55 protein-coding genes and 3 pseudogenes (1 of these 58 running past the window's edge) are annotated in these 55,295 nt (G+C 61.4%); 39 read left to right on the top strand and 19 right to left on the bottom strand.

The genetic code is table 11. The annotated features are described in order from the left end of the window. Together JHW40_RS23880 and JHW40_RS23875 are read right to left on the bottom strand one after the other, a co-directional pair. A protein-coding gene (locus JHW40_RS23880) for a hypothetical protein (protein WP_139208263.1) crosses the window boundary here: on the bottom strand, window positions 1–158 show its start. It extends 601 nt beyond the left edge of the window; only the first 158 of its 759 coding nucleotides appear in the window; the start codon lies at window positions 156–158; the stop codon falls past the left edge of the window. A 66-nt stretch (window positions 159–224) separates the two neighbouring features. Beyond that, window positions 225–982 (bottom strand): IS5 family transposase gene (locus tag JHW40_RS23875; protein ID WP_090617975.1). Its coding sequence is split into 2 segments (ribosomal slippage): window positions 225–658 and window positions 658–982, totalling 759 coding nucleotides; the frame shifts between segments, so codons are not numbered across the junction. 230 nt (window positions 983–1,212) lie between these two features. On the opposite strand from JHW40_RS23875, the gene JHW40_RS23870 reads away from it, so the two are divergent. After that, complete coding sequence (locus JHW40_RS23870) at window positions 1,213–2,898, top strand: relaxase/mobilization nuclease domain-containing protein (RefSeq protein WP_170851935.1); 1,686 nt, start codon at window positions 1,213–1,215, stop codon at window positions 2,896–2,898. 412 nt (window positions 2,899–3,310) lie between these two features. Here the strand turns inward: JHW40_RS23870 and JHW40_RS23865 are convergent, their stop codons facing one another. After that, window positions 3,311–4,357: an ester cyclase gene (locus JHW40_RS23865; RefSeq protein WP_244519336.1), complete on the bottom strand. Its 1,047-nt coding sequence runs from the start codon at window positions 4,355–4,357 to the stop codon at window positions 3,311–3,313. 130 nt (window positions 4,358–4,487) lie between these two features. Between JHW40_RS23865 and JHW40_RS23860 the strand changes: the two genes are divergently transcribed. The 13 genes from JHW40_RS23860 (at window position 4,488) to JHW40_RS23800 (ending at window position 17,493) form a co-directional block, all read left to right on the top strand. Beyond that, window positions 4,488–5,543, top strand: a complete 1,056-nt coding sequence (locus JHW40_RS23860; protein WP_090616723.1) for an ABC transporter ATP-binding protein — start codon at window positions 4,488–4,490, stop codon at window positions 5,541–5,543. Window positions 5,544–5,593: 50 nt separating this feature from the next. Then, a complete protein-coding gene (locus tag JHW40_RS23855) occupies window positions 5,594–6,802 on the top strand; it encodes an ABC transporter substrate-binding protein (RefSeq protein ID WP_090616725.1) in 1,209 nt (402 codons plus the stop codon). A 90-nt stretch (window positions 6,803–6,892) separates the two neighbouring features. Continuing rightward, on the top strand, window positions 6,893–7,915 hold the full coding sequence (locus tag JHW40_RS23850; RefSeq protein ID WP_090616727.1) for a carbohydrate ABC transporter permease: 1,023 nt from the start codon (window positions 6,893–6,895) through the stop codon (window positions 7,913–7,915). Between the two features lies 1 nt (window position 7,916). Then, window positions 7,917–9,071 carry a carbohydrate ABC transporter permease gene (locus JHW40_RS23845; RefSeq protein WP_090616729.1) on the top strand — a complete coding sequence of 385 codons (1,155 nt, stop codon included), beginning with the start codon at window positions 7,917–7,919 and terminating at the stop codon, window positions 9,069–9,071. Between the two features lie 128 nt (window positions 9,072–9,199). After that, window positions 9,200–9,730 carry an ester cyclase gene (locus JHW40_RS23840; RefSeq protein ID WP_090616731.1) on the top strand — a complete coding sequence of 177 codons (531 nt, stop codon included), beginning with the start codon at window positions 9,200–9,202 and terminating at the stop codon, window positions 9,728–9,730. Between the two features lie 10 nt (window positions 9,731–9,740). Further along, the gene (gene hisD / locus JHW40_RS23835; RefSeq protein ID WP_090616733.1) at window positions 9,741–11,072 is read left to right on the top strand and encodes a histidinol dehydrogenase; all 1,332 of its coding nucleotides are present in this window, start codon (window positions 9,741–9,743) and stop codon (window positions 11,070–11,072) included. A 25-nt stretch (window positions 11,073–11,097) separates the two neighbouring features. After that, the gene (locus tag JHW40_RS23830) at window positions 11,098–12,147 is read left to right on the top strand and encodes an ester cyclase (protein ID WP_244519337.1); all 1,050 of its coding nucleotides are present in this window, start codon (window positions 11,098–11,100) and stop codon (window positions 12,145–12,147) included. Continuing rightward, window positions 12,147–12,911 (top strand): SDR family NAD(P)-dependent oxidoreductase, encoded by a 765-nt coding sequence (locus JHW40_RS23825; RefSeq protein WP_090616737.1) that lies wholly within the window; start codon window positions 12,147–12,149, stop codon window positions 12,909–12,911. Before JHW40_RS23830 ends, JHW40_RS23825 begins: the two co-directional genes overlap by 1 nt. Further along, complete coding sequence (locus JHW40_RS23820) at window positions 12,908–13,963, top strand: LacI family DNA-binding transcriptional regulator (RefSeq protein WP_090616772.1); 1,056 nt, start codon at window positions 12,908–12,910, stop codon at window positions 13,961–13,963. Before JHW40_RS23825 ends, JHW40_RS23820 begins: the two co-directional genes overlap by 4 nt. Beyond that, window positions 13,950–14,939: a nuclear transport factor 2 family protein gene (locus JHW40_RS23815; RefSeq protein WP_090616739.1), complete on the top strand. Its 990-nt coding sequence runs from the start codon at window positions 13,950–13,952 to the stop codon at window positions 14,937–14,939. The genes JHW40_RS23820 and JHW40_RS23815 overlap by 14 nt, the downstream gene beginning before the upstream one ends. A 155-nt stretch (window positions 14,940–15,094) precedes the next feature. Beyond that, window positions 15,095–16,057: a cupin domain-containing protein gene (locus JHW40_RS23810; RefSeq protein ID WP_080622199.1), complete on the top strand. Its 963-nt coding sequence runs from the start codon at window positions 15,095–15,097 to the stop codon at window positions 16,055–16,057. A 48-nt stretch (window positions 16,058–16,105) separates the two neighbouring features. Continuing rightward, window positions 16,106–16,801 carry an alpha/beta fold hydrolase gene (locus JHW40_RS23805; RefSeq protein WP_090616741.1) on the top strand — a complete coding sequence of 232 codons (696 nt, stop codon included), beginning with the start codon at window positions 16,106–16,108 and terminating at the stop codon, window positions 16,799–16,801. Next, a complete protein-coding gene (locus JHW40_RS23800) occupies window positions 16,798–17,493 on the top strand; it encodes an RraA family protein (RefSeq protein WP_090616743.1) in 696 nt (231 codons plus the stop codon). Before JHW40_RS23805 ends, JHW40_RS23800 begins: the two co-directional genes overlap by 4 nt. 82 nt (window positions 17,494–17,575) lie before the next feature. On the opposite strand, the pseudogene JHW40_RS23795 reads toward JHW40_RS23800, so the two are convergent. Further along, window positions 17,576–17,812: pseudogene (locus JHW40_RS23795) on the bottom strand (integrase core domain-containing protein); the annotation flags it as partial. A 195-nt stretch (window positions 17,813–18,007) separates the two neighbouring features. Continuing rightward, window positions 18,008–18,931 carry a LysR family transcriptional regulator gene (locus JHW40_RS23790; protein ID WP_090616745.1) on the bottom strand — a complete coding sequence of 308 codons (924 nt, stop codon included), beginning with the start codon at window positions 18,929–18,931 and terminating at the stop codon, window positions 18,008–18,010. 104 nt (window positions 18,932–19,035) lie between these two features. Here JHW40_RS23790 and JHW40_RS23785 point away from each other — a divergent pair, with 104 nt between their 5' ends. From JHW40_RS23785 to JHW40_RS23770, 4 genes are all read left to right on the top strand, one after another. Continuing rightward, a complete protein-coding gene (locus tag JHW40_RS23785; protein ID WP_090616774.1) occupies window positions 19,036–20,031 on the top strand; it encodes a sterol desaturase family protein in 996 nt (331 codons plus the stop codon). A 205-nt stretch (window positions 20,032–20,236) separates the two neighbouring features. Continuing rightward, the gene (locus JHW40_RS23780; protein ID WP_211657405.1) at window positions 20,237–21,352 is read left to right on the top strand and encodes a taurine ABC transporter substrate-binding protein; all 1,116 of its coding nucleotides are present in this window, start codon (window positions 20,237–20,239) and stop codon (window positions 21,350–21,352) included. 443 nt (window positions 21,353–21,795) lie between these two features. Continuing rightward, on the top strand, window positions 21,796–22,119 hold the full coding sequence (locus JHW40_RS23775; protein ID WP_090616747.1) for a 2Fe-2S iron-sulfur cluster-binding protein: 324 nt from the start codon (window positions 21,796–21,798) through the stop codon (window positions 22,117–22,119). An 88-nt stretch (window positions 22,120–22,207) separates the two neighbouring features. Further along, window positions 22,208–23,446 (top strand): NAD(P)/FAD-dependent oxidoreductase, encoded by a 1,239-nt coding sequence (locus JHW40_RS23770; protein ID WP_090616749.1) that lies wholly within the window; start codon window positions 22,208–22,210, stop codon window positions 23,444–23,446. Between the two features lie 43 nt (window positions 23,447–23,489). On the opposite strand, the gene JHW40_RS23765 is transcribed toward JHW40_RS23770, so the two are convergent. Beyond that, the gene (locus JHW40_RS23765) at window positions 23,490–24,407 is read right to left on the bottom strand and encodes a LysR family transcriptional regulator (protein ID WP_090616751.1); all 918 of its coding nucleotides are present in this window, start codon (window positions 24,405–24,407) and stop codon (window positions 23,490–23,492) included. Window positions 24,408–24,521: 114 nt separating this feature from the next. On the opposite strand from JHW40_RS23765, the gene cuyA reads away from it, so the two are divergent. Genes cuyA through JHW40_RS23720 form a run of 9 tightly spaced genes read left to right on the top strand, consistent with a single transcriptional unit; the run spans window position 24,522 to window position 33,420 of the window. Further along, window positions 24,522–25,550 carry a D-cysteate sulfo-lyase gene (cuyA, locus tag JHW40_RS23760; RefSeq protein WP_090616753.1) on the top strand — a complete coding sequence of 343 codons (1,029 nt, stop codon included), beginning with the start codon at window positions 24,522–24,524 and terminating at the stop codon, window positions 25,548–25,550. Between the two features lie 3 nt (window positions 25,551–25,553). Further along, window positions 25,554–26,762, top strand: a complete 1,209-nt coding sequence (locus JHW40_RS23755; RefSeq protein WP_170851936.1) for a DegT/DnrJ/EryC1/StrS family aminotransferase — start codon at window positions 25,554–25,556, stop codon at window positions 26,760–26,762. Beyond that, window positions 26,759–27,502 (top strand): cysteate racemase, encoded by a 744-nt coding sequence (cuyB, locus tag JHW40_RS23750; RefSeq protein WP_090616755.1) that lies wholly within the window; start codon window positions 26,759–26,761, stop codon window positions 27,500–27,502. The genes JHW40_RS23755 and cuyB overlap by 4 nt, the downstream gene beginning before the upstream one ends. A gap of 39 nt (window positions 27,503–27,541) precedes the next feature. Beyond that, window positions 27,542–28,531 (top strand): taurine ABC transporter substrate-binding protein, encoded by a 990-nt coding sequence (tauA, locus tag JHW40_RS23745; protein WP_090616757.1) that lies wholly within the window; start codon window positions 27,542–27,544, stop codon window positions 28,529–28,531. 56 nt (window positions 28,532–28,587) lie between these two features. Beyond that, window positions 28,588–29,373 (top strand): taurine ABC transporter ATP-binding protein, encoded by a 786-nt coding sequence (locus tag JHW40_RS23740; RefSeq protein WP_090616760.1) that lies wholly within the window; start codon window positions 28,588–28,590, stop codon window positions 29,371–29,373. Continuing rightward, window positions 29,370–30,248, top strand: a complete 879-nt coding sequence (locus JHW40_RS23735; RefSeq protein ID WP_090616762.1) for an ABC transporter permease subunit — start codon at window positions 29,370–29,372, stop codon at window positions 30,246–30,248. Before JHW40_RS23740 ends, JHW40_RS23735 begins: the two co-directional genes overlap by 4 nt. 47 nt (window positions 30,249–30,295) lie before the next feature. Continuing rightward, window positions 30,296–31,609 carry a histidinol dehydrogenase gene (hisD, locus tag JHW40_RS23730; protein WP_090616764.1) on the top strand — a complete coding sequence of 438 codons (1,314 nt, stop codon included), beginning with the start codon at window positions 30,296–30,298 and terminating at the stop codon, window positions 31,607–31,609. Between the two features lie 3 nt (window positions 31,610–31,612). Next, on the top strand, window positions 31,613–32,389 hold the full coding sequence (locus JHW40_RS23725; RefSeq protein WP_090616766.1) for an alpha/beta fold hydrolase: 777 nt from the start codon (window positions 31,613–31,615) through the stop codon (window positions 32,387–32,389). An 8-nt stretch (window positions 32,390–32,397) separates the two neighbouring features. After that, window positions 32,398–33,420: a YeiH family protein gene (locus JHW40_RS23720; RefSeq protein WP_090616769.1), complete on the top strand. Its 1,023-nt coding sequence runs from the start codon at window positions 32,398–32,400 to the stop codon at window positions 33,418–33,420. A gap of 76 nt (window positions 33,421–33,496) precedes the next feature. On the opposite strand, the gene JHW40_RS23715 is transcribed toward JHW40_RS23720, so the two are convergent. Continuing rightward, on the bottom strand, window positions 33,497–34,225 hold the full coding sequence (locus tag JHW40_RS23715; RefSeq protein ID WP_090616770.1) for a LysR family substrate-binding domain-containing protein: 729 nt from the start codon (window positions 34,223–34,225) through the stop codon (window positions 33,497–33,499). A 52-nt stretch (window positions 34,226–34,277) separates the two neighbouring features. On the opposite strand from JHW40_RS23715, the gene tnpA (JHW40_RS23710) reads away from it, so the two are divergent. From tnpA (JHW40_RS23710) to tnpC (JHW40_RS23700), 3 genes are all read left to right on the top strand, one after another. Beyond that, on the top strand, window positions 34,278–34,694 hold the full coding sequence (gene tnpA, locus JHW40_RS23710; RefSeq protein WP_272848999.1) for an IS66-like element accessory protein TnpA: 417 nt from the start codon (window positions 34,278–34,280) through the stop codon (window positions 34,692–34,694). Continuing rightward, window positions 34,694–35,047, top strand: coding sequence for an IS66 family insertion sequence element accessory protein TnpB (gene tnpB, locus JHW40_RS23705; RefSeq protein WP_119752217.1), 354 nt, complete (start codon window positions 34,694–34,696; stop codon window positions 35,045–35,047). Before tnpA (JHW40_RS23710) ends, tnpB (JHW40_RS23705) begins: the two co-directional genes overlap by 1 nt. 68 nt (window positions 35,048–35,115) lie before the next feature. Further along, on the top strand, window positions 35,116–36,681 hold the full coding sequence (gene tnpC / locus JHW40_RS23700; protein WP_272849165.1) for an IS66 family transposase: 1,566 nt from the start codon (window positions 35,116–35,118) through the stop codon (window positions 36,679–36,681). A 177-nt stretch (window positions 36,682–36,858) separates the two neighbouring features. Here the strand turns inward: tnpC (JHW40_RS23700) and tnpC (JHW40_RS23695) are convergent, their stop codons facing one another. The 4 genes from tnpC (JHW40_RS23695) to JHW40_RS23680 all read right to left on the bottom strand — a co-directional run bounded on the left by tnpC (JHW40_RS23695) (window position 36,859) and on the right by JHW40_RS23680 (window position 40,478). Continuing rightward, entirely contained in the window at window positions 36,859–38,520 is a 1,662-nt protein-coding gene (tnpC, locus tag JHW40_RS23695) for an IS66 family transposase (protein WP_272849164.1), read from the bottom strand. A 63-nt stretch (window positions 38,521–38,583) separates the two neighbouring features. Next, window positions 38,584–38,937, bottom strand: a complete 354-nt coding sequence (gene tnpB, locus JHW40_RS23690) for an IS66 family insertion sequence element accessory protein TnpB (protein WP_272849163.1) — start codon at window positions 38,935–38,937, stop codon at window positions 38,584–38,586. Continuing rightward, window positions 38,934–39,392, bottom strand: a complete 459-nt coding sequence (tnpA, locus tag JHW40_RS23685) for an IS66-like element accessory protein TnpA (protein ID WP_272849162.1) — start codon at window positions 39,390–39,392, stop codon at window positions 38,934–38,936. Before tnpA (JHW40_RS23685) ends, tnpB (JHW40_RS23690) begins: the two co-directional genes overlap by 4 nt. A 153-nt stretch (window positions 39,393–39,545) precedes the next feature. Beyond that, entirely contained in the window at window positions 39,546–40,478 is a 933-nt protein-coding gene (locus tag JHW40_RS23680) for an IS5 family transposase (RefSeq protein ID WP_090618176.1), read from the bottom strand. A 63-nt stretch (window positions 40,479–40,541) separates the two neighbouring features. Here JHW40_RS23680 and JHW40_RS23675 point away from each other — a divergent pair. Continuing rightward, window positions 40,542–41,239 (top strand): annotated as a pseudogene (locus tag JHW40_RS23675) (IS5 family transposase); the annotation flags it as partial. Here the strand turns inward: JHW40_RS23675 and JHW40_RS23670 are convergent. The 3 genes and pseudogenes from JHW40_RS23670 to JHW40_RS23660 form a co-directional block, all read right to left on the bottom strand. Next, window positions 41,223–41,480 carry a hypothetical protein gene (locus tag JHW40_RS23670; RefSeq protein ID WP_139208295.1) on the bottom strand — a complete coding sequence of 86 codons (258 nt, stop codon included), beginning with the start codon at window positions 41,478–41,480 and terminating at the stop codon, window positions 41,223–41,225. The pseudogene JHW40_RS23675 and the gene JHW40_RS23670 sit on opposite strands and share 17 nt — an antisense overlap. 62 nt (window positions 41,481–41,542) lie before the next feature. Then, a pseudogene (locus tag JHW40_RS23665) lies at window positions 41,543–41,707 on the bottom strand (transposase); the annotation flags it as partial. A 157-nt stretch (window positions 41,708–41,864) separates the two neighbouring features. Beyond that, window positions 41,865–42,914, bottom strand: coding sequence for a LacI family DNA-binding transcriptional regulator (locus tag JHW40_RS23660; RefSeq protein ID WP_090617814.1), 1,050 nt, complete (start codon window positions 42,912–42,914; stop codon window positions 41,865–41,867). Between the two features lie 106 nt (window positions 42,915–43,020). Here JHW40_RS23660 and JHW40_RS23655 point away from each other — a divergent pair, with 106 nt between their 5' ends. The 8 genes from JHW40_RS23655 to JHW40_RS23620 all read left to right on the top strand — a co-directional run bounded on the left by JHW40_RS23655 (window position 43,021) and on the right by JHW40_RS23620 (window position 50,636). Beyond that, entirely contained in the window at window positions 43,021–43,659 is a 639-nt protein-coding gene (locus JHW40_RS23655) for a TRAP transporter small permease (RefSeq protein ID WP_090617816.1), read from the top strand. Continuing rightward, window positions 43,656–44,942, top strand: coding sequence for a TRAP transporter large permease (locus tag JHW40_RS23650; RefSeq protein WP_090617818.1), 1,287 nt, complete (start codon window positions 43,656–43,658; stop codon window positions 44,940–44,942). Before JHW40_RS23655 ends, JHW40_RS23650 begins: the two co-directional genes overlap by 4 nt. A 44-nt stretch (window positions 44,943–44,986) precedes the next feature. Continuing rightward, window positions 44,987–45,991 (top strand): TRAP transporter substrate-binding protein, encoded by a 1,005-nt coding sequence (locus tag JHW40_RS23645; RefSeq protein ID WP_090617820.1) that lies wholly within the window; start codon window positions 44,987–44,989, stop codon window positions 45,989–45,991. Window positions 45,992–46,074: 83 nt separating this feature from the next. After that, a complete protein-coding gene (locus JHW40_RS23640; protein WP_090617822.1) occupies window positions 46,075–47,373 on the top strand; it encodes an NAD(P)/FAD-dependent oxidoreductase in 1,299 nt (432 codons plus the stop codon). After that, window positions 47,363–47,665 carry a (2Fe-2S)-binding protein gene (locus JHW40_RS23635; protein WP_090617823.1) on the top strand — a complete coding sequence of 101 codons (303 nt, stop codon included), beginning with the start codon at window positions 47,363–47,365 and terminating at the stop codon, window positions 47,663–47,665. Before JHW40_RS23640 ends, JHW40_RS23635 begins: the two co-directional genes overlap by 11 nt. A 4-nt stretch (window positions 47,666–47,669) precedes the next feature. Next, window positions 47,670–49,127: an FAD-dependent oxidoreductase gene (locus tag JHW40_RS23630; RefSeq protein ID WP_139208296.1), complete on the top strand. Its 1,458-nt coding sequence runs from the start codon at window positions 47,670–47,672 to the stop codon at window positions 49,125–49,127. Continuing rightward, window positions 49,124–50,263 carry an NAD(P)/FAD-dependent oxidoreductase gene (locus JHW40_RS23625; protein WP_170851987.1) on the top strand — a complete coding sequence of 380 codons (1,140 nt, stop codon included), beginning with the start codon at window positions 49,124–49,126 and terminating at the stop codon, window positions 50,261–50,263. The genes JHW40_RS23630 and JHW40_RS23625 overlap by 4 nt, the downstream gene beginning before the upstream one ends. A gap of 25 nt (window positions 50,264–50,288) precedes the next feature. Continuing rightward, entirely contained in the window at window positions 50,289–50,636 is a 348-nt protein-coding gene (locus JHW40_RS23620) for a RidA family protein (RefSeq protein ID WP_090617826.1), read from the top strand. A 191-nt stretch (window positions 50,637–50,827) separates the two neighbouring features. On the opposite strand, the gene JHW40_RS23615 is transcribed toward JHW40_RS23620, so the two are convergent. The 5 genes from JHW40_RS23615 to repA form a co-directional block, all read right to left on the bottom strand. After that, a protein-coding gene (locus tag JHW40_RS23615) for an IS5 family transposase (RefSeq protein WP_272849161.1) occupies window positions 50,828–51,585 on the bottom strand; the annotation gives its coding sequence in 2 pieces (ribosomal slippage) (window positions 50,828–51,261 and window positions 51,261–51,585; 759 coding nt in all). A 270-nt stretch (window positions 51,586–51,855) separates the two neighbouring features. After that, a complete protein-coding gene (gene repC, locus JHW40_RS23610) occupies window positions 51,856–52,302 on the bottom strand; it encodes a replication initiation protein RepC (RefSeq protein WP_244519405.1) in 447 nt (148 codons plus the stop codon). Further along, window positions 52,277–53,017 (bottom strand): plasmid replication protein RepC, encoded by a 741-nt coding sequence (repC, locus tag JHW40_RS23605; protein WP_244519406.1) that lies wholly within the window; start codon window positions 53,015–53,017, stop codon window positions 52,277–52,279. Before repC (JHW40_RS23605) ends, repC (JHW40_RS23610) begins: the two co-directional genes overlap by 26 nt. A 167-nt stretch (window positions 53,018–53,184) precedes the next feature. Continuing rightward, window positions 53,185–54,108, bottom strand: a complete 924-nt coding sequence (gene repB / locus JHW40_RS23600) for a plasmid partitioning protein RepB (RefSeq protein ID WP_090617977.1) — start codon at window positions 54,106–54,108, stop codon at window positions 53,185–53,187. Beyond that, window positions 54,108–55,295: a plasmid partitioning protein RepA gene (gene repA, locus JHW40_RS23595; RefSeq protein WP_090617979.1), complete on the bottom strand. Its 1,188-nt coding sequence runs from the start codon at window positions 55,293–55,295 to the stop codon at window positions 54,108–54,110. The genes repB and repA overlap by 1 nt, the downstream gene beginning before the upstream one ends.

Below are 55,295 nucleotides of genomic sequence, written 5' to 3'. Positions count from 1 at the left end.
TCTGGAAAACATATTCCTTCTTCTTCGAACCCCGCAACATAGCCTAGCTGATCTTGTTGAAGCTCAAACCATGCTTGTTTTGTGGCGCGAGCTTCTAACGCTTCGCGGAAGGGAAGCAGCCAATCTCGGATGGCTGGATAGTCGCCAATATCAATCATGCCCTTTGGAATGTAGATTATCCACCAACCTTCAGGCTGGATATGCCAACGTGCTAGGCTCAGGACTCATAGCCAATAAATGACGAGCGCCGCGAGTGCGATGGCGGAGAGGAAGACCTTTGGGCATCTGTCGTATCGGGTCGCCACACGTCGCCAATCCTTGAGCCTGCCGAACATGATCTCGATGCGATTGCGCCGTTTGTAGCGTCGCTTGTCGTATTTCACGGGCGTCTTGCGCTGCTTTCGGCCGGGGATGCAGGCGCGTATCCCTTTGTCTTTCAACGCGTCTCTGAACCAGTCGGCGTCATAGCCCCGGTCCCCGAGCAGCCATTCCACGTTTGGCAAGCTACCCAGCAAAGCCCGTGCGCCGATGTAGTCGCTGACCTGCCCGGCGGTGACGAAAAGATTGAGTGGGCGTCCCTGACTGTCACAGACGGCGTGCAGCTTGGTGTTCATGCCGCCCTTCGTTCGGCCAATCAGGCGTCCACGCCCCCCTTTTTCGCGGCCATGCTGGTCGCGGTTCGGTGGGCTTTGAGATAAGTCGCGTCGATCATGACCGTCTTTTCCTCGCCGTGATCGGCTGCCAGGCCAGCCATCATCTGCGCAAAGATGCCCTTGTCGCTCCACCGCTTCCATCGGTTGTAGAGCGTCTTGTGGGGGCCGTATTCCGCAGGCGCATCGCGCCAACGCAACCCATTGCGATTGATGAAGATAATCCCGCTCAAGACACGCCGATCATCGACGCGGGGTTTGCCGTGGGACTTCGGAAAATAGGGCTCAAGACGCGCCATCTGGGCGTCGGTCAACCAGAAGAGATCAGACATGTTCACCGCTCGTTTTTCGAACCGTGAATCACGCCGCCTCGCAGAAATCAATGGGTCCTGACCCTAAGGTTGCGTCCTCCGTCCTGTCAGACATCAACCTGCTCAAGCACCATCGTGGCAGTGGCTACGCTTTCGCGGACGGCACGCTCCGAAAACCCTCGCGTTACGGTTCACCGGCGTTCTCGGCGCGGGCGAACAACCTCTGGCGCGTGTCTCAGGGAAGCAATTCGGTGGTCCTGAAGAAGATCTATCGAGGCGGGACACATACACCGAAGCAGCTCGCAAACCAGTTCAACTACCTGTTCGGGAAATCAACCGGACTGTTTGGCAACATGGTGGAGCATGATGCCGAGGGGCGCACGCTCACGGCCGAGGAGCGTCAGAACATCATTGATGCCTGGTCAGACGGGTGGGGCAGGGACACCAAGAACGGGCAGACAACGCATCTGCTGGTCAGTTTCCCGGCCGATCTGAAAGCGGAGAAAGCACGGAAGATCGCGGAGATCTGGGCGGTCGAAACCTTCCAGACCGGACATACAGGCGTTCCGGGCACCGATGAATGGGCTTATGTCGCCGCGCTGCACACCGACCGCGCCAATCCGCATGTGCATATCGTGGTCAATAATCGTGGGCTTGAGCAGGGCGAATGGTTCTACATGGCCCAGGATCATGTCCACAACCTGCACGACATGAAGGAGCGCCTGGTCGCGATCGCCGCCGATATGGGCGTAACGCTTGATTCCTCATCTCGCCTGGATCGCGGTGTTCTCACCTATGGACCAAGCAGGGCGGAGATCGAGGCCGCGCGTCGTGAAGACAGGCCTGTTCACGAAAAGCCGCTGCAGGGCAGGGCGCTTCGCAATGCACTCTCGTATATCGGCCAGGGCAAGGTGGCCCTGCGCGCCCTGGCCAGCTTCGCCAGCGCCGCAAGCCTGGACGATATTTCCGCCAATCTCGACCGAGCCGCCGAAATTCTGGAACGCGGTGGCGTCATTACCCCCGCAAAAATGGAGTTGAAGATGGACATTGATAACGTCCAAACCCGTGCCGATCTGGCAAAGGCCTTCCCGAAATGGCTTGAGGACGTGGAGACCGAGATCGGAACCCGCAACCCGGCCGAGCAGGCCGAGCTGCGGAAGGACCTCGCGAATGTCACCAGTCTGGTGTTGCGTGACCTGGGCGATGCCGAAGGCGCCGAGCTGGCCAAGCGCCGGCCGGTCAGCGAGATCTATCGCACGCAGCAGACCGATGACCGGGCGAGCCGGGACGGCGCCGAAAAAACCATCGGCACCGACGCCGCGACCGAAATCAGGAATGATGTGCTGGCCCGTGCGGAACAGATCGGGTTCGACCGTGATGCGATCGCCAGCCGCCTGGCGCAGCCGGCCGACAACGCTTGGCAGGAGCGGCAATGGGTCGTTGACGATCTGCAGGCCGTCGCCAAGCATGGCAACCTCGATCTGGACAACCAGGCCGACCGCTACAAGGCAGCAGATCTGGTCGACAACTTCTATGAGAAGGCGGCCGCGTCGCTCAATCGGGTTCTGGAAAGCGAACATGGGGTGGTCAACGACCGCCTGCAGCGGACCCTTGGGGCGATGGCAAATTCGCTTGAGGCCAACGGCAGCGTGGAATTCGAGCGGGAGGACGATGCCGAACGCTTCGCGACGGCATTGAAGGAACGCTATGGCGAGGATGTGGTCGAGCGGATCGCGGCCGGCGACGATCGCGCGCTGGCTGTGGATTTCCCGGATCCGGCCGAGCGCCGGCAGGTCGCGCTTGGCATCGTCGCCGCGGCCGAGAAGCACGAAAGTGTCGGCATGTCCTTGCGCGAGGCCGAGCAGGCCAAGGAGCTGCTGCGCGAAGAAGTGGATAAATCGCATGAGCGGGACCGCGATGACGGCCACGAGCTGTAAGGACAATTCCTTCCTCTGGGGGTGTTCAGGGCGGCCGTTGGCCGCCCTCATTCATTCCGTCGCTGTGACCCAGGCGGGATTACTGGCCGTCAGTTCCTGGGGGCGATTGCGATCGCCCCCAAGCCCAGCATTCCTCCTGACGGGCGCGATGAAATTCGCGGGCATCATGCACGCTATGATGCGGCAGGACTGCGCGCTGGTGGCTCGCCTCGCGATAGATTGGAGCGCTGGCTCAGCAAGGGACTTGAGTCAATCTGGCGAAAAACGCTTGTTGTAATGCGTATGTGGGCCGAGCCTTAGTTCCTTGACACAGTTCCTTCGACGTCAGCGCGTTTTGCAATCTGTGTGGCAAGCGGCGAGAAGTGCCTCATTGAGGATAAGGACTTCGCTGAGGTAGATTGAAGTGAAGGGTTCATCTGTTCCCGAGCACATTCAGCTGCTCACTACGCTTCAAGACATCGAGGCCCTGCTGTTTCCAGAAGTGAAGCAGGTCGATGAAAATCCAGTTCTCGGCCAACCTATCGCCGTCCCGACGGTAGATATCAATGACGCGGAACTCGCCCGGTTTGCCCGTCGCGGGCATGCCCATGAAGCCACCGGTCGGGGTCGCGACGAAATTGGGCCATCCGAAGAAGCCGCCAAAGCTCCCCTCGGCCATGCGGCAGATATGCTTGGTCTTGCTGCGATCGGCGAAGCCGGCGCGGAAGGGGCCGGAATGTTGCCTGGCGTAACGCTCGATCGTGTAGGTCGCGCCGATCCCGGCGGGCCCCCACCAGATCATGTCGTCCTGCCAGGTGCGGGCAAGCTCATCTTCCAACGACAGGCCGCTGTTCCATTGGCCAAGATCCGAGATCATCGCCTCGATCGCAGCCAGAGTCGCCTTGCCTTCGTCGTCGGGCCGGTCGTCGAACATCAGGCCGTCATGGGTCATCGGGCCGGGCTGGACCAGATGCGCCCCGGTCTGTGGCGGAAAGGGGTTCAGTCCCGCCTGCATCATCAGGTGCGGGATGTCGAAATACATGGCGGTTTCGATGATCCGCCCGTCTTGAATGCGGTGGAACGCGCAATAGCGCAGGAACGCCATGCGCCCGGTCGGGGGGATACCCAGCCACGCTCGGTCGAAGAGGCCCATCAGGTGCCCCATCGAGCAGACCCAGTCCTGCGGCTCATCGGTCAGGCTGTTGCGGCCGGCCATAAAGACATCCATTCGGCGCTGCAGACGGCTGAGACCGTGACGCAGGGGCACCCAGAACCGAGTCGCGACCTCGGCGGCGCCAATGATTTCATTGAACGGATGAAAGCCGCGCCACAAAAGATCCGGAGCGCAATAACGTCGCATCACATCGCGCATCTGGTCGGGCAGGGCGGTGTCCAAGGCATGATAGAAGTCCCGCACGAGCTGCTTGGTCTTTAGGCGATCCGTCATTTCATCTTTCTCTGTCAAAGGTTTGATCCGCATCAGATCCGGCTGTATCTGGCACAATTCTAAACAAAATGAATGCGTATGCAAAAATATCTTGTCACAGCCTTGTCTGATTCGCTATGGTTTTTTGCAAGCGTATGCAAAACGATTCCCGAAGGAGGGCGCAATGGCTGAAATCCAGCTGCGGAATGTCGGAAAGCGTTGGGGCGCGTTTGTGGGTGTCCACAATTTCGACCTGACCATTGCCGACCGTGAGTTCCTCGTGCTGCTTGGGCCCTCGGGCTGTGGTAAGACTACCACGATGCGCATGATCGCCGGGTTAGAGGATGTCACCGAGGGCGAGATCCTGGTCGACGGCAATGTCGTTAATGATCTGGAGCCCAAGGATCGCGACGTGGCGATGGTGTTCCAGAGCTATGCGCTTTACCCGAACATGAATGTTTACGAGAACATCCGCTTTCCGCTGAAGGTGCGGGGCATCGACGCGGCGTCGCACGACGAAAAAGTGCGCCGCGCGGCCTCGATGGTTGAACTGGACGATTTCCTGCATCGCAAGCCCGCCGAACTGTCAGGTGGTCAGCGTCAGCGCGTCGCCCTTGCCCGTGCCATCGTCCGCGAGCCGAACGTGTTCCTGATGGACGAGCCGCTGTCGAACCTCGATGCGAAACTGCGGGTCTCCACGCGGGCGCAGATCAAGAACCTCAGCCACGAACTGGCCGTCACGACCATCTACGTCACCCATGACCAGATCGAGGCGATGACCTTGGCCGACCGCGTGGTGGTGATGAAGAAGGGCGTCGTCCAGCAGGTCGGCAGCCCCATGGAAATTTATGACCGCCCCGCCAATACCTTCGTTGCCAGCTTCATTGGCTCACCGGCCATGAACCTGATCGACGGGCGCGTCGAGAGCGGCGTGTTCACCGCGCAGCACACCCGGGTCGAGGGCGTGACGCTGACGGACGGCCCAGTCACCCTGGGCTTCCGGGCCGAGGATGCAATGCTTCAGGATCACGGCCAGATCGAGGCGCCGATCTATACGATCGAACTCTTGGGCGATGCGACGATGATATCGGTACGCGTCGGCGGGGCGCTGATCAGCGTCAAGGCCGACAAGACCTATCGCGCCGAGATTGACGACCGCATCGGCATCCGCATCCCGGTTGAGGCCTGCCACTTCTTTACCGCCGAAAGCGGCGAACGGCTCGACCCTCCGGCCCGATAGCGCATCATCGGATAACAACAGACGACAGACAAGATCACAGGGAGACCAAGATGAAGCTGAAGACCCTTTTCTTCGCAAGTGCTCTGTCGCTTGCATCGACCTCGGTCTGGGCGGCCTGCGCCTTTGAAAACGACGTGCCTGTTAAATCGCTGTCCGCTGGGTTCGAGGCCTGGAAAGCCGTGACGGACTCCATGGCCGAATGCGGCAACTTCACGGCTTCGCTGGACCAAGAGTTTAAGGAAAAGCAGCCCGAAGCCTTTGCGGCAAATCCGGCGCTGTACCAGATCGGCGGCGTGGCCAACGAAACGTTGATCCCGCTGCTGAACGCCGGAACGATCCGTCCGCTGGACGATTTGGTCGAGAAATATGGCCAGAACCTGACCCCGAACCAGCTCATCACGGTGGACGGGCAGATCATGGCCATCGCGATGATGGTGAACGCCCAGCACCTGATGTACCGCGAGGACATCTTGGCCGATCTGGGCATCGAAGAACCCAAAACCTACGATGATGTCCTGGCCGCCGCTGAACAGATCAAGGCTGCCGGCGTGGTCGAGTATCCTCTGGGAGGCACCTTCGCGACGGGCTGGAACCTCGCGCAGGAATTCGTGAACATGTATCTGGGCGAGGGCGGCAATTTCGTCGATGACGCGAACATGCCAACCATCAACACGCCCGAGGGCGTCAAGGTGCTTGAGACCCTGAAGGCGATGACCGCCTACATGGATCCCGAATACCTCGTCTCGGATTCGACCTACGTTCAGCAGCAGTTCCAGCAGGGCAAGATCGCGATGGCCAATCTTTGGGCCAGCCGCGCCGCCGCGATGGAAGACCCAGCCGAAAGCCAGGTGGTCGGCAAGGTCAAGATGGCCTCGGCCCCGATGGGATCTGCCGCACCCGCGACCTCGCTATGGTGGGATGGCATCGTCTTTGCCAAGAACATGACGGACGAGCAGGCCGATGCGGCCTTCCGCGTGGCGATGGAAGGCATCGACACCGAGATGGTGCAGACCAACAACGACGCCGCGGTGTGGTTGGTGCAGGGCTATGAGGTCGGTCCGCTTTCCGCCGGCGTCGCCGCGACGGCCGAGAATGGCGCCCGCCTTTACCCGGCTTCGACCGCGCTTGGTATCCTGCACTCCGCGATAGGGAGCGGGCTGGCCGCATATCTGACCGGCGCCAAGGATGCGGAAACCACCCTTGCCGATATCGAGGCCAGATACCTGACCTCGGCGAAAGAGGCCGGGCTTATCAACTAAGGCGTTCTCCCCGCCGGACTGGGGAGGGTTTGCCCTCCCCGCTTTTTCCGCCCGCGCGCCCCTAAACGGACCCGAGAGAAAGACAGAGACATGAACTTTCGCACCTTTGCCGCCTTTGTCGGCCCCTCTGTCTTGATGATGCTGCTGTTCATCGCGCTTCCACTGATCAGCGTCTTTACCCAAAGCTTTTATATCACCCAGCCGGTCTATGAGACGGTCGAAGTCGAGTCCTGCACGCCGGGATTTCCGACCCAGACTTGCGTGACTGAACAGAAATCCGTCCCGATGCTGGACGAAAACGGTGCGATCGCCAAAGAGACGCGCTTTGTCGGGCTGGACAGCTATCGCAACGTGCTGGAACCCGAGCGCGCGTGGAGCGCGATTTCCAACCTCGACTGGCGTGCCTTTCAGGCCATCGATTTCTGGAAGGCCCTACGCTTTACCCTGACCTTCACGCTATTCACCCTGCCGCTGGTTCTGGGTCTTGGTCTGACCATCGCGCTGGTCCTGAACAACACCGCCAAGATGTTGCGCGGCCCGGTCATTTTCGTATCGCTGCTGCCTTTCATCATCACGCCGGTGATCGGCGCTCTGTCGATCAACTGGCTGTTTCGGGGCGATGGTATCCTGACCCAGCTGATCGAACGCATGATCGAGCGTGATGTCGCGCTGTTCGCGCAGGCCTGGACGCTAGAACTGCTGATGATGACCTATCGCGTTTGGCACGTCGCGCCCTTCGCGGCGATCGTCTTCTACGCCGGGCTGCAAACCGTCAACAGCGACGCGCTGGAAAGCGCGCTGATCGACGGCGCTTCGCGCTGGCAACGGCTGCGCTATGTCGTGATCCCGCATCTGATGCCGCTGATCGTGTTCATCTCGATGATCCATCTGATGGACAGCTATCGCGTCTTCGAAGAGATCATCGGCTTCTCCAGTCAGGGACACGTGATTTCGCTGCAATGGCTGACCTATGACTTCCTCATCCCCGATCAGGCCGGCAACCGCTCGATCAGCCGCGCCTCGGCCAGCGCCATGCTGACCATGATCGGGATCGCTCTGCTGCTTGTCCCGCTGCTGCGCCGCACATGGCGCGACCACAAAGGAGGTCACTGACATGCCCTCGCGCGCCTTGGCCCAACCGCTGCCCCTGAAAGTGGCATCGGCTGCCTTCCTTCTGGTCTGGTGCATCGTCGCCGCCTTCCCGATCTTCTGGATCACGGTGATGAGCTTCAAGTCACCCGTCGACGCTTTCGCCAGCAATCCGTTGGACGTGATCTTCGGCCCTGCGACGCGGGCAGGGGGCAAGGGCATCTCGATCATCGACATCGTGCTTGGCCTTGCGGTGATCTGGGCCTCAGCCCGCGTCTCGACCCGTGCGCTGCCGCGCCTGATCGCCAATTATTCGCCGACAGGCTATGTCTGGGCCGGGTGGATCATCGGTGCGATGGTGGTGGTTCTCGGCTTCCTGATCGTCTTTTTCGGGGTGATGCCCGCGATCCTCGACGTGCTGAACCCGTTCCTGGGGCCGCTTGGGCGTGACGTCGTCGGCCTCTCGACCGAGCATTACAAAACCGTCTGGATCGACCGGGGCTTTTCGAACAACTTCCAGAACTCGCTGATCGTGACGGCGGGGGTGGTGACGGTATCGCTTACGGTGGGCACGCTGGCCGGATACGGGCTGGCGAGGTCGGGGTCCAACCTCGCCTTCGGGATCCTGATCGCCGCGCTCATCTTTCGCGCCCTGCCGCACTCAGTGCTGGTCGCGGGTTACCTGCCGGTCTTCATCAACTCGGCCGAGTGGCTACGCCCGATCCTCGGTGAGAACGCGCCGACCCTCTACGGCAAGCCATGGGCGACGATCGCCGTGCTGGTCGCGATCAACCAGCCCTTCACCATCTGGATGCTGCGCTCGTTCTTCCAGAACATTCCTGCTGAGCTGGACGAGGCCGCGCGGGTCGATGGCTGCAGCCACTTCCAGGCCTTCCGCAGAGTGATCATGCCGGTCATGTGGCCGGGGGTCATCACCACGGGACTGTTCAGCTTCCTGCTGGGCTATAATGATTTTCTGGTGACCTCGCTGCTGCTCGACGCGCAGAACCAGACGATGGTTCCGGCCATCGCGGGCATGTTCAACCGCGAGACGACGACCACCGACCAAGTGGTGGCGGTCGCGGCGGCGGTGTCGATCACCGCGCCCCTGTTCTTCCTTGTGATGGTGTTCCAGCGCCAGATCGTCAGCGGTCTGACCGCAGGGGCGGTGAAAGGCTGATGAGCGCAAGTTTCCGCCATAGCGCACTGTCGCGCCATCCGGCCCTGAACCGGATGCCGAGGGACTTTTTGATCCGCCGGGTCACCCCGCCCCAAAAATCTTCCTCTGACATTTGAAAGGACAAGTCCATGAAAGGCTCTCGCCCCGCACAAGCCGTGCTGACCAAGGACACGGATCTCAGCAAGACCGACGAAACCCGCGCAGTAATCGAGGCGATGGTCGACGGTCTGAACGACCACCGTATCGCCGATATCGGCGAATTCTTTGCCCAAGGCTTTCGCTGGATCGGCAATCAGGGTTGCGGCACCAAGACCGGCATTGAGGAATTCCAGAACAACTGGCAGCGCCCGTTCCAGGCGGCGTTCTCGGATAAGGTCTGCATCGACGAGGCTCGCCTATACATGGGCGAATGGGCCGCGGCTTTCGGTCGTCAGGAAGCCACTCATAGCGGCGATTTTCTGGGCATCGCTCCGACCGGCAAGCGGGTCAAGATTCGCTATATGGATTTCTGGAAAGTCGTCGACGGGAAGATCGTCGACAACTGGGTGAACGTCGATTTCGCCCATGTCGCCGCGCAGCTTGGCGTCGACCTTTTTGACGGCCACGGCTGGGAAGCATTTGATCGTGGCGAGAAGACCCCGCCCCGTCCCAAGAACTGAGGACAAGTTCATGACCGTTGAATATCTGAAACGCGGCAAGCCCGAGGCCGACCGGGCAGAAGATGACGCCAAGACCCGCGCCGTCGTCGAAGCGACCTTGAAGGACATCGAGGCGCGGGGCGATGCCGCCGTGCGTGAGCTGTCCGAGAAATTCGACAAGTACAGCCCCGACAGCTTTCGCCTCGGCCAGGACCAGATCGACGCGCTGATTGCCTCGCTCAGTGAGCGTGAGCTGGCCGATATCAAGTTTGCGCAGGAACAGGTGACGAAATTCGCGCAGGCTCAGCGCGACTCGATGCTGGAAATCGAGGTCGAGACCCTGCCGGGCGTGATCCTGGGCCACAAGAACATCCCCGTGCAGTCGGTCGGCTGCTATGTTCCGGGTGGCAAGTTCCCGATGGTCGCCTCGGCCCATATGTCGGTGGCGACGGCCAAGGTCGCGGGCGTGCCGCGCATAATCGCCTGCACGCCGCCCTTCAACGGCAAGCCCAACGCCGCCGTGATCGCCGCGATGCATCTGGGTGGCGCGCATGAAATCTATGTCATGGGCGGCATTCAGGCGATCGGTGCCATGGCCATCGGCACCGAAACGATCGAGCCGGTGCATATGCTGGTCGGCCCCGGTAATGCCTTCGTCGCCGAGGCCAAGCGTCAGCTATTCGGTCGCGTCGGCATCGACCTGTTCGCCGGCCCGACCGAGACCATGGTCATCGCCGACGAAACCGCCGCCGATGCCGAACTGTGCGCGACAGACCTTCTGGGACAGGCCGAGCATGGCTACAACTCGCCCGCGGTCCTGGTGACCAATTCGCACGCTCTGGCCACGGCCACCCTGTCCGAGATTGATCGCATCCTGCAGATCCTGCCGACCGCCGCCACCGCCCGCGTCAGTTGGGAGGAATATGGCGAGGTGATCGTCTGCGACAGCTATGACGAGATGCTGGAGGTCGCCAATGACATCGCCAGCGAGCATGTGCAGGTGATGACGGGCCGCGACGACTGGTTCCTTGAGAAGATGACTAGCTATGGTGCGCTGTTCCTTGGCGCGCGCACGAATGTGGCCAATGGGGACAAGGTGATCGGCACCAACCACACGCTGCCGACCAAGAAGGCGGGCCGCTATACCGGCGGGTTGTGGGTCGGCAAGTTTTTGAAAACACACAGCTATCAGAAAGTGACCACTGACGCGGCAGCGGCAATGATCGGCGAATACGGATCGCGCCTGTGCATGCTGGAGGGCTTTGTCGGCCACGCCGAACAATGCAACATCCGCGTCCGCCGCTATGGCGGCGTCAATGTCCCGTATGGCGAAGCCGCGCCCTATCGCGAAGCAGCCGAGTAGTGACGCAATGAAAGATCACAGTACGATGGACAAGCATAGCCAGAATAAGGCGCTGATCGGGACCCTGCGCGCGGCCATGTATGATTTCGACGAGGCTGTCGTCCGCAAGGCGCTGGCCGATGTGTCGGCCCCCGATGCGCTGTTCCGCCTGTGCCATCCGTTCGGGGACAGCGCCGGTTCGGAAGCTTTCTACGACACCGCCTATCGCGATCTTCTGGACGCATGGCCGGATTTGGAACGTCGAGACTATATCGTCATGGCGGGCACCGACGAATTCGGTGCCGACTGGGTCGGCTGCGGCGGTTACTACACCGGCGTCTTCACCGGCCCCTGGCTGGACATCCCACCGACCGGCCATCAGGCGGTGATGCGGTTCCACGAATTTTTCCGCATCGAGAACAGCAAGATTGTCGAATTCCAGGCCCTTTGGGACATCCCCGAGGTGATGGTCCAGGCCAGCGCCTGGCCGATGGCCCCGAGCCTTGGACTGGAATTCCATGTCCCCGGTCCGGCCACGCAGGACGGTTTCGTGCCCGGCCCGCATGACGAAGCACGCTCGCTGGCGACGCGCCAGCATATCGTGGACATGCTAGAGCATCTGAAGAAGCACCCCAAAGAGGGCGGCCCCGAAGTGATGGAGATGGATCGTTTCTGGCATCCGCGAATGAACTGGTACGGTCCCAGTGGCATCGGCACCGGGCGCGGCATCGCCGGGTTCCGCAACTGGCACCAGATCCCCTTCCTAAGCGGGATGCCCGATCGCGGGCAGTATCTGGACGAGATCACTTACCATTTCTTTGGCGATGGCGATTACGCCGCCGTCACCGGCTGGCCAAACATGATCCAAACCGTCACCCATGACGGCTGGCTGGGCATCGCCCCGACGGGCAAGCGCATCACCATGCGCAGTCTTGACTTCTGGCGGTTGGAAAACGGCAAGATCCGGGAGAACTGGGTTCTGGTCGATCTTCTGGATGCTTATCGGCAGTTGGGGGTGGATGTCTTCGCGCGGCTACGCGAATTCAACAAGGCCCGCAATATCGGACGTATCTCGATCCCGGATGGTATGAACTGATGAGCGAACTTCCCCGTCCCCCGTCCTTCGATCTGACCGGCCGGCGCGCGCTGGTGACCGGCGCTTCGTCCGGCATCGGTCAGGGCTGCGCGGTGGCCTTGGCCAGCGCGGGCGCGCATGTCGTATGCGCGGCACGGGGGGCAGGGCGCTTGGATGAGACGGTCGCCGGGTTGATCGAACGCGGCTGGTCGGCACAGGCGCAGGTTCTGGACCAGAACGACCTGACTGCGCTGGACGCGTTGCTGTCCGGCGAGCCGTTCGACATCGTCGTAAACTCAGCCGGGCTGGCGCGGCACGGCCCTGCGCTGGACACCACCCCCGAGGATTTCGACACGGTGATCGGCGTCAATCTGCGCTCGGCCTACTTCCTGTCGGCGGGCGCGGCCCGTGCGATGAAGGCGGCGGGGCGCAAAGGCTCAATCATGCATATCTCCAGCCAGATGGGGCACGTGGGCGGGATCGACCGGGCGCTCTATTGCGCCAGCAAGCACGGACTTGAAGGCATGGTCAAGGCGATGGCGCTGGAATGGGGCAAGGCCGATATCCGGATCAACACGATCTGCCCGACCTTCATTCGCACGCCGCTGACCCAATCGACCTTCGATAATCCCGAACGCGCCGTGTGGATCATGGAAAAGATCAAGCTGCCGCGCGTCGGCGAGGTCGAGGACATCATGGGCGCGGTTCTGTACTTGGCCTCGGATGCATCGGCCATGGTCACTGGGTCGTCGATGCTGATCGATGGTGGCTGGACGGCGGACTGATTGTGGAAAAGGTCACATCCATACAGGTTGCGGAACGGGCGGGCGTCAGCCAGTCGGCCGTCAGCCGTGTCTTCACGCCCGGTGCATCGGTCAGCAAGAAGACTGCCGAGAAGGTACGCAAGGCCGCCAAGGAACTGGGCTATCGGCCGAATATTCTTGCGCGCGCGATGGTATCGGGCCGCTCGCGGATCATCGGACTGGTCGTCGCCTACCTGGAGAACTACTTCTACCCCGAGGTGGTCGAGAAGCTGTCGAACAGCCTGCAGGAACGCGGCTATCACGTGCTGATCTTCATGGCCTCGCAGACCACTGGGAATATCGACGACGTGATGGAGGAAATCCTCGACTACCAAGTCGATGGCATCATCCTGGCCTCGGTCGCGCTGTCATCCGATATCGCCACGCGCTGTCAGCAGGCCGGCGTTCCGGCGGTGCTGTTCAACCGTTCGCAATCGGGGGAGGGTGTGACCTCGGTCACCTCGGACAACCATGCAGGGGGGCGCAAGGCGGCCCGTCTGTTGGTCGCAGGCGGCCATCACCGCTTGGGTTATATCGCGGGCTGGGAAGGCGCCTCGACCCAGCGTGACCGGGAGGCCGGGTTCCGCGCCGGACTGGCTGAGGCGGGGCAAAGCCTGTTTGCCCGCGAGGTTGGTGATTTCAATGCCGACCGCGCTCGCGACGCCGCCCGTCGCATGTTCGAGCATGCCCCGGCGCAGCGCCCCGATGCCGTCTTCGTGGCCAATGATCACATGGCCTTCGCGGTGATGGATGTGCTGCGTTTCGAACTGGGGCTGTCGGTCCCGCATGACGTGTCGGTCATAGGCTATGACGATGTGCCCCCCGCCGCGTGGCTGGCCTATGGCCTGACTACGATCCGCCAGCGCGCCAACCTGATGGTGGCCGAGACCGTCGCCGCGCTGATCGAGATGATTGAATCACAAGATCCCCCCATGCCCCGGAATATTCAGATCGATGGCCCGCTGATCCTGCGCAAATCGACCCGCATTCCCGAAGGCTGGACCCCTGAAAGGATAGGACATGAAGGGCTTTGATACCAAGTTTCGTGATTTTCCCGATTACATCATCGGGATCACCAAGGAGATATGGGAAGATCGCGGCATTGACACGCTGCATCGTTACTACAGCAACGAGATCGTCGTCCGCTCGCCCGCTTCGGTCGTGCTGGGCAACCGGAAAGTCATTGGCGCGACCATGGCGACGCTGGCCGAGTTTCCCGACCGGGAGTTGCTGGGGGAGGATGTGATCTGGTCCGGCACCCCGGAAGAGGGGATGCTCAGCTCGCATCGCATCATCTCGACCGCGACGCATCTGGGCGACGGGGTCTATGGTCCGGCCAGCGGCACCAAGCTGCGCTATCGGATCCTGGCTGACTGCCATGCGATCGACAATCAGATCAACGATGAATGGCTGATCCGCGATCAGGGCGCGATCGTGCGCCAGATGGGCTGGGACCCCAAGAACTATGCTGCCGACCTGATCATTCGCGAAGGCGGACCCGACACCTGCGTCAAGCCGTTGACCCCGGGGACCGACCGGCCAGGGCCGTATACCGGGCGCGGCAATGACAATCCCTGGGGCCAGCGCCACGCTGACATCCTGACCCGGATCATGGGCGCCGACATGGCGGTGATCGAACAGGAATATGACCGCGCCGTGCAAACCGAATATCCCGGCGGCGTGACGGGCCACTCCTTCGGTGCGGTGGACCGGTTCTGGATGGGGCTGCGCGCCTCGTTCCCGAACGCCGCCTTTACCATCCACCATCAGATCGGCCGCGACGATCCGGCGATGCCGCCGCGGTCCGCCCTGCGGTGGAGTCTGCACGGCACCCATGACGGTTGGGGTGTATTCGGCGCCCCGACCGGGGCCGAAGTTTATGTGCTTGGTATCAGCCATGTCGAATTTGGCGCGTTGGTGGCAGATGAGCCTAAAATCCGCCGCGAGTATACTCTGTTTGATGAAACCTCGGTCTGGAAACAGATCTTGCTGCATACCGGCCAGAAGTGATGGCAGCGCCCTTCATGAAGTTGACGGATGGCGAGGCGGCTCGGCGGTTCCACGCGCACCGCGCCGGCCTGCGCGCACGGCGCCTGAATCTGCGTCCGCCCGGCATCGGATCCTGACCGGCTGCCTGACTGACCCATTCTCAAAGGAACATGTCCATGACCACCATCGACCAGCGGATCGTCCGCTATGGCGAACTGAAGCCTTGCAAGACCGCCTTCATCGACGCCCATACGCCGGGCTCGGACCGCAAGGAAAACTTTACGATCATCGGCGGCGGCGTGTCCGAAAGCCCTGATCAGCATGTCCATATCCGTGACACGCCGGGCTTCAACATCGGCGCGGCGGGTCAGCCGCCGAACTGCCGCAACTCGCTGCACTCACACACCACGGCCGAGGTCTTCTTTGTCCTGAAGGGCCGCTGGCGGTTCTTCTGGGGCCGTTATGGCACCGCAGGCGAATTCGTGGCGGAAGAGGGAGATATCTTCAACATCCCGACCGGCATTTTCCGCGGGTTCGAGAACATCGGCACTGATTACGGCATGATCATGGCAATCCTGGGCGGCGACGATGCCGGGGGCGGCGTGACCTGGGCGCCGCAGGTCATCGAGGAAGCCCGCGCCCATGGCCTGATCCTTGGCGAGAACGGCAAGCTCTATGACAGCAAGAGGGGCCAGAGCTTGCCACATGGCGTCTCGCCCATGCCGGTGCTGACGGACGAGCAGCTGAAGGCCTATCCCGAGGTTCCGGTTCAGGATGTCGTGCGCGATTACGTCGCCCGTTATTGGGACCTCATGGCGCTGGCGGCTAAGGCGCCCGCCAAGGTCATCGGGCCGAACGGTCTGCTGAAGGATCGCCCCGGCTTCGAGGTCGATTTCCTGACCCGCGGGTCGATTCCGGCAGCCATGGTCACCCCAGACCGCCACACCGTGCTGATGCCGATGCGCGGGTATTGGAAGCTGAGCGTGCAGGGGTATGAGACTGTCCTGAATCCCGGCGACACCTGCCTGATCAATCCGGGCGAGGCTTACGCGCTGGAACCCGCCATGACAGGCGAGGCCAGCCTGTATCGTGTCACCGCGACCGACGATCCGGCCGGCGCAACCTGGTCCGGCAAGTAAGGCCATCGCGGGGCGGCCGCCCGCCCCGCACTCCACAAAGGACCGATCATGACCCCCTTGCTGTTTCTGCCTGGCATGATGTGTGACGCGCGTCTATTCGCGCCGCAGATCGCCGCGCTGTCGGCGCATCGCGCCGTCATGACCTGTCCGGCGGGGGGGTATGACAGCATGCAGGCGCTAGCCGCCGATATCCTGTCCTATGCGCCGCCGCAGTTTGCCCTGGCAGGGCTGTCGATGGGCGGCATCCTGGCGATGGAGGTTCTGCGCCAGGCCCCCGATCGCATTGCCGGTCTTGCGCTGATGGACACAAATCCCCTGGCCGAACTGGATGAGGTCAAGGCCCGCCGCGGCCCTCAGATCGCGGCGGTTCGGCAGGGCGGTCTGGCCGAGGTCATGCGCGGCCAGATGATCCCGAACTATCTGCACGCGCCGGATCCCGACGGCTCTATCTCGGCGCTGTGCCTGCAGATGGCGCTGGATCTTGGGCCGCAGGTCTTTGTGAACCAGTCACTGGCGCTACGCGACCGCCCGGATCAAACACAGGTGCTGCGCGGTCATCGCGGCCCGACCCTGATCCTGTGCGGTGAATCCGACCGGCTGTGCCCGGTTGCACGGCATCGATTGATGCACGAATTGCTGCCCCACGCGACCCTGCAGATCGTGCCGCATGCCGGCCACCTGCCGGTTCTAGAACAACCCGAACACACAACGGCGCTGCTGCGGCGCTGGCTGGAGGAGCTATGACCCCGACACTTCTGACCCTGCTGCATCGGGTCGACACGCCCACCGTCTGCAATGCCATCGAAGTGGTGCAAGGCAAACGCGGGTTCGATGCCTTCACGCGCGGCACGGTTCTGTCCTCGGCCCCCGACAGCGGCGCGATCGTAGGCTATGCCCGCACCGCGAAGCTGTCGGCCATCGCACCCTCCAGCGAACCGGTCGAGGTGGTCCGCGAACGCCGCATGGCCTATTACCGCTATATGGCCGAGGCCCCGAACCCCTCCATCGCGGTGATCGAGGATCTGGATTACCCGGCCTGTATCGGCGCCTATTGGGGCGAGATCAATACCACCGTTCACAAGGGCTTTGGCATCGCGGGCGCGCTGACCAACGGCGTGATGCGCGATCTGGGCGACCTGCCGGACCGGTTCCCGGTGATCGCCGGATCTGTTGGTCCCAGCCACGGCTTCGTGCATTTGCGCGATATCGACTGTCCGGTGACCGTCTTTGGTATGTCCGTCCATCCCGGCGATCTGATCCATGCCGACCGCCACGGCGCGGTGGTCATCCCTGCAGATGTCGTCCCCCAGCTTGAGGCCGGGATCGCCAAGCTGATGAAGACTGAGCGTATCGTGCTGGACGCTGCCCGCCGCCCGGATTTCGACTTCGACAAATTCTCCGAAGCTTGGGCCGAGTTCGAGTGTCAGCGGACCTGACGACCCGTCGTGTCCGTCGTCGAATGATTTGGAACAGGCGGCCTGATTTTGGTCTGGAGGGCTCTGGCTCTGTGAGTTGAGGTTATGCTGCCTGGCGCTGATGGATCAAGCGCCGGCTCTGGATGGTCAGTTTCTTGATCTTCTCCTTTTCTGCCAGGATGGCCGGGCCGCGTCCGAAGTAGACGTCAGCGGGTGTGAGATTGCCGAGTCTCTCGTGATAGCGGTGGTTGTTGTAATGCTCGACAAAGGCCGCGATGGCCGCCTCGAGTTCGCCCTGCAGATAGTAGTTTTCCAGAAGGATGCGGTTCTTGAGGGTCTGGCGTGTTGCCCGGCGGATATCTTTGACCGTCTTCTCCGCCTCGGCTTTCGCCGTCATGGGCTTCTTGCTCATCTTCGCTCCATAAGGGCTACGATGAGCCAAGAACCCTCCATCACGCAATCAGCCTAATCTATTCCATGGGCGCTGACGTCAGACACTGTAACAAATCAACCCGGCTCTTGTGAGGCAGTAAGATCAAACCCCAATGATCATGGCACGACCTTCGGGCGCAGAAAAAAAGATCTTGCAGGCTTCGGAGAAAGCTTGCACGACGCGCCGGCGAGGTCCCGGTACGTGCCCCAACGACAACGTTAACCCAATTGAGGATTCCTCGATAGGCAGGCATGCGGTGTTGTCTCCCGCGTAGGTGGAACTACTCACTGGACGCATGTTCAGAATTGAACACCCCAGCCCCGACCCTACTAATGCCCTGATCATCTCTGTTGAATTTACCGTCGCAACCACGGAGATCGGCTTGCCGCTACTTTCAAGCAAGTCAAGATAATGTGCCTTTGCCACGGGTCGATCAAGGATGATGAGCGGCTCGTCTACCAAATCCAGAAGCCGCACCGACGTTTGCCTGGCAAATCGATGTTCGGAACTACAAAGGCAATAAGTCGGCGCGTGGATCAAGCGTTCGACGACGATCTGCGGAACAGGAGAATCTGCGACGAATAGTATGACATCATACCTTCCGTCGAGCAGCCCGGATTGCGCCCGAGCGTTATCACACTCTTCCAGAAACAGGCTCAAACTGGGATTTTCCGACAGCATCGGAGCCAGTATTTTAGGAAGAAAGGCGGGGGCGACTGGCGCATAATAGCCTATCTTGAGAACACCTGACAAACTCGTGCGCATTTCCGCACCATCGATCAGCATCGCATCGTAGCGGTCCAGAAGATCTTCCATCCGCCGAAGGATGACGCGTCCGGCAGATGTTGGCGAAATACCTTTCGCGCGCGCCCGGGTTACGAGCGTAATGCCGAAAGCCTCTTCGGCCTGATCGATCGCCGCGGATACGGCTGAGGCCGCAACATTCAGCTCTTCTGCTGCAGCTGCAATGCTGCTCCGCAGAATCGCTGTGCGGGTATATCGCATGGCGCGAAGGGAAAGCCTCATGACAAGAAACCTCTGAGAATCAGATGATGATACAGTATTTATTCTGTTTTTCCAATTATAACGATTCTGTTAAATTGCAAACTCTACAAGTAATGGAGCGTGCAATGACTGCTTCCAATGACCCTAAGCCCTCCCTTCCCGGTTGGAATTACACTCCTAACGTACCGATCGAGGTATCTCCTCTCTTCCAATGGCCCCCACGACCCTTTGCCGTGCTTCGATGGCTTTGGGATAGCTGGTTCCTGATCTCTGAACGGCTAATCATCGTCGGCATCGCTTTTGCGTCACTTGTCTGGACTCAGCCGCCGTTGGAGGTGACGCGAAATCTTGAACTGGGCTGGATCGCCCAGATCTGGCTCCGCAACATCTTTCTCATGACGCTTATTGCCGGCGGACTGCATATCTACTTCTACAGATGGAACGCGCAGGGCAAGAAGCTGAGGTATGACCCGCGCCCTTTGATGGTGAACGGAAGGCAATTCACCTTGGGCGGCCAGATCCGGGATAATATGTTCTGGACGCTAGCCAGCGGCGTGACCATCTGGACCGGCTATGAATGCCTGATGTTCTGGGCGATGGGCAACGGCTGGGCGCCTGTGCTGAACTGGGAAGATAACCCCGTCTGGTTCGTGGCGCTCTTCCTCGCCATTCCTTTATGGGAGAGCTTCTACTTCTACCTGATCCACCGGGCGCTGCATTGGCCGCCGCTCTATAAGCGTGTCCACTCGCTGCACCATCGCAACGTCAATGTCGGTCCTTGGTCGGGCATGTCGATGCATCCGGTCGAGCATGTGATATTCCTCGGGTCGGTACTGATCCACTGGATTATTCCCGCAAATCCGGTCCACATTCTCTATCACATGCAGTATCTGACTCTGACAGCGGCCACGTCCCACTCGGGCTACGAGGCCCTGCTGATGAGAGATAGAAACCGTCTCAAACTCGGCACTTTTCACCACCAGATGCATCACCGCTACTTCGAATGTAACTATGGTTCACTGGAAGTTCCCTGGGACAAGATGTTTGGTTCCTTCCACGATGGCACGCCTGAAGCGAACGAACGTATGAAGGAGCGCCGTAAGCGCATCATGGGAGCTTGACGATAGAAGGTCCCAACCGATCAGGGCCAGCACTTCCTGAAACAGGACATCGGGCCACATGAGGGTGCGATATTCCCGAAGTCGAGACGTTCGGCGGGAGCGACCCCAATAGCGTTTCGTGTCGAGCGGGCCAAGCTTCGTCGAAGGACAACCGCGCCGCAATCCATGTTTCTCGGATAGTCCAAAAGAGATCCGGGACGAACTGATGACCATCGACAACGGGGCAATCATATCAATGATACGTCGGATCAAACCCGACGGGTCAAAGGCCAGAAAGAAGCCACAACTACCACGACAGGCTAAACTGTCTCAAAAACCGACGGAGGTACGATATATGACAAGAACTGTACGCCTGATGATCGGCACGGCCGCCTTGTTGCTAGGCGCCGGGGCAACCATGGCCGAAACAATCGTGATCGGCCATTTTGGTGATCCGACACCAATGAACGTCGCACGCGCCGAGGCAAAGTTTGAAGCCGCCACGGATTGGGACATCGAATGGCGGACCTTTGCGTCTGGAACCGATGTGATCGCCGCAATGGCGTCAGGTGACGTAGCGATCTCGGAACTCGGCTCCTCGCCGCTGGCAATCGCCGCCAGCCAAGGGGTCGATCTGAAAATGTTCATGATGTCTTATGCGATCGGCCAATCCGAAAGCCTGATAGTGCGCAACGGCGCAGGGATAGCGTCCCTTGAAGACCTCACGGGAAAGCGCGTGGCGGTTCCAGTCGGTTCGACTGCGCATTTCTCGCTCGTCGGTGCACTTGATCATGCCGGCATCTCCGAAAGCGACGTGACGATCATGAATATGCCGCCCGACCAAATCGCTGCCGCTTGGGAGCAGAGCGCAATTGACGCCGCCTTCATCTGGCAGCCGGTTCAGAGCCAGCTTATGGAAAAGGGATCACGCCTGCTTGGGGCCGACAAGACCGCCGAATGGGGATTTCCAACCTTCAACGCCTGGGTCGTAAATTCTGACTTTGCCTCCACAAACGCCGAAGCTCTCGCCGCTTTCGCGAAGACGATGGATGATGCCAATCAAGCTTACCTATCCCAACGCTCCGCTTGGACGGCGGACAGTGGGGAGGTTCAGGCCGTGGCAAAGATGACCGGAGCAGCGCCCGATCAGGTGCCGGCAATTCTTGAAGGTTATACGTTCATACCACTCAGCGAGCAGCTGAGCGGTCCTTGGCTGCGCGATGCGGCCGCGACAATGAAGGCCACGGCTGAGTTCCTGAAGGCCGCTGGACGGATTGACAATACGATTGAGGATTATTCGGCCTTTGTTGATGACGGCATCGCTAAGTCAGCGGCGAGATAAATCGGTGCGGAACCTGCTCGGTGTCGCGTGACCAGGCAGCTTCCGCCATTTAGGAGAGGAGACATGCTTTGACCCTGAAGATGAACAGCTCGTCGGTAATTGCCCCAGTGTCAGACGGGTGCCCAACTAGAAAGTCCCTCAGCCTAATCGATGCAGAGGTCGAAGAGGGGCTTTTGTCGTCGCTCTCTTTGCCCGGAATGCTACCTTGTCGACTAGGCATGCCGTGCCCGGCTAAACTGGCGGGCGGCGCATCGTGCAGGCACGCATTTGATGCACAAGATGATGCTGGCTGCCAACTGATGGCGAGCAAGGCGTGCAGCGACGCAGTCTGACCCAATCTTAAATTCGCAGATGCAGACCCGTCGATTTTTTCGGTGAACTGGACCTTCTGCGCCAGTCGCCGTCGCCAAACGCGGCTCGGGTCGCCAGCAAGAGGATGCGACGTGGCAAGAATTACGTATATCGAATATCAGGGACCCGCACACACGGTCGAAGTTGCCACCGGACGAACCGTGATGGAGGGCGCCCGCGACAACGGCATTCCCGGCATTGAAGCCGAATGCGGTGGCGCCTGCGCCTGCTCAACCTGTCACGTTTATGTTGATCCAGCTTGGGTTGAAAGGTTGCCTAGCAAGGATTCGATGGAGAACGACATGCTCGAGTTTGCCTATGAGCCTGACCCGACCCGCTCGCGGCTAACTTGCCAGATAAAGGTCAGCGACGCATTGGACGGGCTAATCGTGTACATGCCCGAGACGCAGATTTGAAATTCGCTTCGGAAGTCGTGACTTTGCTTCGCGTGCGTCATCTGCCGAAGCAGGGTTCGAACTCAGAGAAAGCCAGAGGAAAATGCGTATGGGCGGGATCGTGATTATCGGCGCGGGACAGGCGGGCACATCGCTTGCCGCGAAGCTCCGAATGCTCGGCTACCAAGAGGCGATCACCCTGATTGGTAAGGAGCCGGTGCCTCCTTACCAACGCCCGCCGCTCTCCAAGGGCTATCTTTTGGGGGACATAGGTCTGGAACGACTCTATTTGCGCGCGCCCTCCTACTGGGAGGAGCAGGGCGTGACGCTTCGTCTCGGTTCACCAGTGACGGCGATCAACCGGACTGCGAAGTTTGTGCGCGTCGATGGAGAATGCATTCCCTACGATCAGCTCGCGCTGACCACAGGCTCACGTCCGCGTCAAATTCCTACAGCGGTGGGCGGCGATCTGGCAGGCGTTTATACCGTCCGCACGCTGGCCGATGTCGACGCGATGGCTCCAGAATTCCAGGCCGGGCGCCGGCTCCTTGTCGTCGGCGGTGGCTACATTGGCCTCGAAGCGGCGGCTGTGGGTGCGAAACTTGGGCTCAACGTCACTTTGATTGAGATGGCATCGCGCATTCTGCAAAGGGTCGCCGCGCCCGAGACTTCGGACTACTTCCGCAGGCTCCACAACAGTCATGGCGTGAGGATCCTCGAGAGCATGGGCCTCGTTCGATTGACTGGCGAGAATCGCGTATCGGGCGTTGTACTATCGGACGGCAGCGAGCGGCCGGTTGATTTCGTTATCGTCGGGATCGGTATCACGCCAATGACGTTTCTTGCCGAAGAGGCCGGACTTGAGATCGACAATGGTATCCGCACCGATGAGTTGGGCCGAAGTTCTGATCCGCACATCTGGGCCGCGGGCGACTGCGCGTCATTTCCCTACAAGGGCGGGCGCATCCGGCTCGAAAGCGTGGGCAACGCCATTGACCAAGCCGAGACCGTAGCCGAGAACATGCTCGGCGCAGGGAAAGCCTACAAAGCAAGGCCGTGGTTCTGGTCTGACCAATATGACGTGAAATTGCAGATCGCTGGATTAAATACAGGCTACGACCACATTGCTGTGCGCGTCGGCGAGGGAGTGTCGGCTAGCTTCTGGTATTACAGGAACAACCAGCTGCTCGCGGTCGACGTGGTGAACGATGTCCGTGCCTACATGATTGGCAAGCGGTTGATCGAGGCGGGAAGGTCTCCTAACCCTGCAATAATCACAGATACCAAAGCCGACTTACACTCTCTTTTGAAATTACGAGAAGATCAAATGCTCCCGCTTAAAAATTGACACTCTCGTTGCTTCCTGAGCTACAGAACTGCGTTATTGTTATTCAGTCAAGTATCGCGGACAACTGAGTTTGACCGCAGGAGATCAGCATGGTCCAGGTTGCCTCGGCGTGAGGGGAGCGGGAACCGTTGATTCGAGAAAGTGACAGCGTTAGTTCGGCGGTCCCGTATGTATTGCTTAACTCCTCAAGCTCACCCTTGAGAATATACGGTTGGGCTAGCGAGCGCGGCACCCAAACCAAAGCGGCACCTATAAGGGCAAATTGCAGGGCGGCCAGAGTAAGTGCGGTTTCTGCATACGGACGAAATAAGTCGGCAGTGAATCTGGGCCAGATTTCATCTCGAACCACTTTTCCCAAAAACACGTCGTTCGGATAGAGAACGACCGGAACCTGACGTCGTTCCCATGCCGCATTAAGACGCTCGGCATCCTGGCTGGAAAAGACCGGGATCAATTGTTCCCGTCCCAGCACACATGTCTCGATGAAATCCGGATCAAAAATCAGCGGCTGGCGATCTGTACTGTAAGATAGCATGAAATCGGCCTGCCGCGTTAGCAGAAGGGTATAGCAATTCTCCCTATTGGCCGATCGCAGACGGATATCGATATGGCCCGGCTCAGTAATGGCTTGGATCAGTATCGGTGCGATGGCGGCCGTGATGGCATGTTGGCTGGCGATCACGATGCGGGTGTGTTCTCCGCCGTTGCCGCGTACAAGATCGCTGCGCAACTTGCGCAAGCTGTCGGCAATCTTGCGCATCTCCTCACAGTGCTCGAGAACCGCCCGGCGCAATTCGGCCGGCTTGCGGCTGCGGTCGAACAACTCGACTCCCAACTGTTCCTCGATCGTCCGCAAACGACGAGAAAAGGCCGATTGGGTCAGAAACCGTCGCTCGGCCGCCCGGATCATTGAACCAGTGTCAGCGACCGCTAGGATATCCTCAATCCATTCAAGCCGCATCTACCATCCTCAATTACATGCAATGCATGCATTTTAGACGCCAAATTACGCATTTGCAAACTCTACTAGATAGCCTGAACATGCATAAAACGATTAAATCCAAGGATCATGCACATGCTGCTGTCTCGCTTTCCCCGCACTTTCCTAGCACATTTGCCTACCCCGTTGGAGCGGATGGACCGCCTGTCAAAGGAACTTGGCGGGCCGGAGATCTGGATCAAGCGCGACGACTGCACCGGCATGTCGACGGGCGGCAACAAGACCCGCAAGCTGGAATTCCTGATGGCCGAGGCCGAAGCGCAAGGGGCGGACACCGTCATCACCCAGGGCGCCACGCAGTCGAACCATGCCCGCCAGACCGCGGCCTTTGCCGCCAAGCTGGGCTTTGGCTGCCACATCCTGCTGGAGGACCGCACCGGCAGCAAGGACGAGAGCTACAATCACAACGGCAATGTGCTGCTGGATCACCTGCACGGCGCGACGACCGAATGCTTTGTCGGCGGCCTGGACATGAATGCCGAGATGGAAAAGGTCGCCGACCGGATGCGCGCCCAAGGCCGCAAGGTCTATACGATCCCGGGCGGCGGCTCGAACACGACCGGGGCGCTTGGCTATGTCAACTGCGCGTTCGAACTGATCGGTCAGGCCAATGACCGCGGCCTGGTGATCGACCACCTGATCCACGCCACCGGCAGTGCCGGCACGCAGGCGGGCCTGATCACCGGACTCAAGGCGATGAATGCGCAGGTGCCGCTGCTGGGTATCGGCGTGCGTGCGCCCAAGCCCAAGCAAGAGGAGAACGTCTTCAAGCTGGCTCAGGCGACTGCGCAGAAGATCGGCGCCCCCGACGCGGTCCGGCGCGAGGATGTGGTTGCCAACACGGACTATGTCGGCGAGGGCTATGGTATCCCGACCGCGGATGGCCTGGAGGCCATTGCCATGTTCGCGGAACTGGAAGGGATCCTGCTGGACCCGGTCTATTCGGCCAAGGGTGCGGCGGGCATGATCGACCTGATCCGCAAGGGCCATTTCAAGAAAGGCGAGCGGCTGGTCTTCCTGCACACCGGTGGGGCGGCGGCGCTGTTCGGCTATAGCGCCGCGTTCGATTTCAGCGACCGGCGCGTCAGTTCCGAGGCGGCCTGAACCATGGCGATCCGGCCCTTCACCCGCAGCTTCACTCAGCAGGAACCGATCCCCGAAGATGCGATCGCCGCCGCGGTCGAGGTCATGCAGACGGGCCGGCTGCACCGCTACAACACCGCTCCTGGCGAGGAATCGCAGGCCGCGGCCCTGGAACGGGAGGTTGCCGCCTGGCAGGGCAGCCGCTTTGCGTTGGCTTGCGCCTCGGGCGGGGCGGCGCTGCGCATTGCGCTGCGTGCGGCGGGCATCGGGCTCGGCGACACGGTCCTGACCAATGGCTTCACCCTGGCCCCGGTGCCGGGGGCCATCGTCGCCGTCGGCGCGCGTCCGGTGCTGGTCGAGATCGACGAGAACCTGTGCCTCGATCTGGATGATCTCGAAGCCAGGATCGCGCGGCACCGGCCGGCGGCGGTGATGGCCTCGCACATGCGCGGGCATCTGTGCGACATGGACCGGCTGGCGGCGATCTGCGCGGCGGCGGGGGCTGCGCTGATTGAGGACTGCGCGCACACCCAGGGCGCGCGCTGGCGCGGGCGGCGCAGCGGTTCCTTCGGGCTTGCCGGGGCTTTTAGCACCCAGACCTACAAGCACCTGAACTCGGGCGAGGGGGGGATCCTCGTCTCGGACGATCCGGACTTCATGGCCCGTGCGATCCTGCTGTCGGGCTCGTACATGCTGTACGCCCGCCATGGGGCCGCGCCGGAGGAGAGCCATTTCCAGGCCGCCCTGCTGGACGTGCCAAACCAGTCGGCCCGCATGGACAACCTGCGCGCCGCGCTGCTGCGCCCGCAGCTGGCCCGGATCGACGATGCGGTGCGTCGCTGGAACGCGCGCTATGACGCGGTGGCCCGCAGCCTGGCCCGTGCGCCGCAGCTGGTGCTGCCGCACCGCCCGCCCGAGGAAGGGTTCGTCGGCAGCTCGATCCAGTTCCGCATTCCCGGCATCAGCACCGAGGCCGCCCGCCACTTTGTCGCCGACGCGGCCGACTTGGGGGTAGAACTGAAATGGTTCGGCGCTGACGAGCCCGTGGGCTTCACCTCGGCTCATCACAGCTGGCGCTATGTCGAGCCGCAGGCGCTGCCGCGCACCGACGCAATCCTGGCGGGGCTATTCGACATGCGCCTGCCGCTGACCTTCACCCTAGAGGATTGCACGCAGATCGGCGAGATCATCGCCGCCGGCGCCGCCCACCTTGTCCCCGAGGCGCATCCATGAGCGGGCCGCGCCGGATCGGCATCCTGGGCGGCATGGGTCCCGAAGCCACGGTCGAGCTGATGTCGCGCCTGATCGCCGCGACCCCCGCGCGGGACGATTTCGACCATATCCCGCTGCTGGTGGACATGAACCCGCAGGTGCCCTCGCGCATTGCGCGGTTGATCGAGGGGCGCGGCGCCGATCCCGGGCCGGTGCTCGCACAAATGGCCTGCGGTCTGGAACAGGCGGGCGTTGCGGCGCTTGCGATGCCTTGCAACACTGCCCATCACTATGCCCCTGTCATCCGCGCGGCGGTGACGATCCCCTTCATCGACATGGTGGACCGGTCGGCCGCCCTGGCCGTGGCCCGGGCAGGCCAGGGTGCGCGAATTGGGATTCTGGGATCGCCCGCGCTGCGCCAGATCGGCATCTTCGACGCGGCCCTAGCCCGGCACGGCGCCAGTGCGGCCTATCCGACCGATCAGCCGGCGCTGCTGGAGGCAATCCGGCAGATCAAGGCAGCGGGACCTTCCGCGGCCGCCGCGGCGACGTTGGGTGCAGCCGCCGCAGATCTTGCGGGCCAGGGGGCAGGGGTGCAGCTTGTTGCCTGCACGGAATTTTCGCTGATCGCGCATGCGGCGGCGGAACAAGCCGACACGTTGGACACACTGGATGTCCTAGTCGACGGCATCGTCGAATTTGCGCTTGGCCCGGATCACGTCCGGACCAAGGACAAAATGGCAGCGTCCGCCGTCACATGAGCGGCGCGCCACGGATTCAACCAACAACAGGGAAAAGAGATGCTTGGATATTTTTGTAGAACGCTGACGACCACCGCCGCACTGCTGGCCCTGGCCGGCGCCGCCGGTGCCGAGACCGTCGTGATCGGTCACTTCGGAAACCCCACCCCGATGCAGGTCGCCGCGGCGGAGGGCAAATTCTCAGATGCCACCAGCTGGGACGTGGAGTGGCGCAAGTTCGCCTCGGGCGCCGACGTGATCGCCGCCATGGCGTCGGGCGACATCAAGCTGGCGGAACTGGGTTCCTCGCCGCTGGCGATCGCCGCCACTCAGGGTGTGGATCTTCAGATGTTCATGCTGGCGCAAGTGATCGGCACCGCCGAAAGCCTGATCGTGCGCAATGGTTCGGGCATTGAGACGCTGGCCGATCTCAAGGGTAAGCGCATCGCGGTGCCGGTCGGATCGACGGCACATTTTTCGCTAATGGGGGCCCTAGCCCATGCCGAACTGGGCAGCAATGACGTGACCATCATGTCCATGCCGCCCGACCAGATCGCTGCCGCTTGGCAGCAGGAAGCCATCGACGCCGCCTTTATCTGGCAACCGGTGCAAGAAGAAATCCTGCAAACTGGCACGCGGCTGGTTGGTGCCGACGAAACGGCAGGCTGGGGCTATCCGACCTTTGACGGCTGGGTGGTGAACACGGATTTCGCCGCCGAAAACAAGGAGGCGTTGCAGGCCTTCGTGCAGACCGTCGATGCGGCCAACCAGGCCTATCTGGACAACGCGGCCGCCTGGACCCCGGACAGCCCCGAAGTCCAGACCATCGCCAGCTATACCGGCGCCGATCCTGCGCAGGTGCCCGCGATCCTTGAGGGCTATTCCTTCCTGCCCGCCGCTGAGCAGGCCAAGCCCGAATGGCTGGGTGGGGGTATCGCGGAAGCGCTGAAGTCCACGGCCGAGTTTCTAAAGGAAGCTGGCCGGATCGACAGCGCCAGCGACGATTACACGCCTTTCGTCACGGCCGACTTTCTGTCGGTCGCGAAGTAACCCCTCAACTCATCCGCGCCCGGCGGGGCTGGCGCGCAGGAAAGGAAGGCAGTCGAATGGCACTGGAAATTCGCAACGCATCAGTCATCTATCCGGCGCAGGCCGGCCGGGCGCCTGTCGAGGCTCTCAGCAACATCAACTTGGACGTGGACGAACACGACTTCGTCGTCGCCCTGGGGGCGTCGGGTTGCGGTAAGTCGACGCTGCTCAACCTGATCGCAGGCTTTTTGTCGCCCTCTACGGGCAAAATCGTGCTAGACGGCAGTGACGTCGCTGGACCGGGCGCCGACCGCTCTGTCGTGTTTCAGAAGCACGCTCTGCTGCCTTGGCTCAATGTGCGCGACAATGTCGCCTTCGGGCTGAAGCTGCAAGGCAAAGGCTCAGCAGCCGATGCAGTCGCTGACCGCTTCATCGCGCTTCTGGGCCTGTCAGGTTTCGAGAAATCGCCCGTCTATGCGCTGTCTGGTGGCATGCAACAGCGCGTTGGGATCGCTCGGGCACTGACCTGCGATCCCAAAATCCTGCTGATGGACGAGCCGCTCGGGGCACTTGACGCTCTCACCCGGGAACGTGCGCAGGAGCTGATCCTGAAGATCTGGAAGGACACCGGCAAGACAGTCTTCCTGATTACCCACAGTGTCGAGGAGGCATTGTTTATGGGAACCAAGCTGATTGTCATGTCGCCGCGCCCAGGCCGTATTACCTACCGTTTCGACCTTCCGTTCTCGCGACGCTTTCTGGATGGGGTTCCCGCCCGTCAGGTCAAGGCATCTCGCGAGTTCATCGAACTGCGCGAGGAGGTGCTGCGCATCATCTTCGCCGACGAGGAGCAGGTCGCATGACCGATCAGAGCACCATGGCCCCCCATCTTCGCAAACCACGTACTAGCCTCTTCTCGACCTTTTCCCGAGCCCGGGCGACTCGGCCCGGAGAAACCTACGGCGTGCCCGGGCAAGGCAATACCACCTGGCTCAGCGTTGCAACAATCGTGGCGCTGATCTTCGTCTGGTGGGCGGTGACCGCCACAGGGCTGGTCAAGCCACTGTTTGTGCCCTCGCCGCACTCAATCGTACAGAAGTTCGTCGATGTCTGGGTCAACGGCTTTACCGGCGCACCGCTCTGGCAGCATATCCTGATCTCGACCGCGCGCGTTTTCGGCGCTTTCCTGTTAGCCTGCGCAATTGGCATCCCGCTGGGGCTGGCGATGGGCATGAGTCCGATCATGCGGGGCATCTTTGATCCCCCGATCGAGATCTATCGTCCGGTCCCGCCGCTGGCCTATCTGCCGCTGATGATCATCTGGTTCGGCATCGGCGAGACCTCGAAGGTGCTGCTGATCTTCTTGTCGGTTTTCGCCCCCATTGCCCTTGGGGCGCGGGCCGGAGTCCGATCGGCCGCCATCGAACAGATCCACGCGGCCTATTCCTTTGGCGCCTCGCGCTGGCAGGTGCTGCGCCACGTCATCCTGCCCTCGGCGATGCCCGAGATCCTGACAGCCATGCGCATCGGCATCGGCTTTGGCTGGACGACGCTGGTCGCCGCCGAGATGGTCGCGGCGACAAAGGGCATCGGCTACATGGTGCTCAGCGCCTCGCAGTTCCTGCAGACCTCGACGGTGATCATGGGGATCTTCGTGATCGCGGCTATCGCCTATGCTTTCGACCTGCTGATGCGGTTCCTCGAACGGCGCTTGGTGCCGTGGAAGGGCAAGATGTAGCCGTCGTCCCTCTGCCAACCGACACAACCGACCTGAAGGAGCCGAAGATGGGCGTGACCCAGCTCAAGACTGCCGCGCGTAGCGTGGCCACGGACGCCGCCGATATCGAACAGACTGTCCGCACGATCCTGGCCGAGATCGAGGCCAGTGGTGAAGAGGCCGCCCGCCGCTATGCCCGGCAGTTCGACGGCTACGAAGGCAACCTGATCCTGACCCGCGACGAGATCGCCGCGGCGGCGGACGAGGTCAGCCCGCAGCTCAAGGACGACATCCGCTACGCCTATGAGAACATCCGCACCTTCGCCGAGGCCCAGAAGGCGACGATCGGCGATTTCGAGGTGGAACTGAGGCCTGGCCTGTTCGCGGGCCAGCGGGCGATCCCCTGCAATGCGGCCGGATGCTATGTGCCGGGGGGGCGTTATGCCCATATCGCGTCCGCTATGATGACGGTGACCACGGCCAAGGTCGCGGGCTGCCATCACATCGTCGCCTGCTCGCCGCCGCAGAAGGGCAGGGGCATCCACCCCGCCATCGTCTATACGGCGGACCTCTGTGGGGCCGACACGATCCTGGCCATGGGCGGGGTGCAGGGCGTCGCCGCGATGGCCAACGGCCTGTTTGGCTTGCCCAAGGCCGACATCCTGGTCGGCCCGGGTAACCAGTTCGTCGCTGAGGCCAAGCGCCTGCTGTTCGGCCAGGTCGGCATCGATATGTTCGCCGGGCCGACCGACAGCCTGATCATCGCCGACGACAGCGCCGATCCCGAATTCGTGGCCTGGGATCTCGTCGGTCAGGCCGAGCATGGCTACAACTCGCCGGTCTGGCTGATCACCGACGATCGCGCCCTGGCCGAAGCGGTGATCGCGCGCGTTCCCGCACTGATCGCCAGCTTGCCCGAGATGAACGGCCGCAATGCCGAGGCCGCTTGGCGCGACTATGCCGAGGTGTTCCTGTGCGACAGCCGAGAGGACATGGCCGCCCTGTCCGACCGGATCGCGCCCGAGCATCTGCACGTGCAGGCACGCGATCTGGACTGGTGGCTGGGGCGGCTGTCCTGCTATGGCTCACTGTTTCTGGGCGAGGAGACGACGGTGGCCTTCGGCGACAAGGCTTCGGGCACCAACCACGTCCTGCCGACCTCAGGGGCCGCGCGCTATACCGGAGGCCTTTCGGTCCACAAGTACATGAAGCTGGTCACCTGGCAACGGGCCCGCGCCGACGCCGTCCTGCCGCTGGCCGAGGCGACGGCCCGCATCTCGCGCCTCGAGGGGATGGAAGGACATGCCCGCACCGCCGACATCCGGATCGCGAAATACACGTTCGTCGCGGATCGGGTCCACGAAGCCGTGGGCGGAAGATGATCCATGGGTAAGGCTGCCTCCGCGCTTGTCCTGGTCCACGGCTATCTGGGCGGCGCGGCGCATTGGCACGACCAGATTGCCCGGTTCGGCGGGCGGATCCGGGTCATCGCGCCCGATCTGCCCGGCTTTGGCGCGCGTAGCACCGAGGCCGCCCCCGACAGCATCGCCGGCTTCGCGCAGGACATCCTGCGCGAGTTGGACGAACAGGGTGTCCAGTCCTTTCATCTGGTCGGTCATTCGATGGGCGGCATGATCGCGCAAGAGATCGCCGCCTTGGCCCCGGCACGGGTCGGGCGGCTGGTGCTCTACGGCACCGGGCCGCTGGGCGCCTTGCCGGACCGGTTCGAACCGATCGCCGCATCGCGGGCGCGTATCATGTCCGAAGGCCTCGGACCGGCAATCGAACGCATCGTCGCCAGCTGGTTTCTGACGGGCGAGGCGGCGCCTGGCTATCCCGGCTGCGCCGATCTGGCATCGCGCGTCGGGTCGCAGGCCGCCTTGGCCGCGCTGACCGCAATGGAAAGCTGGGACGGACGCGACCGGCTTGGGACTATTGTCGCGCCGACGCTGGTCCTGTGGGGCGATTGTGACCGCTCTTATGGCTGGAGCCAGACGGAAATGCTCTGGCGCGGTATCCTGCGAGCGTCGCTGGCGGTGGTGCCCGGTGCGGCCCACAACGTTCACCAGGAAAAGCCCAAGATCTTCAACCGGCTGCTGTCGGATTTTCTGGAACTCTCAATGCACAGCGAAACGGAGGCCCTGGCTGTCAAAGCCGGATAGGATGCAAGATGGCGACTCTGAACATATCGCCCTCGGCGCTTGAGGTCACGCGATCCTGTTGGCCCGGCTTTGCGGTGTCGGTTCTGGTGGCGGCGACGGCGCAGTTCCTGTCGGAACATTACGGCGCCCCTGCCATGCTTCTGGCGCTGCTGCTGGGTCTGGCGCTGAACTTCCTGGCCGAGGAGGGCACGCGCACCGCGCCGGGCGTGGCGCTGACCGCGCGCACGGTGCTGCGGCTGGGGGTAGCGCTGCTGGGTGCGCGGATCAGCGTGGACATGCTGGCGGGGCTGGGCGGTCCGGCCATCGCCCTGGTGGTGGCGGGCGTAGTGCTGACCATTCTATTCGGGCTGGTGGCGGCGCGCTTTGTCGGCAGGGGCTGGCGTTTTGCGCTCCTGACTGGTGGCTCGGTGGCGATCTGCGGCGCCTCGGCCGCCATGGCCATTGCCGCGGTGCTGCCGCGCCACGAACGTTCGGAACGCGATCTGGCCTTTACCGTGCTGTCGGTGACGGTGCTGTCCACGGTGGCAATGGTTCTCTACCCGATGCTCTCAAGCTTGTTTGGCTTCACGGCGCGCGACAGCGGGGTGTTCTTGGGCGGCACCATCCATGACGTGGCCCAAGTAGTCGGCGCGGGTTTTTCTATAGGACCTGAAACAGGCGAAACAGCGACTTTGGTCAAATTGATCCGCGTGTCGATGCTGGCCCCCGTGGTGTTGTGCTTCTCGCTGGTGATCCGGGCGCGCGGACTGGCGGACCAGGAGGGCGGCAGGCGCCCGCCGCTATTGCCAGGGTTCGTTTTGGGCTTCTTGGCCTTGGCGGCGCTGAACTCGGTCGGCGTGATCCCGGCCGTCGTGGCGGAATGGGCGGGCGTTCTCAGCCGCTGGGCGCTGCTGATCGCCATTGCCGCCGTGGGCATCAAAACCTCGCTGGCCAAGATGCTCGATGTCGGAGGGATCGCCATTGGCCTGATCGTGGCTGAAACCGTCTTCCTCGGCATCTTCGTCGTCGCAGGCCTCCACTTCCTCAGCTGAGCACGCACAACTGCAGCATCTGCGGGGCAGCGAGCAGTACAGGTTTCTGTCATACGTGCAAAACTTCGGTCTGCCATCAGGTGATGTCACATTGGTTTTTGTCTCGTCGAGAAGTTCTTGCGGCCTGCGCCGCTGAGAGTTCCGCCCTTAAGAATGTCACAAAATGCTCCTTCAAGACCTCCTTCGGCTCGCTGCGCCAGACCGCGACTGTCTGCAATTTCTCCGAAATGTCAGTGATTGGCAGAACTACAAGATTGGCTCCAACGAAATTTCGGACGTTTTCGGTGAGTACGGTGATGCCCATTCCGCATTCTACCAGCCCGAGTATGCCGGCAGAATTGAAGGCCTCCTGAACGATGCGTGGCATGAAACCTGCACGACGGCACAGCGGGATCAGGTAGGAATGGAAATGTTCCCAATCGGCTGCGGAGCCGTGGACGAAATTCTCGGCTGCGAGGTCTTCCATTCGTATGGATGAGCGCTTTGAAAGCGGGTGCGTGTCATAAGTCACGCAGACGAAGCGCTCGGCCTCGACAAGACACTGCTCGAAGCCTGATCGGCTGATCGGCCCGGTGACAAAGCCAAAATCTAGTTCGCCCCGCTCGAGTTTGTCGAGCTGCGAGACCGTCACATCATGATGAGGCCGCAGGACAATGCCAGGCATTCGCTCCTGAAAGATCTTTAGAATTCCCGGTAGCGGCCCCGCAATCGCATTGTCGGTATACCCAATCCTCAGCGCGCCAAGTAGGCCATTAGTAAGCGCGACGCCGATCCCCTCCTGCCATTTTTGAGTTGATGCCTTCATTCTCCGCTGGACATGTGCAGCGGAGGTTTTGGATTTGGAGAGAGACGGCAAAATGGGCGTCCAATTGGACGGCTCTATAGGCGTCGGGGTCTCGCGGCTTGAGGTGATCGGGGGGCCAAGCGGTCGTCGGCGGCGGACGAAGGCAGAGCGGGCGCGGATCGCGGCGGAGAGCATGATGCCCGGGGTGACGGTCGCAGATACTGCGCGCAAGCACGGCACGACCCGCTGGCAGATTTACGATTGGCGCAAGCAGATACGCAAAGGTAATTTGGTGGTGCCCGAAAGCGTGGCGGCCTTGCCGTTCTTCGCGGAACTGGTGGTTGATGACAGCGCGACTGAGGCTTCGGCGGCTGTCGCCGGGTCCGATCTCGAAATCGTGGTGGGCGACATCGCCATCCGCGCGGGTCCTGGTGTCGACGAGGGCCAACTGACCCGGGCAATCCGCGCGGCACGGGCAGCGGCGTCGTGATGTTCGGCCAGGGCGGCCCGGTGAAGGTCTTCGTGGCGACCCGGCCTGTCGACTTTCGCAAGGGAATCGACGGCCTGGCACTGGCGGTGCAGGAGATGTTCGGGATGGACCCGTTCTGCGGAGCCGCCTTTGTGTTCCGAGCGAAGCGGGCGGATCGGATCAAGCTCTTGATCTGGGATCAGACCGGGATGGTGCTGGTTCACAAGCGGCTCGAGGGCGGCAAGTTCGTCTGGCCACAGGTGCGCGACGGGGTCATGCGCATGTCCGGAGCGCAGTTTGCAGCGCTGTTTGAGGGCGTGGATTGGCGGCTGGTCCGACCCGAACGGGCGCGGCGCCCGCTGGCGGCGGGGTGACTGGCAGGCTGCGTCGAAACGCCTGTTTTTGCTGGCCTGCAAGGGCATCCTGTGATTCACTTCCCGCCATGGAAACAGCTGAACTTGCGCGCGAAAACGCCCTGCTGAAGGCCCGCCTCGCCGAGGTGGAGGCGACGCTGGCCGAGACGCAAGAGGCCAATCGGCGGCTGCAGGATATCCTGCACGCGGCGCAGCGCGAGAAATTCGGCAAGCGCTCCGAAAAGCTCTCGCCCGACCAGTTCAACCTGCCCCTGGAAGATGCCGAATTTGCTCAAGGTGTGCTCGAGGCAGCACAAGAAAAGGCCGAAGCGGCGATGCAGCGGGCGCGCGGGGAAACACCCCGCAAGCCCAAGCGCAACCGCGGGCATCTGCCGTCCCATCTGCCTCGGGTTGAGCGCGTGATCGAGCCTGCCAGCACGCTCTGTCCCTGTGGATGCGGCGAGATGTCCAGGATCGGGGAAGACGTGTCCGAACGTCTCGACGTGATCCCCGCCCAGTTCCGGGTGCTGGTCACGCGGCGCCCGAAATACGCCTGCCGCCGTTGCTCGCAAGCTGTCGCGCAGGCCCATGCCCCCGAGCATGTCGTGCCCGGCGGGCTGCCCACGGAACTCTTCATCGCCTGGATTATCGTCTCGAAGTTCGGTGACCACCTGCCGTTTTATCGGCAGGCCGAGATCTTCAAGCGGCAAGGGATCGATCTGGACCGCGGCACACTCGGCAACTGGGTCGGGCGCGCCTGTTTCCACCTGATGCCCGTCATCAACCAGATGCGTGCCCATCTGCGTGGCGCAGACCGCATCTTCGTGGATGAAACCCGCGCGCCGGTGCTGGAACCGGGCCTGAAACGCACCAAGAGCGGATTCTTCTGGGCCGTCGTATCCGATGATCGCGGCCATGGCGGGGCTGGCCCACCCATCGTGCTCTTCCACTATGCCCCTGGCCGGGGTAAGGCGCATCCGCTGAACTTCCTCGCCGGATACCACGGCCGCTTCCTGCAATGCGACGCCTACCAGTCCTACAACGCGATGACCGAGATCGCGCGCGACAATGGCCCGTGGCAACTGGTCTATTGCTGGACCCATGTCCGCCGCCGCTTCGTAAAGCGCTTCGAGAGCGATGGCTCACCCATTGCCGAGGAAATGCTGCGCCAGATCGCGCTGCTTTATCAGATCGAGAAGTCCGTGCGGAGCAAGGAGGCCGCTATGCGCCTTGCTGCCCGGCGTGAGCATTCGGCCCCGATCATCGCGGCGCTGAAACCCTGGCTGGAAGCCCAACTCTCGCGCATACCGCAGAAATCCCAGCTTGCCGAAGACATCCGCTACTCCCTCGCGCACTGGCCCGGACTGATCCGCTTCCTCGAGCACGGCATGCTGGAGCTCGACACCAACCCGGTCGAGAACCAGATCAGGCCGATTGCCCTGACAAGAAAAAATGCACTCTTCGCCGGGAATGAAGTCGGCGCCGAAAACTGGGCTATGCTCGCCTCGCTGGTCGCTACCTGCAAGATGTCCGACGTGAACCCGGTCGACTATCTCGCCGCCACACTGCGCGCCATCCTCGACGGTCACCCACAAAGCGGTATCGAAGACCTCATGCCATGGCGCTTCAACCAGCCGTCAAGCCTCGCAGCATAGGGCCGCAACGTCGCGCTTACGGCCATTATGCGCCGCGCGCGTCTTCTCAACAGTATGTTCCAGCGCAGTGATGATCCCCTTGCATCGTATGCGGCGGCTGCGCCCCATTGATTTCAGGCTTGCGCCGCGGGGTGCCGGACAGAGCTGATGCCCGTTCGTAGCTCAGAAAAGAGTCCTTTATGAGCTCATCCCGGCTGGTTTCGCCGCTTGGGCATATGCCCAGGGCATCAGGGCGTCGATGTCTTTTTCCAGGTGGCCGTTGGCCAGGCGCGTGAAGAGATCGCGCAGGTAGGCATAGGGCTCGACGCCATTCATCTTGCATGTGCCGATGAGGCTGGCGAAGCGAGCCCAGTTGCGTCCGCCCTCGTCATGGCCGGCAAACAATGCGTTGCGGCGGTTCATGGCCGGGCTTCGGATGGCATTCTCGACCAGGTTGGAGTCGATGTCGACGCGGCCGTCATCAAGGAACAGCCGGAAGCCGTCTTGGCGCTTCAGCATATAGGCCATGGCCTCACCAAGGTCGGATTTTCGCGAGACCCGGGCAGCCTGTGCCTTCAGCCAGGTAAAGAACGCGTCGACCAGGGGGCGGGACAGTTCCTGCCGGACGGCCCGTCGATGTTCCGGATCGCTTCCGCGGATGGCATCCTCGACCTTGTAGAGCGCAGCAATGCGCAGGAGCGCCTCATCGATGATCGGTGAGCCTTTCTTCGGCTTGGCCTTGATCAGCTTGCGTCGGCCGTGCGCCCAACAAAAGGCCAACCGCAAGGGAGCGCCGCCGGTGCGTTTTGGCGTGGCGAGATGGGTATAGGCACCATAGGCATCAACCTGGATCGTGCCATCGAAGCCAGCAAGGATTTCAGCGGCATATTCGCCCTTACGCCCGGGCCGGTAGTGGAACACCACGCCGGGCGGAGCGGTGCCGCCCCAACCCCGGTCGTCCCGTAAAACGGCCCAGAGGTAGCCGGTTTTCGTCGTGCCACGCCCTGGATCGAGCACCGGGGCGGTGGTTTCATCGACATAGAGCCGCGTGCTTTCCGCCATCAGCCGCCTGGCCATGTGGTCGACCACGGGCGCGATCAGGGCACCGGTCCGGCCCATCCAGTCGGCCAGCACCGAGCGCTCGATCGGCAGCCCGTGCCGCGCCATCACCACGGCCTGCCGGTTCAGCGGCATATGCTCGGAATGCTTGGAAACGGCGATCTGCGCCAGCAGTGCCTCGGTCGGCCAACTGCCCTCCAGAAGATGCGCGGGTGCCTTGGCCTGCACCACACCGGCTCGCCCCTTGGGGCAGGCATAACGGGGGCGCACCGTGGCGATCACCTGATAACGTGCCGGGATGTAATCCAGCCGTTCGCTCCGGTCCTCGCCGATCCGGACCATGTCCCCGCAACCGCAGGGGCAGACGATGCTGTCGGGCTCGACCACCCGCTCGACGCGCGGCAGGCTCTCGGGCAATGCCCGTGCCTTGCGGGGCGCCCGCGGCTTGCGCTTCGCGGGCTCTGGTTCGCTGGCCGCGATCCTGTCCTCGACGTCCGCGATCTGTGCCTGGGTCTCGGCAATGGCCGTTTCCAGATCTTCCAGCGCCAGTGCCAGTTGCGCCGGGTCCATCTTTTCCGATTTCGGTCCGAACTTCGTGCGCCGGTAATCCCGGACCTGGCCTTCCAGCTTCTCGATCAGCGCCTTCAGTTCGGTGATGAAGGCTTCCTTCTCGGCCACCACCGCCTGCTCGTGATGGCGGGCTGCCCGTTCGACCGAAAGCTCGAACTGCATCGCCGCAAAAGCCTTCCTCACCTCGGGAGGCAGGTCCGGGAACAGGCTGAGATCGAAGGGCTGCGACATGCGCCTTCCTACCCGATCCGGACCAGAAATCCCAGTAAAACAAGGCAAAATATACCCGTCTGATTACCCCGCCGCAATCGGCGCCGCCACGCGCCGCGCAACCGTCCGCCGCCAGTCCAGACCCTCGAACAGAGCTTCCGCCTGCGCCCGCGACAGCCGCATCACCCCGTCCTGGACCTTGGGCCAGGCGAAGCTGCCGTGTTCCAGAACCTTGTAGGTCAGCACCATTCCGGTGCCGTCCCACACCAGGATCTTCAACCTGTCCCCGCGTTTCGAGCGGAAGATCACCGTCACCCCGGAATGCGGGTCGAGCTTCAACTCGGTCTGAACCATCAGCGCCAGGGCCTGGTGCCCGCAGCGGAAGTCCACCGGCTTCGTCGCGATCAGGATCGGCTGCCGCGCGCCCGCAACGATCATGCCTCTCCCCGCAACGCCCGCACCAGCGCGGCGGCACGCTCCACTGCGACATCACCGGGAACACGCAGCACGATGCCGGCGCCGATTTCCACGGTCAGGATCCCGTGCCTGTGCCGATCAGGCGCCACAGGCACGGCCTTCCCGGCTTGCCGATCAGAAGGATCGTCAACCGCCAGCGGCACAAAAAACGGCTCCGGGGAAATGGAGCGGGGCAACTCGGGCTGCGCCATGAAATCGGCCGGCAGAGCCAGCAATCCGCGCCGCGCACGGCTACGCCATTCCGAAAGATGGTGGGGCTGCATGTCATGACGCCGCGCCACATCCGCAACCCGAACACCGGGTTGCAGGCTCTCCGCGACAATCCGAGCCTTCACATCGTCAGGCCAGCGCCGGTTCCTCCGACGAGGCTCTACAACCTCGCAACGCCCGACAAATCCGTCCCCGCCATCCGCCATTCCAAAACCCTTCTGAAACTTCAGAAGAAAAATCGCCGATCAGCCGCAGGTCCAAAACCGCAAATCTCAATGGGACAGAGACGCCAGATACCTTGCATCGGCATTGTTGCAGAAGTCATCAAGGGATTGAGGATCCCCCTTTCCCCGTTCGCCTCATGCCACGCGTTCGATCTCGGCTTGGCCGAGGGCGTTGAACCGGTTTATCAGCGCCACACGGATGTGGATTTCAGCGGTTTGACGGTCCGGGTCGCGTGATGCGATCCTCTCACCGAAGGCCTTCAGGCATCTCATCTTCGCCTCGATCCGACTTCGGACGTGATAGCCGGTCCAACGCTTCCAGATGTTTCGGCCCAGGCGTTGTGTGGCACGGAGGATCTCGTTGCGAACGGCAGCGGCAGGGCAATCTTCCCGCCATCGTCGCCCATTCTTGCGGATGGGTATGACCGCCGTGCCACCGCGCTCCAAGATTGCGGTGTGGCAGCGGCGCGTGTCAAATGCGCCGTCCCCGGTCACGGTGCCGATCTGCTCATCGGGCGGTATCTGATCCAGCAGCTGGGGCAGAACGGGACTGTCGCCCTTGTCGCTCGAGGTGAATTCTACGGCCCGAATGTCACCGGTGTCGGTGTCCATCGCCAGATGAATCTTGCGATATTGGCGTCGGCGCTGTGTGCCATGCTTGCGCGCCAGCCATTCACCGTCACCCAGGAACTTGATCCCGGTGCTATCGACCAGCAGGTTCAGCGGCCCGGGCGCACGGCGCTGCGTGATCTGCACCGTGATGCGTTTCTGGCGGCGGCTCAGGGTGGAGAAGTCCGGCACCGGCCAGTCGAGACCGGCCATCGACAGGATGCTCGCCACCATCCCGGTCGTTTGTCTCAGCGCCAACCCGAACAGCACCTTCACCATCAAACAGAATTGGATCGCAGCATCGCTGAATACCGGCGGTCGGCCATGACGACCGGCTTTCGCAGCTCGCCAGACCATATCCTTGTCCAGCCAGATCAAAAGGGAGCCTCGTCGCTTCAGCGCTTCGTTATAGCTCTTCCAGTTCGTCGTGCGGTAGCGGGCAGGCTCAGGCTTAGTCATACAAGAAGCCTAACAGCAGGGGTTCGTAGACGGAATCCCCCCCAGGACCGTGACTTCTGCAACAATGCCCACGGCAAACCCCGCGTCGATGATCGGCGTGTCTTGAGCGGGATTATCTTCATCAATCGCAATGGGTTGCGTTGGCGCGATGCGCCTGCGGAATACGGCCCCCACAAGACGCTCTACAACCGATGGAAGCGGTGGAGCGACAAGGGCATCTTTGCGCAGATGATGGCTGGCCTGGCAGCCGATCACGGCGAGGAAAAGACGGTCATGATCGACGCGACTTATCTCAAAGCCCACCGAACCGCGACCAGCATGGCCGCGAAAAAGGGGGGCGTGGACGCCTGATTGGCCGAACGAAGGGCGGCATGAACACCAAGCTGCACGCCGTCTGTGACAGTCAGGGACGCCCACTCAATCTTTTCGTCACCGCCGGGCAGGTCAGCGACTACATCGGCGCACGGGCTTTGCTGGGTAGCTTGCCAAACGTGGAATGGCTGCTCGGGGACCGGGGCTATGACGCCGACTGGTTCAGAGACGCGTTGAAAGACAAAGGGATACGCGCCTGCATCCCCGGCCGAAAGCAGCGCAAGACGCCCGTGAAATACGACAAGCGACGCTACAAACGGCGCAATCGCATCGAGATCATGTTCGGCAGGCTCAAGGATTGGCGACGTGTGGCGACCCGATACGACAGATGCCCAAAGGTCTTCCTCTCCGCCATCGCACTCGCGGCGCTCGTCATTTATTGGCTATGAGTCCTGAGCCTAGAACAATCCGGCCTGGAGCATGATCGCTGGCTTTTGGACGACCTCGCATATCCCGATCCACACCGGCATTGTTGAGCCTTGCTGACATTTCTAAATGGCTCATGAAGCGACATTTTAACTTGGTGACAACAACGGCTACTTGCGCGGCATGGCTCGCGCCTTCCAGCAAGGCCAGCTCATCCTGATGGGCAGCCTGATCGGTCTCATCGAGCGCAAGCGGCAGGATCAAGCGCCGTGATCAATCGGCTTGCCCTCGCCCTGCTGCTGGCCTTGGCCCTGTTTTCGGGTGCCGGCATCATTGGCATCCTCATAGCCTGCCGCAATTATCAGGATCCGAAACCGGATGATCTCCTCGAGGCTGTGCTGCACCTTGGACGGAGCACGCGCGACTTCTATGCAAGTGGCAAGACAGCCTGCCAAATCTTCACGGCGCTCGATCTCCCGCAACAGCATCAGTGTCCTGGATGGAAGCACCCAGTCACCGCCAGTTCTTGGGCCTATCGGCCCGACCCTGCCGGTCGATCACGTCCCCACCACACCGGTCAAGCGCGTCATGACGATGTAAACCTGATCGTCCGTCGTTCGTCAGGCCCTGTGCTGATTGAGGCTGAGCCTATCGGTTCGGCGGTGCGGTGCTTTCACGCACGATCAGTTCGGCTCCCAGTTCGAGCGAGACCAGTTTCTTGCTTTCGGTCAGATGGCCCAGAATCGATTCGGCACAGCGTGTTCCGATGATCGCCTGCTCGGTCCGGATCGAGGTAAGGCCAGGATTGGTGATCTTGGCGAAATCTGAATCGTCGAAACCGGTGATCGAAATATCGCGCGGCACGTTCAGGCCCATACGGCGCGCCTCACGCATGGCCCCGGCGGCAAAGATATCCGAGGTACACAGGATCGCGGTTGGCGGATCGGGCTGACTTATCAGCGACGAAAACGCAAATGACCCGTCCTCGACGCTATAATTGCTTGCCACGAACAGGTCTTCGTCAACCTCGACCTGCCATTTGACCAGCGAATCGTTGATGCCCAACCGGCATTTCAGCGCCATGTCATTCGTTTCAGGGTGCGCCGAGATGACCCCGACTCGTTTGTGCCCCAGAGCGCAAACATGATCGGCGGCCATGCTTGCTGCGCGGCGCAGGCAAAATCCGATCTGCGCCGACGGGCAATCATCAAGCCAAGACCAAAGATTCATCCGTGGCACCTGGTATTCGTTGATCAGGGCGTCGGTTTCGGGGGAATGCATGCCGCCCAGCAGAATCAGGGCATCGACGCCGCGCGCAATCAACTGGCGCACCCGAAGCGGCTCGGTCGCGGCGTTATAGACAGTGGTCATGGTGATCAGGGTATAGCCTGCCTGGTCGAACCGGGTCTGAAGCTGGTTCAGAATGCTGCCGAACAGGATGCTGTCGAGACGCGGAAAGATCGCGCCCACGGTCATAGAACGCCCGGATTTTAACGTTTGCGCAGCGGCGAGTGGTACGAAATTCAACTGCTGTATCGCGGCTTCGACCCGCGCCCTGCGTTCCTTTCCAACCTGACTGGGGCTGTTCAGAACCCTTGAAACGGTCGCTGACGAAACACCGGCCAGGGCGGCCACATCTCCGATTGTTGGTACGCTCACTGCCTGTCCTAATGCTGCTTCGAGCCTGATCTTGGTCATGTACGCCGCAGTTTGCAACCAACGCCCAATTATGTAAGCGTTACCATAAAAATGTCGATTCTACACCAGAGGACTCTATGAATTCTGTTGACGAGCACTGAAAAGCATGAGTTTCTTCGTGAAACCGTTTCCAAAATGGGATCGTAATGAGCCAAAATCACACAGCTTGCAGTGCTACAGTACCGGAGGCATCGACCCTGATGAGCTTCGCATGACCCAAAGCCAATTCCATCGCAGCCGCGTGGTCAGGTTCTTTGATCTCTATGCCGAAGAGTCGATCGCCTGCGCTCTGATCGTGTTGATGACCTTTTGTGTGCTGCTTCAGGTGTTCAGCCGTTATTTTTATGACCTAGGCGTTCACTGGACCGAAGAGGTCGCAGCCTACAGCATGGTCTGGGCGGTCTATCTGGGCGCGATCGTCGGCATCCGACACCATTTCCACATCAGAATGCTTCTGCTGGTGCAGAAACTGCCCCGCGGCTTCGGGCTGGCGTCCATCATGCTGGGCGATGTTTTGTGGATGGGGTTCAACATCCTGATGATCATCTATGCGTCCGACTATTTGATCCGCCTTTTCAGCTTCGTCAACGCCTCTGTCTCGCTCGGGATCGAACAGGAGTGGCTCCATTCCATCATTCTTATTGCCTATGTGCTTATGAGCGTTCGCGTCATCCAGGTTTACGTCCTGTGGTTTCGCGGCGGCTGCATCGGCCTGCCGGCACGCGAACATGAGGCAGACGCATGAGCGACCCATTGATCATCACAGCAGTGTTCATCGGAACGCTTCTTATAGGGGTCCCGGTCTTTGTTGTGCTTGGCGTTACAGCCGTCGTCGGGCTGTGGTTGCTGGACATCCCTGGCAATTCGCTGGCGCAATCCTCGGTCGTCGCCCTGCAACCTTTTCCGTTGCTGGCCCTGCCCCTGTTCATCCTTGCAGGCTCGATTATGGAGCGCGGCCATACTGCGGCGCGACTGATCAACGTCGCCCAGAGCATGATGACCTCGCAAAAGGGCAATCTGGGCTACGTCACGGTCATTGCCTGCGCGATTTTCGGTGCCATCTCGGGCTCGGGTATGGCAACAACCGCCGCTGTCGGATCGGTAACGATCCCACGGATGATCGAAGACGGCTATTCGCCGCGCTTTGCGTCGGCTGTCGCGGCATCGGCTGGCGCACTGGGCGCTATGATCCCGCCCAGCAACATGATGATCATCTATGGGCTGGTTGCGTCGCAGTCCATCCCGCGGCTCTTTCTGGCAGGGGTCATTCCGGGGCTTACGCTGGCGCTACTGCTGATGGTCGTTGTGTATTTCTTAGCACGCAAAGAGGCACCGCGTGAAACCGCGCCGTTCCAGTGGACCGTCTTTGCCCGCGTGGTGAAAGAGGGGAAGTGGGCTCTGGGTGCGCCGATCCTTATTCTGGGCGGCATCTATTCCGGCGTCTTCACCCCTACCGAAGCCGCGGGCGTCGCCGTGCTTTACGCCCTGTTCGTCGAGGCGGTGGTCTATCGGGAGCTGAAATGGAGCCAGTTCCTGGGCGCGCTCAGGTTCACCACCCTGATGACCGGCATGCTGATCCTTCTGGCGCCCACCCTGACGCTGGGGCACATCATCGCACTCTACGACATGCCCGATTTGGTGCTTGGCCTCCTAACATCAATGGGAAACAATCCGCTGATATTCCTTACAATCGTGGCCGTCTTTTACATCATTATCGGCACATTCATGGATTCTCTGGCCCAGATCGTCATCTTCACGCCGGTACTTCTACCGGTGGCGATCAGCCTTGGCATCGACCCGATCTTCTTTGGTGTGTTCACGATCATCACCGCTGAAATTGGTTTCCTGACGCCTCCGGTTGGCGGCAACCTCTATGTCGCACAGCGCATTGGCAACGTCAGCCTTGAGTCGATCTCGCTCGCCGTAGTCCCGTTCTTCTGGGCCTATATCGCCGGGCTTGTCATCGTCACCCTCTGGCCGGAACTTGTACTTTTCCTGCCGGACCTCGTGTTCGGCGAAAGCCGGTAATCACCACCACCAGACCAATAAATCAAAACCAACAGGAGCCAGAAATGCTACACAAGCTACTGAAAAAGATGATCCAGCCAGCCGCAGGTGTCATGCTGGGCATGATGACTCTGCCCGTGATGGCCGCAGATGTAACGATCAACCTGGGCTGGGAAACGCCACCGGAATCCAAGCTTGGCATCCTTGCGGTCAAGTTCAAGGAACTGGCCGAAGAATACAGCGAAGGCAGCGTCGAGGTGAAACTGCGCTGCTGCGGCCAGATCGGCAACGAAGAAACAGCGTTCAGCGCGATGCAGCTGGGCAACGTCGATGCGTTTTTGGTGTCGTCGAACAACCTGTCGTCGAACTATCCGCTGATCGACGTGTTCGTGCTGCCCTATATCTTCCGCAGCCCCGAGCACATGAAGGCGGTTCTCGAAGGGCCAGTCGGTGTGGAATTCGCCGAAGGCCTGCGGCAGGCAACCGGTGTCAATCTGCTGGCCTATGGCGGCGTATTCTTCCGCGAAGTGTTCAGCGTCAAGCAGCCGGTCGATGAGATCGGCCAGATGTCGGGCCTCAAGTTCCGCGTGCCGCAGAACCAAGTGATGATCGACACGGCCGCTGCCTTTGGCGCACAGCCGGTCGCCATGGCTTGGTCCGAAGTGCCCACGGCGTTGCAGACCGGCGCAATCGATGCCACCGACAACGGACTCGTCACGATCCGCGATATGAAGTTCTATGAGTTCGCTGAGCATCTGGTGCGCCTCGATCACATCGCCGCATTCGTTCCGCTGTTCATGAGCGACCAGACGATGGCAAAGCTGGATGACGCTCAGAAAGAAGCTGTGATGCGCGCCGCCGCCGAGGCCAGCGCCTATCAGGCCGAGATCATCCAGAGCGGCGAAGACGAAGTGCGCGCTTGGCTGCGCGACGAAGGCGGCATGACGTTACATTCACCGGACCGCGCGCCGTTCATCGAACGTGCCTTGACCGTGCAGGACAACTTTGCGGAGGAGCGTGGCGAAAAGTTCAAGTCACTAATCGAAAAGATACGCGCCGTCGAAGGCTGAGGTACAACACCAAAGGGCCTGCCCCTTGGGGTCGGCCCGCCATGCGCCACCACGGGGCGTGACCGAAATCACGGAGAAATTTTATGTCGTCGGGGAAAATCGCTCCAGGTGCGGGGCTGGTTGCGGTCATCGGTGCGGGGCTTGTCGGCCTGGCTTGTGCGCGCAGGCTACAGCGTGATGGCTTTGACGTTGCCTTGTTCGACCCGGGCAAGCCGGGCGCTGGGGCATCCTATGGAAACGCGGGCCTGATCGCCGGTTCCGCCGTCATTCCCGAGGCCAGCATGGAAACCCTGTGCAAGCTGCCTGGCCTTTTGTTCGGCAGCACCGGCCCGCTCAGCCTGAAACCGTCCTATCTGCCGCGCATGGCGCCCTTTCTGTGGCATTTCGCCAAGGCCTGCCGCATTTCGCAGTTCGACCGCATTTCTCGCGCTATGGCGGGTCTGTCGCTGGTCGGGTTCGATCACTGGATGACCCTGCTGGACGACCTGCCAGACGCTCGCGCGCTGTTTCAGCGTAACGGCTGTCTTTATATTTACCTCACCGACGCCGAGCGACGTGCCGCCGAAGCCCACAACGAAGTTCGCCGTGCCCGCGGGATGAGCCTGACTGATCTGTCGGCATCCGAGGTGGCCAATCTGGTGCCAAGCCTTGCGCGGCCTGTTGCCGGTGCAATGCTTGCGCATGAGGCAGGTCATGTTCTGGGCCCTGGCGCGCTGAGCCAGGCACTGTTTGATCGTTTCATGGCCGATGGCGGCCAGTTCATCAACGCGCCCGTCTCCGAGATCATCAAGTCCGGCAACCGCGTTAGCCAGTTGCGTACGGCATCGGGGCAGACATACGAGGTCGGTCACGTCGTTCTGGCGGCTGGAGCCCATTCCAGCGGGCTTGCCGCGCAGTTGAACTGTGGCGCACCGATTGTCGGGCATCGGGGCTATCACCTGATGATCGCCCAGCCAGGAGTCGAGACGCAACTGCCGATGCTGGTTCCCGCACTCGGGATAGCCGTTACCCCAATGCAATCGGGCCTACGCTTTGCCGGACTGGTCGAGTTCGCGGACTTCGACGCGCCGCCTAGCGAAAAACTGTTCCACCAGATCCAGACCGCCGCCAAGCGCCTGTTTCCCCAGTTGCAGGTCGGTGCATCCGACCGCTGGATGGGCTGCCGCCCATCCCTGCCCGACGGTGTTCCGATCCTTGACCGTGCACCCGGGCTGAGCAACGCCTTGCTGGCTTTCGGGCACGGGCAGATGGGTTTGACCCAGGCGGCAGTCAGCGGCCATGTCATTTCAGACCTCATGCTGGGCAAACCGCCCCGCGTCGACATCACGCCCTATGGAGCCGATCGGTTCTCGCGTCACCGGTCCGTTGCCGATGTCGCCTGAAACGAGCACTTTTGGGCCGGCGTTCCGTCTGACCGCATCCACCCAAACCGTGGTCATTTCGTTTGAGGGTACGGCGCTGCGCGTGCCTGAAAACGTCTCGGTCGTGGCCGCGTTGCTTGTAACGGGCTACCCGGCAGGGCGAAGGGCTAGCGGATCGGGCGCACAACGCAGCGCCTATTGCGGCATCGGGCAATGCTTTGACTGCACCATGACCATTGATGGCGTGTCCGGCTGTCAGGCCTGCATGACGCGGGTGCGCGAAGGTATGCAAGTAGCCCGTCAGAGAGTTTGACATCGTGACAGAACCCCTTGACCTCGTTATCCTCGGAGCCGGACCCGCAGGATTGGCCGCCTTCCAGACCGCCGGCGCCTGCGGCCTTGACGTCGCGCTTGTCGATGAAAACGCACGGGCGGGCGGGCGCATCTACAAAGGCATTTTGTCAGCCTGCGCCGCCGGAAAACCGCTGTCTGATACCTATGGCGCCGATGGTCCATGGGCCGCCAAGGCCGTCGACGCGGTGCAAACCGCCAATGACCCCGCGATTTTCACCGGGCACACGGTGATCGACGTGACCCGCACCCCGGGGGATGTGTGGCAGGTACATCTGCTGGCTGAACCCGGTCTGAAACACCTGAAGGCGCGCCGCATCCTTGTGGCCACCGGCGCCAAGGAGCGCCCCTTTGCCTTTCCCGGCTGGACACTGCCCGGAGTGATGACCGCCGGCGCGATCCAGACCCTGATGAAAGACAGCAATTGTCTGCCCGACTGCCCCGTCGTTCTGGCCGGATCGGGGCCGCTGTTGCTGTTGCTGGCCACACAGTTGCTGGAGCAGGGCGTGACCGTTTCGGCGCTGCTCGATACCACGCCCTCGTCCAATGTACTGCGCGCCGCACGCTTTGTGCCTGGCGCCGTGATGGCTGGCACGACGCTGTGGCAGGGGGTGAACCTTCTGTGCCGCATAACCCGTGCGAAACTGCCGCGGTATCAAAACGTCACACAGGTCGCGGCCCAAGGCACCGACCTGCTGAAGGCCGTCACCTTCACCTATCGCGGCACCGAACACCAGATCTCCACACCGCTGCTGGTGACGCATCTGGGTATCGTCCCCGACACTCAATTGACTCGGCTTCTGGGCTGTACCCATTACTGGTCGCCGCTGTTGCAGGCTTGGGCGCCCGATGCGGACAAGGCAGGTCAAACCTCGCACCCCGATGTTTCGGTCGCGGGGGATGCAACCGGCAGCAATGGCGCGTTGGCGGCGCGGAATGCGGGGCATCTTGCGGCTTTGGACGCTGCCTGCAAGCTAGGGGCGATTTCGACCCATGACTATCACGAGCGTGCGATACCGCTCCTCGCCTTCCACCGCCGCTCAACCCGCGAACGGCGGTTTCTGAATCATCTGTTCGCCCCTGCCCCGTCACACGCACGCACCCTGCCTGACGACACATTGCTATGCCGCTGTGAAGAAGTCAGCTTTGGCACATTGCGCGCAATGACCCGCGCTGGGATCGGCGATTTCGATCACTTCAAGGCTGTGAGCCGCTGTGGCATGGGCCTATGTCAGGGCCGCATCTGCGCCGATATGGCCACCCTTGCATTGGCCGAGGGCGCTGGCATCGACCCGTCAAAGGCGCGCCAGATGACGGTGCGCGCGCCGCTGAAACCGATCCCGCTGGGCGCCTTGGCCAAGGGCATCGACATCAGCGTCGCGCTGCCTGGCGAAGGCTTTGTCTATACAAGCGACAAGCCATGACCGGGGCCGTATCACACAGTGCCGACGTGATCGTTATCGGCGGCGGCATTCACGGCGCCTCGACCTCGCTGCATCTTGCACGGCGTGGCTATTCCGTCAACCTTTTGGAGCGTAACCGAATCGGGTGCCATGCCTCAGGGGTGAACGCCGGCAGTATTCACCACATTCCGCGCATCCATTTCGAATTGCCGTTGGCCGAAAGCGCGCTTAAGGTCTGGCCCGAGATTGCTGAGATGCTGGGCGATGATTGCGGGTTTCGCCGAAACGGCTATTTGCGTGTGGTCGAAACCGAGGCCCAGTTCGAAACCGCCCGCACCGCGATGGAGCGCGTCCGTCGGTATTCGTCGATAACAGAGGAATGGCTGGACCGGGGCGCACTGCGGGACCTTCAGCCGGGACTGGGCGACAGCATCACAGGCGGGATCTGGGCCGCCGAATGCGGTTCGGCCGATCCGGCCCGCACTCTACACGCCTTTCGGCTAAACCTTCAGCGCGCAGGCGTGGGCCTTTTCGAAGGATGCCGGGTGCAGGCCATAACACGGGTTGGCGACGTGTGGCACTGTGTCTCTGCCACGCAGGCGTTTCAGGCGCCGGTGCTGATCAATTGTGCTGGAGGCTGGGGCGGCGATATCGCGGCGCTGGTCGGTGAACGGTTCCCCCTGACCCGACAGGCCCTCATGATGAGCGTGTCCGCCCGCACCCCTGCCCTGCTAGGCCCGGTAGTCGGCCATGTCGGGCACCGCCTGTCGGTGAAGCAGGCCTTAAACGGCACCTACCTGATCGGCGGCGGCTATCGCGGCCACGTCAGCGACACCGCCGTTCATGCCGGTCTGGACCACGACAGGCTGGCTTATAACCTTGCGCTGGCCCAGCATGTCTTTCCCACGCTGGCGCAGGCGGCCCTGACCCGGTGCTGGGCCGGGCTCGAAGGCTTCGCACCGGATCACGCCGGATATATCGGCGCCTCGTCCTACTCCACAGACCTTTGGCATTGCTTCGGTTTCTCAGCGCATGGGTTCTATCTCGGCCCGGTCGTCGGCAAATTGCTGGCCCAGGCAATAGATACCGGCGACACGCCCAAGGTCTTGTTGCCGTTTCTCCCAACGCGCGCGGAGGGCGGCACCCTCACCCACTAACGAACCATCACAAAGGAGAAAAAACGTGATCAAACGACACCTTCAGATTCCCATTGGCCACCGCGTGGTCGAATACAATGGCGTATTCTATTTCGGCGGCCTGATCTCGCGCGATCTGACCCGCGACATGAAGGGCCAGACCCAAGATATCTGCGACCGCTTAGACGAGCTGATGGCCGAAGTCGGCGCATCGAAAAGTAGCCTGCTGACCGCGATGATCTATATTTCCGATTTCTCCCAAAAGGACGGAATGAACCAAGCGTGGCTGAACTGGATCAAGGCTGACGATCTGCCGACCCGAGCAACCATTGGCGTGGCCGATCTGGGAGAGAACGTTCTGGTCGAGATCGTAATCTCCGCCGCCAAGGTCTGAGCATTGCCAGACATTTCCGGGGGCACTGTCAGAAGTGCCCTCGGATATCGGCCCGTCAGGGCCTCGCGCCATCCTTCAGTCCGGCGACGGCTGGCACCAGCGCTGTCGGTCGATGGGGAAATGGCGATAGAAATCACCAATCGCTCCAGTCTGGCCGAAATGCTCGACGCCATGCAAATTAGGCTCAGGACTCATAGCCAATAAATGACGAGCGCCGCGAGTGCGATGGCGGAGAGGAAGACCTTTGGGCATCTGTCGTATCGGGTCGCCACACGTCGCCAATCCTTGAGCCTGCCGAACATGATCTCGATGCGATTGCGCCGTTTGTAGCGTCGCTTGTCGTATTTCACGGGCGTCTTGCGCTGCTTTCGGCCGGGGATGCAGGCGCGTATCCCTTTGTCTTTCAACGCGTCTCTGAACCAGTCGGCGTCATAGCCCCGGTCCCCGAGCAGCCATTCCACGTTTGGCAAGCTACCCAGCAAAGCCCGTGCGCCGATGTAGTCGCTGACCTGCCCGGCGGTGACGAAAAGATTGAGTGGGCGTCCCTGACTGTCACAGACGGCGTGCAGCTTGGTGTTCATGCCGCCCTTCGTTCGGCCAATCAGGCGTCCACGCCCCCCTTTTTCGCGGCCATGCTGGTCGCGGTTCGGTGGACTTTGAGATAAGTCGCGTCGATCATGACCGTCTTTTCCTCGCCGTGATCGGCTGCCAGGCCAGCCATCATCTGCGCAAAGATGCCCTTGTCGCTCCACCGCTTCCATCGGTTGTAGAGCGTCTTGTGGGGGCCGTATTCCGCAGGCGCATCGCGCCAACGCAACCCATTGCGATTGATGAAGATAATCCCGCTCAAGACACGCCGATCATCGACGCGGGGTTTGCCGTGGGACTTCGGAAAATAGGGCTCAAGACGCGCCATCTGGGCGTCGGTCAACCAGAAGAGATCAGACATGTTCACCGCTCGTTTTTCGAACCGTGAATCACGCCGCCTCGCAGAAATCAATGGGTCCTGACCCTAGCTTTCCGTTTTTCTTATGCCGACATGAACTGATCAACGCCGTGCGATGTGGGCTGATGGTACGACATTTCTTCCCGTTCTGGACGGCACAGGACATAAGCCTATTTGCACCGTTTACCGCTCAATGAGATCCGAGATTGCATGGGTTTGAGAACCTCGCGTTGCCCTCGCCGTCACACAGTCGCAGTTGACAGCTGTCAACATTCAGGCTCTCTGCATATGATCCGCTGACAATAAGGCCATGACCATCGGGCCCGCCGAGAACACTCCGTTCGCAGCCTTTCCCGTTAATGCCCGCAAATAACCACCTGGACTACGGATCATCTCAGCGCGCTGCAATATGTAGGCCAGAGCCACGGCAGCCGTATCATTCCCCATATGTCGCCGTGCGGATACCCATGCATCAACACTGATGCCAAGCATGGGGTGGACAAATGTAGCGACATTCAAGAGATCCCTCCAACTCTGGATAGGCTGACGGGTGTAGGTGGTAATGTCCGGTGCTGCTTTCAGCACCAGCTCCAGCGGAAGTCTGGGCTCACTGGTGTCAGCGGGGGGAATTTTTTGTTCCTCTTCGCATGTTTCAGATTCATAAGATTCTGAGTCTGAACTCTGATAGTGCCGCTCATTTTGGCTGGCTTTGTCGCTCATTTCTACTGTTTGAGCCAGTATCCGGGACTTCCGCCAACAGGTCGTCGAGAGCAATGGCGAGTTTCTGCAGGTCAGAAAGGGGCAGTTTGCGCCGGATCTGACGTTGGGCGTCAGACAGCATCTGCGACAGGGTATCGGTCGCGCGTACTGAGGCGTCATTTGCCCAGGCAAGCAATTTGGATGCGTCGCGCAGCCGCAGAACGACGCTTTCCCGCAGGCGGCGAAGCTGTAGGGCAAGCTGTCGGGTAGCTTTGGCAGCCTCGGTGATCTCGGCGGCGCGGACAAGCAATGGCCGCAGATCAAAGCCGAAAGCGCGATCGATCTGTCCAGTGCTGTTGCGGGTGGCATAACGCTTGCCGTTCGGACTGTCATGACGCAGAACTAGGCCGGCGCGGACCAGTGCGGCGATGTGGCGGCGCAGGGTGCTTTCGGGCATTCCATGGACCCGGCCAGAAAGGGTGGCGTTTGACGGAAAAACGATCAGCTGGTCATTGTCGCGCAGCTCTTTGGTGGGGTGAAATGACATCAACCCGGCGAGCACGGCAAGATCACGATCCGAAACACCGAATGCTTTGCGTGCTTCGGTCAGGTCGCGCAGGATCGACCATTTGTCGAGCATGTGGGGCAGGGCGGGGGCCGTTGCCAGCGTATTGTTTGCCAGAAGTCCAGCCGAAACCGGACGGCGCCCGAAAGGCGTCGCAGAAATATGCCTCATGTTTCTTGTCACAGGGCAACAGAAAATCGCTCGCCGGAAAGACGCCGGTTGACAGCTGTCAACGATTGCCGTTATCTTCGAGGTGCTAGATCGAGAAACGGCCCTTCGGGATGTCTTGTCCTAGGGGGCTTTTCTTTTGCCTTATTGTGCCTCCTTATTGGTTGCGTTCAGTCGTTCGGGCCGCTTTCCTGCTTATTTTCCAGCCAGTTGCGGTGAAACTCGTCAATGTGATCGGCCAACCAGTCGGCAAAGGCGCGTCCTTCTCCGGTCATCTCGATCACGGTTTTATTCCGGCTTCGCGTGATGTGTCCAAGACGCGCTTCGCCGTGGCCGCGCAGAACCTGCGGCGCGGATCGGGGGCGTGGCGCGGTCAATGACGAAAGCACGGCGGCGAAACGGCTGTCGGAATCCGGTCCTTGCGCGGCAGCGATCAGTTCCGAGGGCGGTTGGTCGGCTACCTTCAGCGCCAGCGCCAGCCAGCGGTCCCGCCCGGCCGAGGGCGCCGCCCCGATTGCACGGATAACGGATTCGGGGATGGCATCGGTCACGGTCAGCATGCGCGAGATCACGGTCTTGTCGATGCTCAGGGCGTCGCAAATCACCTTGCGATCAAATCCGGCCTTGACCATCTGGGCGGCAAAGTTTGCCTTTTCGATGAAACTCAGGTCCTTGCGGGCGGTGTTCTCCTGCCCCTGGGCAACGATCAGTTCCCGGTCGTTCAGGCTGCGGATCATCGCCTTGACCGGCAGCTTCAGCTCTCGCATGGCCTGAACGCGACGGCGGCCAAAGACCACCTCATAGCGGCCCTCGTCATTGGGCGAATGGCGCAGCAGCACCGGCACCTGCTGGCCGTATTCGTGGATCGATTCCTTCAGGGCTTCGATCCCGGCTGCGTCCTCGTCCAGCCGGTCCTTGATGCCGGCGCGGTCGATCATGTCGGGATGAACCTCGATGATCGCGCGGCTTTTCAACTCGTTGATCGACTTCGAAACAGCACCGATCGCACCTCGATCCGAGCGGGGCAGGGGGCGCGGTTCTTCCGTCGTCGTGGGCGCATTCATCAGGTTTTTCAACAGATCCTTGCGTGCCATCATGCCCCCTTGCCGCGGCCCCAGGCCGCCTGGATCAAGCCCTCGATCTCTCCGTTCACCGCGTTCAGGCTTTCCATCGCGCGCTCATAGGTCGAGCGCGTGAACTGAGCCTTTTCAACCTCATAGAGGGTCTGTTTGGTGATTCCGGCATCCGAAATTGCGGTCGATTTCAATACGGGATGGTTCAGCACATTCTCACCGAACATCGAGCGCATGAAGCTGACCATCTGGTTCTGTGGCCCGTCGCCCGGCTCGTATCTGGTGATGAGATAGCGCATCCAATCATAATCCATGCGTCCCCCGGCATCGGCGACAACGCCCAGCAGGTTCGATGTCATCAGCAAGAACTGACACATTGACATGACATCCAGCATCTGCGGATGAACAGTCACCAGAATTGCGGTTGCCGCGGACAGGGCGGACATGGTCAGGAACCCCAGTTGCGGCGGGCAGTCGATCACGACGATGTCGTATTCGCTTTCGACTTCGATCAGAACGTCGCCGATCCGGGTAAAGAAATAGCTGCCTGACCGTTCGCGCAACGCCATGGGTGTTGCGTGCTCGAATTCCATCAGGTCCAGATTGCCGGGGATCAGGTCCAGATTGGTGAAATAAGTCTTTTGAATCACTGATTTGATCGGCACAGGGTCTTCATAGCGGATCGCATCATACAGCGTGCCGCCATCCACCAGATCAAATTCTGGCTGCACCCCATGCAGCGCCGACAAGCTGGCTTGCGGGTCAAGATCGATCGCCAGTACCCGATAGCCGTCCAGCGCCAGCTTCTGCGCCAGATGCGCGGCCGTCGTGGTCTTGCCCGATCCGCCCTTGAAGTTGATGACGGTGATGACTTGCAGATGGTCGCCGTCGCGCCGTCCGGGCAGATAGGTCCCGGGCGCCTTGGCACCTTTTTCCAGCATGACGCGCAGCGCCTGAATGTCGGCGGGACTGTAATATCTGCGGCCACCGGCCCGCGTCTCGGGTGAGGGTCCTTTGCCGTCCAGATCCAGCTTGCGCAGATAGGCGTCCTTGACGCCCAGCAGGTCCGCCACCTCTCCCGAGGTGAATTTACGCAGTTCGCGCCTCGCGTCAGGTGGGAAAAGCTGTTCTCGATGCGCCTGCAAACGCTCGGAAAGGGCTGCGGCGTGATCGCCGATCAGCTTGTCGATACGTGTATGTGGCCGCAT

Origin of the sequence: Paracoccus alcaliphilus (genome assembly GCF_028553725.1) — a bacterium.
GTDB lineage: Bacteria > Pseudomonadota > Alphaproteobacteria > Rhodobacterales > Rhodobacteraceae > Paracoccus > Paracoccus alcaliphilus.
This window is presented reverse-complemented; position numbering and strand designations above follow the sequence as displayed.

What these genes read in the sequence shown, in the direction of transcription:
- JHW40_RS23865 (WP_244519336.1), bottom strand. Translation starts at nt 4,357, where the DNA reads ATGCGGATCAAACCTTTGACAGAGAAAGATGAAATGACGGATCGCCTA.
- JHW40_RS23860 (WP_090616723.1), top strand. Translation starts at nt 4,488, where the DNA reads ATGGCTGAAATCCAGCTGCGGAATGTCGGAAAGCGTTGGGGCGCGTTT.
- JHW40_RS23855 (WP_090616725.1), top strand. Translation starts at nt 5,594, where the DNA reads ATGAAGCTGAAGACCCTTTTCTTCGCAAGTGCTCTGTCGCTTGCATCG.
- JHW40_RS23850 (WP_090616727.1), top strand. Translation starts at nt 6,893, where the DNA reads ATGAACTTTCGCACCTTTGCCGCCTTTGTCGGCCCCTCTGTCTTGATG.
- JHW40_RS23845 (WP_090616729.1), top strand. Translation starts at nt 7,917, where the DNA reads ATGCCCTCGCGCGCCTTGGCCCAACCGCTGCCCCTGAAAGTGGCATCG.
- JHW40_RS23840 (WP_090616731.1), top strand. Translation starts at nt 9,200, where the DNA reads ATGAAAGGCTCTCGCCCCGCACAAGCCGTGCTGACCAAGGACACGGAT.
- hisD (WP_090616733.1), top strand. Translation starts at nt 9,741, where the DNA reads ATGACCGTTGAATATCTGAAACGCGGCAAGCCCGAGGCCGACCGGGCA.
- JHW40_RS23830 (WP_244519337.1), top strand. Translation starts at nt 11,098, where the DNA reads ATGGACAAGCATAGCCAGAATAAGGCGCTGATCGGGACCCTGCGCGCG.
- JHW40_RS23825 (WP_090616737.1), top strand. Translation starts at nt 12,147, where the DNA reads ATGAGCGAACTTCCCCGTCCCCCGTCCTTCGATCTGACCGGCCGGCGC.
- JHW40_RS23815 (WP_090616739.1), top strand. Translation starts at nt 13,950, where the DNA reads ATGAAGGGCTTTGATACCAAGTTTCGTGATTTTCCCGATTACATCATC.
- JHW40_RS23810 (WP_080622199.1), top strand. Translation starts at nt 15,095, where the DNA reads ATGACCACCATCGACCAGCGGATCGTCCGCTATGGCGAACTGAAGCCT.
- JHW40_RS23805 (WP_090616741.1), top strand. Translation starts at nt 16,106, where the DNA reads ATGACCCCCTTGCTGTTTCTGCCTGGCATGATGTGTGACGCGCGTCTA.
- JHW40_RS23800 (WP_090616743.1), top strand. Translation starts at nt 16,798, where the DNA reads ATGACCCCGACACTTCTGACCCTGCTGCATCGGGTCGACACGCCCACC.
- JHW40_RS23790 (WP_090616745.1), bottom strand. Translation starts at nt 18,931, where the DNA reads ATGAGGCTTTCCCTTCGCGCCATGCGATATACCCGCACAGCGATTCTG.
- JHW40_RS23785 (WP_090616774.1), top strand. Translation starts at nt 19,036, where the DNA reads ATGACTGCTTCCAATGACCCTAAGCCCTCCCTTCCCGGTTGGAATTAC.
- JHW40_RS23780 (WP_211657405.1), top strand. Translation starts at nt 20,237, where the DNA reads ATGACCATCGACAACGGGGCAATCATATCAATGATACGTCGGATCAAA.
- JHW40_RS23770 (WP_090616749.1), top strand. Translation starts at nt 22,208, where the DNA reads ATGGGCGGGATCGTGATTATCGGCGCGGGACAGGCGGGCACATCGCTT.
- JHW40_RS23765 (WP_090616751.1), bottom strand. Translation starts at nt 24,407, where the DNA reads ATGCGGCTTGAATGGATTGAGGATATCCTAGCGGTCGCTGACACTGGT.
- cuyA (WP_090616753.1), top strand. Translation starts at nt 24,522, where the DNA reads ATGCTGCTGTCTCGCTTTCCCCGCACTTTCCTAGCACATTTGCCTACC.
- JHW40_RS23755 (WP_170851936.1), top strand. Translation starts at nt 25,554, where the DNA reads ATGGCGATCCGGCCCTTCACCCGCAGCTTCACTCAGCAGGAACCGATC.
- cuyB (WP_090616755.1), top strand. Translation starts at nt 26,759, where the DNA reads ATGAGCGGGCCGCGCCGGATCGGCATCCTGGGCGGCATGGGTCCCGAA.
- tauA (WP_090616757.1), top strand. Translation starts at nt 27,542, where the DNA reads ATGCTTGGATATTTTTGTAGAACGCTGACGACCACCGCCGCACTGCTG.
- JHW40_RS23740 (WP_090616760.1), top strand. Translation starts at nt 28,588, where the DNA reads ATGGCACTGGAAATTCGCAACGCATCAGTCATCTATCCGGCGCAGGCC.
- JHW40_RS23735 (WP_090616762.1), top strand. Translation starts at nt 29,370, where the DNA reads ATGACCGATCAGAGCACCATGGCCCCCCATCTTCGCAAACCACGTACT.
- hisD (WP_090616764.1), top strand. Translation starts at nt 30,296, where the DNA reads ATGGGCGTGACCCAGCTCAAGACTGCCGCGCGTAGCGTGGCCACGGAC.
- JHW40_RS23725 (WP_090616766.1), top strand. Translation starts at nt 31,613, where the DNA reads ATGGGTAAGGCTGCCTCCGCGCTTGTCCTGGTCCACGGCTATCTGGGC.
- JHW40_RS23720 (WP_090616769.1), top strand. Translation starts at nt 32,398, where the DNA reads ATGGCGACTCTGAACATATCGCCCTCGGCGCTTGAGGTCACGCGATCC.
- JHW40_RS23715 (WP_090616770.1), bottom strand. Translation starts at nt 34,225, where the DNA reads ATGAAGGCATCAACTCAAAAATGGCAGGAGGGGATCGGCGTCGCGCTT.
- tnpA (WP_272848999.1), top strand. Translation starts at nt 34,278, where the DNA reads ATGGGCGTCCAATTGGACGGCTCTATAGGCGTCGGGGTCTCGCGGCTT.
- tnpB (WP_119752217.1), top strand. Translation starts at nt 34,694, where the DNA reads ATGTTCGGCCAGGGCGGCCCGGTGAAGGTCTTCGTGGCGACCCGGCCT.
- tnpC (WP_272849165.1), top strand. Translation starts at nt 35,116, where the DNA reads ATGGAAACAGCTGAACTTGCGCGCGAAAACGCCCTGCTGAAGGCCCGC.
- tnpC (WP_272849164.1), bottom strand. Translation starts at nt 38,520, where the DNA reads ATGTCGCAGCCCTTCGATCTCAGCCTGTTCCCGGACCTGCCTCCCGAG.
- tnpB (WP_272849163.1), bottom strand. Translation starts at nt 38,937, where the DNA reads ATGATCGTTGCGGGCGCGCGGCAGCCGATCCTGATCGCGACGAAGCCG.
- tnpA (WP_272849162.1), bottom strand. Translation starts at nt 39,392, where the DNA reads ATGGCGGATGGCGGGGACGGATTTGTCGGGCGTTGCGAGGTTGTAGAG.
- JHW40_RS23680 (WP_090618176.1), bottom strand. Translation starts at nt 40,478, where the DNA reads ATGACTAAGCCTGAGCCTGCCCGCTACCGCACGACGAACTGGAAGAGC.
- JHW40_RS23660 (WP_090617814.1), bottom strand. Translation starts at nt 42,914, where the DNA reads ATGACCAAGATCAGGCTCGAAGCAGCATTAGGACAGGCAGTGAGCGTA.
- JHW40_RS23655 (WP_090617816.1), top strand. Translation starts at nt 43,021, where the DNA reads ATGAGTTTCTTCGTGAAACCGTTTCCAAAATGGGATCGTAATGAGCCA.
- JHW40_RS23650 (WP_090617818.1), top strand. Translation starts at nt 43,656, where the DNA reads ATGAGCGACCCATTGATCATCACAGCAGTGTTCATCGGAACGCTTCTT.
- JHW40_RS23645 (WP_090617820.1), top strand. Translation starts at nt 44,987, where the DNA reads ATGCTACACAAGCTACTGAAAAAGATGATCCAGCCAGCCGCAGGTGTC.
- JHW40_RS23640 (WP_090617822.1), top strand. Translation starts at nt 46,075, where the DNA reads ATGTCGTCGGGGAAAATCGCTCCAGGTGCGGGGCTGGTTGCGGTCATC.
- JHW40_RS23635 (WP_090617823.1), top strand. Translation starts at nt 47,363, where the DNA reads ATGTCGCCTGAAACGAGCACTTTTGGGCCGGCGTTCCGTCTGACCGCA.
- JHW40_RS23625 (WP_170851987.1), top strand. Translation starts at nt 49,124, where the DNA reads ATGACCGGGGCCGTATCACACAGTGCCGACGTGATCGTTATCGGCGGC.
- repC (WP_244519405.1), bottom strand. Translation starts at nt 52,302, where the DNA reads ATGAGCGACAAAGCCAGCCAAAATGAGCGGCACTATCAGAGTTCAGAC.
- repC (WP_244519406.1), bottom strand. Translation starts at nt 53,017, where the DNA reads ATGAGGCATATTTCTGCGACGCCTTTCGGGCGCCGTCCGGTTTCGGCT.
- repB (WP_090617977.1), bottom strand. Translation starts at nt 54,108, where the DNA reads ATGGCACGCAAGGATCTGTTGAAAAACCTGATGAATGCGCCCACGACG.
- repA (WP_090617979.1), bottom strand. Translation starts at nt 55,295, where the DNA reads ATGCGGCCACATACACGTATCGACAAGCTGATCGGCGATCACGCCGCA.